We start from the raw sequence: 55,805 nt of genomic DNA, 5'->3' as shown, positions 1-55,805 counted from the left end.
ACCAGCGTGCTCAGGGCGGTCAGGGCCAGCATCATGGCCGAGCTGCCGATGAAGATGTTGACCACGGCCGCGATCAGGATGGCGATCATGCCGGCGAACAGCCAGCGGCCCATGCCGCTGAGGTCGCGCTTGATCACGGTGGCCAGCGTGGCCATGGTGAAGAAGACGCCGGCCGTGCTGGCAAAGGCGGCCATCACCAGCGTGGTGCCGTTGCCCATGCCCAGCACCACGCCCAGCAGGCGCGAGAGCATCAGGCCCATGAAGAAGGTGAAAGCCATCAGGATGGCCACGCCCGCGCCGGAGTTGCGGAAACGGTAGATCGCGAACTGGAAGGCCATCATGCCGCCGATGAACAGCACCATGCCGACGATGCCGCCGAGGTTGCGGGTGATGCCGGTGCTCACGCCGATCCAGGCGCCCAGCACGGTCGGAAGCAGGCACAGGGCCAGCAGCCAGTAGGTGTTGCGCAGCACCTTGTTGCGTTCGGCGCTGAGGGCGCCGGCAGTGCCTTGGTATTGGGTGAAGTCGGTCATGGTCTCTCCTGGTGGTTGGCGGAACGCCGCTTGCGGCGAATTGTAGGGCGGTGGTCGGCGGCGTGTGGAATGTGCTGCCAGGCCACCGCGCGGTGAGAACAGTTTTGATCGCCAGTTCTGCAATGAACGCGTTATCGTTCGCCTTTCATTCCATTTTCTGCAGGATTGCTTCCATGAAAACCAAAGCCGTGCTCGAACTCGCCGATGTCAAGGCCATTGCCGCTGCCGCCGAAGCCGAAGCCATGAAAAACCAGTGGGCCGTCACCATCGCCATCGTCGACGACGGCGGTCATCTGCTCTGGCTGCAGCGCCTGGACGGCGCGCCGGCGATGTCCTCGCACATCGCGCCGGCCAAGGCCCACACGGCAGCGCTCAGCCGCAAGGAGAGCAAGGTCTATGAGGACGTCATCAACCAGGGCCGCACCTCGTTCCTGAGCGCGCCGACGATTCAGGGCTTGCTCGAAGGTGGGGTGCCGGTGATCAAGGATGGCCAGTGCATCGGCGCGGTGGGCGTCAGCGGTGTGAAGTCCAGCGAGGACGCGCAGATCGCCAAGGCAGGCATCGCTGCAATCGGCCTGTGATCTGAAAAAACGCCTGGCTAACGGGGCCTTCGGCCCCCTGGCTGGCGAAAAACGACGCTCGGGGAATTGCTCATACCCCGGGTCGCCCCACGATTGAAGAATGCGGTCTGGTCGGGTCGCTCACTTGGTGAGGATGAGCTTGCCCTGCCGGGTGGTCTGCAGGCGGTAGACCGCGCCGTTGTGTTCGATGGCCACCTGCGACCGGCCCTGCAGCACCGACTGGCTGCTGAGCACGGGCGCAGCGGTCGAGGCGGACGCCGGTGCGGGGGCCGTGACCGGGCTGGTCGCCACGGGAGTGGAGGCGGTCGGACGGTTCATGGCTGTGCGGGCTCCGTGATGAAACCGATCTTGCGCACGCCCGCGCGCTGGGCGCTGGCCATGGCCAGTGCCACGCGCTCGTAGCGCACGTCCTTGTCGCCGCGCATGTGCAGCTCGGGCTGCGGCTCCATGGCCGCGATCTGCGACAGGCGGGTGTTCAGCTCTGCGTCGGCGATGGGCGTTTCGTTCCAGTAGTAGGCGCCCGAGGCGTCGACGGACAGGCGCACGTTCTCCGGCTTGTCGACCAGCTTTTCATTGCTGGCGCGGGGCAGGTCGACCTTGACCGCGTGCTTGATGACCGGCACGGTGATGATGAAGATGATGAGCAGCACCAGCATGACGTCGATGAACGGGATCATGTTGATCTCCGCCATCATTTCGTCGCTGTCGTCCTGGGTTCCGATGGCCATGGGGACTCCTTGATCAGGCCTTCTTCATCGGCAGCACCTTGGCGTCTGCGCCGGAGCTGACGCGGGCGCCGGTGACGAAATAGGCGTGCAGGTCGTGGGCGAAGCGGTTGAGCTTGTGCAGGATGGCCTTGTTGCCGCGCACCAGGGCGTTGTAGCCCAGCACCGCGGGAATCGCCACCAGCAGACCCAGCGCGGTCATGATCAGCGCCTCGCCGATCGGACCGGCCACCTGGTCGATGCTGACCTGGCCCGCGGCGCCGATGCCCAGCAGGGCGTGGTAGATGCCCCAGACGGTGCCGAACAGGCCCACGAAGGGTGCGGTGGAGGCGATGGAGGCCAGCACCGTCAGGCCACTCTGTGCCTTGGCGACGTGGTCGTCCAGCGTGCGGCGCAGGCAGCGCTCGATCCAGTCGCTCACGTCCAGGCTGTCGTGCAGCTGCGGGACCTGGCGGCCGTCCTTGTGCAGGATGTGGCGCTGTGCCTCACGGCCTTCGACCGCCAGGGCGCGGAAGGGGTTGTTGTCGGCGGCACCGAGCTTGTCCAGCCCCTCGGCGAAATCGGCGCTGTGCCAGAAGCCTTCGCTGGCCTTGGCCTGCTGGCGCTGGGCGCGCTGGTCCAGCACCTTCCAGAGAATGATGATCCATGTGGCCAGCGACATGACCAGCAGCACCAGGGCGACGGTGCGGGTGACGGCGTCGCCTTGCGACCAGACGTGGGCCAGGCCCGAGCTTGCGAGAGGAGTGTCCATGAAAGATTCTGAGAATGCGGAGGGTTGGCGACGGTCAGTCTTCGAGACGGAAATCGATGGGAATCAGGTACGACATGGCTTCGGGAACGCCGGCCCGTTTGCCTGGTACATAGCGCCAACGCAGCACGGTCTGGACGGCGGTTTCGTCCAGGCGCGGAAAGCCGCTGGATTTCTGGACTTCGGCGCGGGTGGCGATGCCGTCGGTGCTGATGTGGACACGGACCACGACACGGCCCTGCTCCCGCAGCCGCTTGGACATCTGCGGGTAGGGCGGTGGCGGGTTGTTCAGGTAACTGGCGTCGCTGGAGGGCAGTTCCACCTTGGGAGGGGCTGGTGGCGCGACGGGAGCGGCCGCCACCGGTTCGGTGACCGCCGGCTGGGGTTCGGGTGGTGCGCTGACCACGCCCGTGGGCGCTTCGGGCACTGGAGCCGGGTCGGGAACGGCCAGCGGCATCGGGGCCTGTTTCACCGTGCGCTGCACCGGCGCCACCGGCTTCGGGGCCGGCTGTGGCTTGGGCGGGGTGGGCTCCGGCGCGACCAGGGGCTGGGGCGGCTCGATCAGCTCGGCCATCACCGCCACGGGCACCACCAGTTCCACGGCGCGGCGCAGCAGACCGGCCTGCAGGGCCCACAGGCCCAGCACGTGAAAGCCGATGACGGCGGCCACGATGAACAGACGACGGTCCATGGGAGCTGGGTTGGAACGTGCCTCGCGTGCGTCGCCGGCAGACGGTGCCGGAGGGACGGGAAGGCCAAGAGCGGCGGAACTCATAGTGTAGGTGTCGTCGGAACGGAGCCGGTCCCTGTCAGGCGCGGAACACCCACCACAGGGCGCCCAGCAGCAGGGCAAGGCTGACGAAGAGGGTGGTCAGGGTTCCGGTCATGGTGAGCTCTCTGGTGAAGGCGTTGGGCCGAAAAACGATGTCGTGATTATAAATGAGAATGGTTCGTATTCTTTAAATGGGCAAAATTTTTCTGCTCACGAGCGCGGCTGCAGATGCGCGGGTCCCAGTTCATCGAGCGTGCGGCAGCCGCACAGCGCCATGGCGATCTCCAACTCGTCGCAGATCAGGCGCAGCACCTGGGCGACACCCGTCGCACCGGCGTTCGCCAGCCCGTGCAGCACCGGTCGCCCGACCAGCACGGCGCTGGCACCCAGCGCCAGCGCCTTGAGCACGTCGGTGCCGCGGCGCACGCCGCCATCGACCAGCACGGGCACGTGACCCTCCACCGCGGCCACGACCTCGGGCAGCAGGGCGGCGGTGGCGGGCAGGGTGTCCAGGGTGCGCCCCCCATGGTTGGAGACGATCACGCCGCTCGCGCCGTGTTCGACCGCCAGATGGGCGTCGTCCGGGTGGGTGATGCCTTTGAGCAGGATGGGCAGCCGTGTGACCGAGCGCAGCCAAGCCAGGTCCTCCCAGCTCGGGGCGTGTTCCGCCAGGCCACCACAGAGGCCAGGGCCACCAGTCGCCATGGCAACGCCCTCAGGCAGGTTGACCGCCGCCACCCCAGGGGGCAGCTGGAAACCGGTGCGGCGTTCCTGGTCGCGGCTGCCCTGCACGGGGGCGTCCACCGTGAGCACGAGGGCCTCGTAGCCGGCGGCCTCGGCGCGCGCCACCAGCGACTGCGTCAGACCGCGGTCGGGCTGCAGGTAGAGCTGGAACCACAGCGGTCCGCGGGCGGCCTCGCCGTGGGCGAGGCGGGCGACTTCTTCCATGGGCACCGAGGCCTGCGTGCTCAGCACATAGCCCAGCCCCATCACCGCCGCCGCCAGTGTGCTGGCCCGTTCACCCTGTGGGTGTGCCAGTCGCTGGTAGGCCATGGGGGCCACCAGCAGCGGGTGGGCCAGTTCCCGACCGAGCAGCGTGCGGCGCGTGTGGCCGCCGGCGAGCGGGCGCAGCACCCGGGGGCGCAACTGCAGGCGCTGCCAGGCGGCGCGGTTGTCCTGCAGTGTGATTTCGTCGGCGGCGCCTCCAAACAGGTAGGCCCATGCGCCGGCGTCCATGCGCTCTTTCGCAAGACGTTCGTGGTCTACCAGCGTGACGGGCGCTCTCATGTTTCGGCCCACATGCGCAGCAGGTTGTGGTACGTCCCGGTCAGGCCTGTGGTTTCGGTGGTCTCGCCGTGGCGCTGGCGCAGTGCGAGCAGGTTCATGTCGAGTTCGTACAGCAGGCGGCGCTGCTCGTCGCTGCGCACCATGCTCTGCACCCAGAGAAAGCAGGCCAGGCGCTCGCCCCGCGTGACGGGCGTCACCTGGTGCAGGCTGGTGCCGGGGTAGAGCACGGCGTGGCCGGCGGGCAGCTTGACGCCGCGCGTGCCGTAGGTGTCGCTGACGGTGAGTTCGCCGCCGTCGTACTCGCCGGGGTCGTTCAGGAACACGGTGCAGGAGACATCGGTGCGCACGCACTCGGTGCCGGTGGCCGTGGCCTTGAGGCGCACCGCGTTGTCGATGTGGTTGCCGTAGGTGTTGTGCTCGCCGCCGTAGCGGTTGATGCGTGGGGTGAAGATGCGCAGCGGCAGCGCGGCACTGAAGAACAGGGCGGAGCGGTTCAGGCCGTCCAGCACCATCTGCCGGATGCGGGTCGCGGCCTCGCAGTCGTGCGGCAACTGCTGGTTGTTCTTGACGGTGAGCGCCTGCGGACCGGCGCTGTCGCGGCCATCGGCCCACGGGGCGCTGCGCAACAGGGCGCGCGCGGTGCGGATGTCGTCGGGCGACAGGATGTCGGGCAGGGTCAGCAGCATCGTGGGAGCGGGCCGGTCTTTGTCCGGGCCTTTCAGTGAGGGCTTTCAGTGGAAAAGCCGCCCGGCTTGCGCGGGGCGGTGGTGGGTTCGGCGCGGTGTGGGCGTCAGAACTTCAGGCTGGCGGTCACCTGCAGCGTGCGACCGGCACCCGGGATGTAGTGCGCCGGGTAGAGCTGGTCCGCGTAGAGCTTGTCGGTGGCGTTGGCCAAGTAGGCCTTGATCGACAGGCGCTCGAAGTCGAACGTGTACTCGGCCATCAGGTCGACGGTGGTGTAGGACGGCACCTTGAAGGCCACGCGGGTCGGGCTCTGGGCGCTGCGGAAGTTCAGGCCGGCGCCCATGCGCAGGCGGGGCGTGACCTGGTAGGTGCTCCACACGGTGCCGCTGTGCTCGGGCGTGAGGGCCGGGCGGTCGCCCGGGCGCTCGCCGATGGCCGACTGCGCGCAGGCGCCGGTGGCCGGGCAGGGCGCGGCCTTGTCGACGCGCGCCACCGGCAGCCACATGTAGGAACCGTAGACCTCCCACTGGGGGGTCAGGCGGCCGGTGATGTCGGCCTCAAAACCAGCCACGTGTCGCTTGCCGCTGAGCACCGTGACCGGCAGGTCCGGGTCGGTGTTGCGCTCGTTGGTCTTGGTCGAACGGAAGACGGCCAGACGGGTGGAGAAACGCTTGTCCGCCGAGTCGAGCTTGGCGCCGAGTTCGAGGTTGACGCTCTTTTCCGGATCGGTGTCAGCGTTGGAGGCGCTCAGCGAGTAGGCGTCGCCCGAGGTGTTGAACGAGGAGCCGGCGGACACGTGGAAGGAGTGCAACGGGGTCGGCTGGAACAGCGCGCCGATGCGCGGGCTGAACTCGGAGACGTGCATGCGGTACTTGGTGGCCGTGACCGGGCCGGGGGCGGCGTCCGGGATGGCGTTGATGTCGTAGTCGCCATTGAGGTTGTCGTAGCGCACGCCGCCGACGACCTTCCAGGCCGGGGCGACCTGGATCACGTCCTGCACGTAGGCGCCGACGCCGGTCGCGACGTAGGCGTTGTTCACGCGCAGCACGCGGCTGGCTTCGTTCACCGAGGCGCCGTCTTCCGGTGTGCCGACGGTGGTGGTGGGCTTGGTGATGGTGACGCCACCCTGCGCGGCCGAGCGCGCGGCGTAGACCGTGCGCTCCTCGCGGGAAACGTCGACGCCGGCGATCAGCTCGTGCTTGACGCCCAGCGCGTCGAACTTGGTGCTGAAGTCCGATTGCGCCTGCACCGAGTCGAGCTTCTGGATCTTCAGGTGGGTGCCGCGGGTGAGCACGGTGCCGGGGCCGAAGCTGTCCAGGCTGACCGAGGTCGGGCAGTTCGGGTTGGTGATGGCGCCGGTCTGCTGGTTCACGCCCTGCGTGCAGAAGCGGATCGCACCCGAGCGCAGATCGCGGTCGAACTTGCCCACGCGCACCTGGGTCTTGAGTTCGCTGTCGCGGCTGAAGCGGTGGGTGTGGGCCAGGCCGGCGATGGTGGCGCTGGAGTCGTTGTAGTCGCTGGCCAGGCCGTAGTTGGTGTCGGGGTCGACCGGCAGCAGCGTGCGGTCGCTGGAACCGCGGGCCGGGGCAATGAACGGCATGCCGTAGTTGACACCGTTGTTGTTGTCCAGGTGGTAGAGGCTGGCGAGGAACTCGTCGCGCTCGCCGATGCCGGTGCGGTAGGCCACCGCCATGCCGCGCTTGTCCAGGCTGGCGCCGCTGCCGTTGTTGTCGGCCTTGGTGGCCATGGCGTTCAGGCGCAGCGCGGAGCTTTCGCCGGTCATGATGTTGAAGTCGCCCGTGGCGCGCACGTACTTGTGGTTGCCCAGGGTGAGGTCGACCTGGTGCTCGTCGATCCGCCGGGGCACCTTGGACACCTGGTTGACGGCGCCGCCGGTGGAGCCACGGCCGAACAGCATCGAGGCCGAGCCGCGCAGCACTTCCATGCGGTCCATGGCGAAGGTGTCGCGGTCGTAGATCGCGGGGTCGCGCATGCCGTCGATGAACAGGTCGCCGGTGGCCTGCAGGGCGAAGCCGCGCAGGCGGATGTCTTCCTCGCCACCCTCGGCGGCCAGGAAGGTGATGCCGGCGGTGTTCTTGAGCGCTTCCTTGACGGTGTCGAGGTTGCGGTCGTCGATCAGGCGTTCGGTCACGACCGTGACCGATTGAGGGATGTCGCGCAGCTGCTGCTTGCCCTTGCCGATGGTGGTCTCGGTGGCCTGCAGCGCGTCCTTGCCTTCAGGGGCCAGGGCCTTTTCGCGCACGACCACGGTGGGCAGCTGTTTGTCTTCGCTGGCGGGAGCGGTCTGGGCCAGGGCGCCAAAGGAGCTGGCCAGCAGCATGGCGCCCAGGGGCAGCATCACGCCGGAGGCGGCGGGCAGGTTGGCGGATGGGGCGGGGAGGGGGCGGCCGGCACGGGCGCTCAGGTTCTTGCGACGTTGGGACATGGAAGCTCGGGTCGAACAGGTTGTCGGCTGGCTTCAACGCAAGGCGCTGTGGCTGGCTGGATTGCCGATGATATTGCAAACAAAAACGATTCTCAATAAAGTCTTTGCCCGGCAGACATTTTTTGCGCTATTTGTAGCAAGCAGTCCACAGCATCCGAGCCTGTCGACGGGATGGGTGATTGCTGCACAGCAGCAGAAACTATCGGCCTCATGTAAACTATCAATGCGGAAAATTGATAGATGTCGACTATGATTCACTCCGTCGCGATATCCATCGCTTCCCGTTTCCGATTCCCTTCAACCTCTTCACAGGAAAAACCATGTCCATGATCAACGCGCTGTCCATCATCAACACGCAAGTGCAGCCCTTCAAGACCACCGCCTTCGTCAACCGCACGGGCAAGGGCGAGTTCATCGAAGTGACCGAGAAGAGCCTGCAGGGCAAGTGGTCCGTGCTGATCTTCATGCCGGCCGCCTTCACCTTCAACTGCCCGACCGAGATCGAAGACGCCGCCGACAACTACGCCGAGTTCCAGAAAGCCGGCGCCGAGGTCTACATCGTCACCACCGACACCCACTTCTCGCACAAGGTGTGGCACGAGACCAGCCCCGCCGTGGGCAAGGCCAAGTTCCCCCTGGTCGGCGACCCGACGCACCAGCTGACCCGTGCCTTCGGCGTGCACATCGAAGAAGAAGGCCTGGCCCTGCGCGGCACCTTCGTGATCAGCCCCGAAGGCGTGATCAAGACGATGGAAGTGCACTCCAACGAAATCGCCCGCGACGTCAAGGAAACCGTGCGCAAGCTCAAGGCCGCCCAGTACACCGCCGCCAACCCCGGCCAGGTGTGCCCCGCCAAGTGGAACGAAGGCGCCAAGACCCTGGCTCCTTCGCTGGACCTGGTCGGCAAGATCTGATCCCCGCTGAGTGTTGAGCGTCGGGCGTTCGGCGGCCATTCGCCGAGCGCCCTTCACCCAACGCTTCGCGCACAACGCACCACATTCAAGGAGTCCACCATGCTCGACGACACCCTCAAAGCCCAGTTGCAGCAGTACCTCGGCATGCTGCGCCAGCCCATCACGCTGATCGCGTCGCTGGACGAGAGCGACACCGGCGCCGAGATGCGCGAGCTGTTGCAGACCATTGCCAGCCTGTCGGACAAGGTCACGCTGGACACCTCGGGCAACGACGCCCGCAAGCCGTCCTTCGTGATCGCCCGCGCCGGCGAAACCACAGGCGTGCGCTTCGCCGGCCTGCCGCTGGGCCACGAGTTCACCTCGCTGGTGCTGGCGCTGCTGTGGACCGGTGGCCACCCGCCCAAGGTCGAGCAGGCGGTGATCGACTCGATCAAGTCGCTCGACGGTGAGTACAGCTTCGAGGTCTACATGTCCCTGACCTGCCACAACTGCCCGGACGTGGTGCAGGCGCTGTCGCTCATGGCCATCGTCAACCCGAAGATCAAGACCGTGGTGATCGAGGGCGGCGCCTTCCAGCAGGAAGTGACCGAGCGCGAGATCATGGCGGTGCCCATGGTGTTCATGAACGGCCAGGTGTTCGCCTCCGGCCGCATGAGCGTGGAAGAGATCGTGGCCAAGCTCGACACGAAGTCGGGTGAGCGCGAAGCCGCCAAGCTCAACGCCAAGGACGCCTACGACGTGCTGATCGTCGGCGGTGGCCCGGCTGGTGCGGCCGCCGCCGTGTACGCCGCCCGCAAGGGCATCCGCGTGGGCATCGCGGCCGAGCGCATGGGTGGTCAGGTGAACGACACCATGGCCATCGAGAACTACATCTCGGTGCTGGAAACCGACGGCCCGAAGTTTGCCGCTGCGCTGGAAGCGCAGGTGCGCCACTACGAGGTGGACGTGATGAATCTGCAGCGCGCCGACAAGCTGATCCCTGCGAGCGAGCCGGGTGGTCTGGTGCAGGTGCAGATGGAAAACGGCGGCGTGCTCAAGGCGCGCAGCCTGATCCTGTCCACCGGCGCGCGCTGGCGCAATGTCAACGTGCCGGGCGAGCAGGAATACAAGAACAAGGGCGTGGCCTACTGCCCGCACTGCGACGGCCCGCTGTTCAAGGGCAAGCGCACGGCGGTGATCGGTGGCGGCAACTCGGGCGTGGAAGCGGCCATCGACCTGGCCGGCATCGTCCAGCACGTCACGCTGATCGAGTTTGCCGACCAGCTCAAGGCCGACGCGGTGCTGGTGAGCAAGCTCAAGAGCCTGCCCAACGTCACCATCCATGTGAACGCGCAGACCACCGAGATCACCGGCGACGGCAGCAAGGTCAACGGTCTGAAGTACAAGGACCGCGTGAGCGGTGAGGAACACCTCGTCGCGCTGGAAGGCGTGTTCGTGCAGATCGGCCTGGTGCCCAACACCGAGTTCCTCAAGGGCACGGTCGAACTCAGCCGCTTCGGCGAGATCGTGGTCGATGCGAAGGGCCACACCAATGTGGAAGGCGTGTTCGCCGCGGGCGACTGCACCACGGTGCCCTACAAGCAGATCGTGATCGCCGCGGGCGAGGGCGCCAAGGCCGCGCTCAGCGCGTTCGACCACCTGATCCGCACCCCCGTGCCGGCCGAGATGGCGCCGGCCTGAACCTCACAACCAGGGCGTCGTTGGGGGAAAAGAAAAAAGGGCCACCGCATGAGCGGTGGCCCTTTTCCATGACAAGGTCAGAAACTCAGTGACCCGATGCGCCCGATGCACCGATGCCGGTCTCGGAGCGAACCTGCTGGGCCACGAAGCCCGCGCGGTCCTTCTTGGCACGCGCGCTGTTGTCCAGGATGGAGAACAGCCAGATGCCGACGAAGCCGATGGTCATGGAGAACAGCGCGGGCGAGGTGTAGGGGAACAGCGCCGAGCCCTTGGGGTTGCCCAGCGTGGCTTCCCACACCGAGGGCGACACGACGGTCAGCGCGACCGACGAGATCAGGCCCAGGAAGCCGCCGATCACCGCGCCCTTGGTGGTGCAGTCCTTCCACAGCACGCTCATGAAGAGCACCGGGAAGTTGGCCGAGGCGGCAATCGCGAAGGCCAGCGACACCATGAAGGCGATGTTCTGCTTCTCGAAGGCAATGCCCAGCACCACGGCGATGATGCCCAGTGCAATGGTGGTCATCCGGGACACGCGCAGCTCGTCGGCACTGTTGGCCTTGCCCTTCTTGATCACGGTGCCGTAGATGTCGTGCGACACGGCCGAGGCGCCCGAGAGCGTCAGGCCGGCCACCACGGCCAGGATGGTCGCGAAGGCCACGGCCGAGATGAAGCCCAGGAACACGTTGCCACCCACGGCGTTGGCCAGGTGCACCGCCGCCATGTTGTTGCCACCCAGCAGGCCGCCCTTGGCGTCGAGGAAGTCGGGGTTGGTCAGCACGAAGGTGATGGCGCCGAAGCCGATGATGAAGGTCAGCAGGTAGAAGTAGCCGATCCAGCCAGTGGCCCACATCACGCTCTTGCGCGCTTCCTTGGCCGAGGGCACGGTGAAGAAGCGCATCAGGATGTGGGGCAGGCCGGCAGTGCCGAACATCAGCGCCATGCCGAAGCTGATGGCAGAGATCGGGTCCTTCACGAAGTTGCCGGGGCCCATGATGGACTGGCCGGCCGCAGCGGCTTCTTCGGACGTCTTGCCCGCCGCGCTGGCCAGGCCCGCCTTGATCTCGACCGACTTGGCGAACATCGCCTCGGGGCTGAAGCCGAAGTGCCACAGCACCATGAAGGCCATGAACGAGGCGCCGCCCAGCAGCAGGCAGGCCTTGATGATCTGCACCCAGGTGGTGGCTGTCATGCCGCCGAACAACACGTAGACCATCATCAGCGCGCCGACGATGATCACCGCGATGTAGTACTCCAGGCCGAACAGCAGCTTGATCAGCTGGCCCGCGCCCACCATCTGGGCGATGAGGTAGAAAGCCACCACGACCAGCGTGCCCGAGGCCGCGAAGATGCGGATGGGCTTCTGCTCGAAGCGGAAGGCGGCCACGTCGGCGAAAGTGAACTTGCCCAGGTTGCGCAGGCGCTCGGCCATCAGGAAGGTGATGACCGGCCAGCCGACCAGGAAGCCGATGGAGTAGATCAGGCCGTCAAAACCCGAGGCCATCACGGCCGCCGAGATACCCAGGAAGGACGCGGCCGACATGTAGTCCCCTGCGATCGCCAGACCGTTCTGGAAACCGGTGATGCCGCCTCCGGCGGTGTAGAAATCGGCGGCGCTCTTGGTCTTGGCGGCGGCCCACTTGGTGATGAACAGCGTGGCCACCACGAACAGCGCGAACATGGTGATCGCGGTCCAGTTGGTGGCCTGTTTTTCGGCCTGGCCGAGATCGGCCCCCGCAGCCAGAGCGGCGGCAGAAACGGCGAACAGCGAGGCGAGGGTCAGGGCGGGGCGCAGCAAGGTGCGGGTGTTCATTTGTGCACCTCGGTGATGATGGCGTGGGAGAGGTCGTCGAACTCGCTGTTGGCGCGGCGGACGTAGATCGCGGTGATCACGATGGTGAACAGGATCACTCCGAAACCGACGGGGATGCCCACCGTCATGACGCCTTCACCCAGGCGCTGCGACAGCCACTCCTTGTTGAAGGCCACCAGCAGGATGAAGCCGTAGTAGACGATCATCATTGCGGCGGTCAGCCACCAGCCGAAGCTGGAACGCTTGCGCCTGAGTTGCTGGTATTTGGGGTTGTCCAGGATGCGCTGGACCATCTTGTCTTCCATGGAGTCCTCCTTTGGATGGAAACGCTCCGCAGGCTAAGTGGACCCTCTTACCTAGGACTTACCCTTGGATTACAGCAGCTGACGGGCCGCAGCAATTTAGCTGTAAGGAATCGCAACCAAAGTCCGCCGCGTAGTACTTGGGAAAGCCCTTTTTCGGGTACACACAGCGTGGCGGCGTCAGCCGTCGAAACTGCAAACGCATCACTTAGAGGAGACAACTTTCATGAGTAGTGAAAGCAACGCGAAGGCCTATTGGTCTGCAACGCTGGGACTGCTGACCAAGGTGCTGGTCATCTGGTTCGTCGTGTCCTACCTGGCCGGCATCATTTTTGCCAGCGCGCTCAACAGCATCAAGCTGGGCGGCTACCCCCTGGGCTTCTGGTTCGCCCACCAGGGATCCATCTACATCTTCATCGCGCTGATCTTCTGGTACGCGAAGAAGATTGGTGACATCGATCGCAAGTTCGGCATGCAAGAAGACTGATCAAGAGGACATCACACCATGGATCTTCAAACCCTGACCTATGTGGTTGTGGGCGCAACCTTTGCGCTCTACCTCGGCATTGCCTTCTGGGCACGTGCCGGCAGCACCTCCGAGTTCTACGTGGCCGGTGGCGGCGTGCACCCCATCACCAACGGCATGGCCACGGCGGCCGACTGGATGTCGGCCGCTTCGTTCATCTCGATGGCCGGCCTGATCTCCAACATGGGCTACGGCGGCGCCGTGTTCCTGATGGGCTGGACCGGTGGCTACGTGTTGCTGGCCTGCCTGCTGGCTCCGTACCTGCGCAAGTTCGGCAAGTTCACCGTGCCCCAGTTCATCGGTGACCGCTACTACTCGCAGACGGCACGCACCGTGGCCGTGGTCTGCCTGCTGGTGGCCTCCACCACCTACATCATCGGTCAGATGACCGGTGTGGGCGTGACCTTCTCGCGCTTCCTGGGCGTGTCCAGCGAAACCGGTATCTACATCGGTCAGGCCATCGTGTTCTTCTACGCGGTGTTCGGCGGCATGAAGGGCATCACCTACACCCAGGTGGCCCAGTACATCGTGCTGATCTTGGCCTACGTCATCCCGGCGATCTTCATCTCCCTGAACCTGACCGGCAACTTCCTGCCGCAGCTGGGTCTGGGCTCTGATCTGGCCGGTACCGACGTGTCCCTGCTGGCCAAGCTGGACCAGGTGGTGACCGATCTGGGTTTCAGCCAGTACACGACCGCTTCTGCCGGTTCCATGCTGAACATGTTCTGCTTCACGCTGTCGCTGATGATCGGTACCGCCGGTCTGCCGCACGTGATCGTCCGCTTCTTCACCGTGCCCAAGGTCTCTGACGCCCGCATGTCGGCCGGCTGGGCCCTGGTGTTCATCGCCCTGCTGTACACCACGGCCCCCGCCGTCGGTGCCATGGCCCGCCTGAACCTGATCGGCACCGCCAACACCGCCGTCGGTATCGGCGCTGGCCCGGATGGCCAGATGGTCGTGAAGGCTGATGTGGTCAAGGCCAACGCCGACCTGTTCGCCGCCGAAGCCAGCCTGAAGTACGAAGACCGCCCGGAGTGGATGAAGCGCTGGGAAAAGACCGGCCTGCTGAAGTTCGAAGACAAGAACGGTGACGGCCGCATCCAGTACTACAACGACGCCACCAAGAACGAAGCCGTCAAGGGCAAGGCCGAAGCCGCCGGCTGGAAGGGCAACGAGCTGACCGTGAACGCCGACATCATCGTGCTGGCCAACCCGGAAATCGCTCAGCTGCCCAACTGGGTGATCGCCCTGGTCGCCGCCGGTGGTCTGGCCGCCGCGCTGTCCACCGCCGCCGGTCTGCTGATGGCCATCTCCTCTGCCGTGTCGCACGACCTGATCAAGGGTTCCATCAACCCGAACATCAGCGAGAAGAACGAACTGCTGGCAGGCAAGATCTCCATGGCCGTGGCCATCGTGATCTCGGGCTGGCTGGGTCTGAACCCGCCGAGCTTTGCGGCCGGTACCGTGGCCCTGGCCTTCGGTATCGCTGCCTCGTCGATCTTCCCGGCCATCATGATGGGTATCTTCAGCAAGTCCATCAACGACAAGGGCGCCAGTGCCGGCATGCTGGCAGGTCTGTTCGTGACCCTGTTCTATGTGTTCGCACACAAGGGCCTGTTCTTCATCAAGGGCACCGAGTTCCTGAACCTGGTTGGCGGCAACAACGGCTTCTTCGGCATCTCGCCGGAAGGCATTGGCACTGTGGGCGCCCTGGTGAACTTCATCGTGGCTTACCTGGTGAGCAAGGCCACCAAGCCGGTGCCGGCCCACATCGCCGAGCTGGTCGAATCCGTTCGCGTGCCCAAGGGCGCCGGCGGTGCTGTGGCCCACTGATGGTGTGAGCGACACCTGCAGGGGATGAGCATCCCCTGACCGGAAGCCCCGTTGGGTGACCAACGGGGTTTTTTTATTGAGAGAATCCCAACAAGGGGTGCAGTCCGCACCCGGCCTATCGACTGGATGGCATGAGCATCTTCATCTTCAACTGGATCTTCCTGCTGGCCTTGTTTCCGGTGGCCTTCTTCTGGCTGCGCAGGGCCTGGCGCATTCTGGTCAAACGCGACTTTTCCGAGGTGGCCCTGAAAAAAGGCCTGCCACCGCCCAACCCCGAGAAATTCGCTCCCTACGAAATGGTCATCAACCTGGTCGGTGGCGTGGTGATGGTGGTGGTGCTGGTGGCGGTGCTGGGCTTTCAGGCGCTGGCCAGCGAGGACTGGGTGGCCATTGCCGGCTCCACCCTGTGGACGAAGCTATTCCTGTCGTTCGCGCTGGGCCGCCACGCACACGGTGGCATGACGGAGCTGGCCAAAAAATCGGCCGAGGCGCGGGAGAAGAAGGCCAAGGGTTGAGCGGTGGCCGGCGGCGCAGGCTGCGCGATCCGGTCCGCCGCTCTCAGTACGCCAGCCGTTCCGGACGGATTTCCTGCAGGATCGTGGTGGCGATTTCTTCGATCGACTTGGTCGTGGTCGAAAGCCAGCGGATGCCCTCGCGCCGCATCATGGCCTCGGCCTCGCTCACCTCGGCCCGGCAGTTTTCCAGGCTGGCGTAGCGCGAATTCGGGCGGCGCTCGTTGCGGATCTCCGAGAGCCGCTCGGGGGCGATGGTCAGGCCGAAGATCTTCTTGCGATGGGGCATCAGCGCCGGCGGCAGCTTGCGGCGTTCGAAGTCTTCCGGAATCAGCGGGTAGTTGGACGCCTTCAGGCCGTGCTGCATGGCCAGGTAGAGCGAGGTCGGCGTCTTGCCGCTGCGGCTGACACCCACCAGGATCACGTCCGAGCCCTCCAGGTCCCTGTGGCTCTGGCCGTCGTCGTGCATGAGCGCGAAGTTGATGGCCTCGATGCGGTCGTTGTACTCCTTGCTCTTGGAGGCGTCCGAGAAACGGCCGACCCGGTGGTTGGACTTGATGCCCAGCTCTTCCTCCAGCGGCTCGACGAAGGTGCCGAACATGTCCAGCATCATGCCGTGGCAGTGCTCCTTGACCACTGCCAGCACCTCCATGTTGACCACGGTGGCGAACACCAGGGGGCGGCGGCCTTCGACCTCGGCGGTGTGGTTGATCTGGCGCACGGCCTGGTGGGCCTTGTCCACACTGTCCAGGAACGGCAGCCGCACCCGGCGGACCGTGGCTTCGAACTGGGCCAGGATGGCGTTGCCGAAGGTCTCGGCGGTGATGCCGGTGCCATCGGAGATGAAAAAGACGGTGCGGTTGGGCATGGCAAGGCTCGCTCGGGTTCAAGAAATTTCAGGACCACCCCACGCTGATTTCACAGGGGTGGCCAGCCCGGGGTGATCCCGGGCTGGCGGCACCATCCTACAATCATGGACGCCCAGAATGCTTGCCCCCTGCCCGGTGCACGACCCATAACAGAACCACAGGTCACCCGCTGGCGCATGGAGCCCCCGGTTTTTCAACCTTAGGAGTCTTCCATGTCCAACCTGTTCGAGCCGACCGCCCTGGTCGTGCCCTTCGAAAAACTGCGAATGAGCGATGTCGAGATCGTCGGCGGCAAAAACGCCAGCCTCGGCGAGATGATTTCGCAACTGCCCCAGGGGGTGAAGGTGCCCACGGGCTTCGCCACCACGGCCCACGCCTTCCGCGAGTTCCTCAAGGCCGACGGCCTGACCGACCGGATCAACGCGCGCCTGGACGCGCTCGACACCGAGGACGTGCGCGCGCTGGCCGAAGCCGGTGCCGAGATCCGCGCCATGGTCGAGAACCAGCCGTTCCCGGCCGATCTGGAAAAGGCCATCCGCGAGGAGTTCGCCCGCCTGAGCGAAGGCAACCCCGACGCCTCGTTCGCCGTGCGATCCTCCGCCACGGCCGAAGACCTGCCCGACGCCTCGTTCGCCGGCCAGCAGGAAACCTTCCTGAACGTGCACGGCATCGAGGATGTGCTGCACAAGATGAAGGAGGTGTTCGCCTCCCTCTACAACGACCGCGCCATCAGCTACCGCGTGCACAAGGGCTTTGCCCACGCCGAGGTGGCCCTGTCGGCCGGCGTGCAGCGCATGGTGCGTTCCGACCTCGGCGCCGCCGGCGTGATGTTCACCATCGACACCGAGTCGGGCTTTGAAGACGTGGTCTTCATCACCTCCAGCTACGGCCTGGGCGAAACGGTGGTGCAGGGCGCCGTGAACCCCGACGAGTTCTACGTGCACAAGCCCATGCTCAAGGCGGGCAAGCAGGCGGTGATCCGCCGCAACCTGGGCAGCAAGCTGATCGAGATGGTGTTCTCCACACCCGAGGAGAAGGCTGCGACGAAGAAGCTGGTGAAGACCGTGGACGTGCCGGTCGAGCTGCGCAACCGCTACAGCCTGACCAACGCCGAGGTCGAGCAGCTGGCGCACTACGCGCTGGTGATCGAGCAGCACTACGGCCGTCCGATGGACATCGAGTGGGGCAAGGACGGCACCGACGGCCAGCTCTACATCCTGCAGGCCCGCCCCGAGACGGTGAAGAGCCAGTCGGCCGGCAAGACCGAGGTGCGCTACAAGCTCAAGGGCAAGGGTGCCGTGCTGGCCAGTGGCCGCGCCATCGGCCAGAAGGTCGGCACCGGCCCGGTGCGCCTGGTGCACAACATCAGCGAGATGGACAAGGTGCAGCCCGGCGACGTGCTGGTGACGGACATGACCGACCCGAACTGGGAGCCGGTGATGAAGCGCGCCAGCGCCATCGTGACCAACCGCGGCGGCCGCACCTGCCACGCTGCCATCATCGCGCGCGAGCTGGGCATCCCGGCCGTGGTGGGCTGCGGCAACGCCACCGACCACCTGAAGGACGGCACGCTGGTGACGGTCAGCTGCGCCGAGGGCGACACCGGTCACATCTACGACGGGTTGCTGGAGACCGAGGTGACCGAGGTGCAGCGCGGCACCATGCCCGAAGTCGACGTCAAGATCATGATGAACGTCGGCAACCCGCAGCTGGCCTTCGACTTCGCCCAGGTGCCCAATGGTGGCGTTGGCCTGGCGCGGCTGGAGTTCATCATCAACAACAACATCGGCGTGCACCCCAAGGCCATCCTGGACTACCCGGCCGTCGACGCCGACCTGAAGAAGGCGGTGGAGTCGGTGGCCCGCGGCCACGCTTCGCCGCGCGCCTTCTACGTCGACAAGGTGGCCGAAGGTGTGGCGACGATTGCTGCCGCGTTCTGGCCCAAGCCGGTCATCGTGCGTCTGTCGGACTTCAAGTCCAACGAGTACCGCAAGCTGGTGGGCGGCAGCCGCTACGAGCCCGACGAAGAGAACCCGATGCTGGGTTTCCGCGGCGCCGCACGCTACATCAGCGAGGACTTCGCCGAAGCCTTTGCCATGGAATGCGAAGCCCTCAAGCGCGTGCGCGAGGACATGGGCCTGACCAACGTGCAGGTGATGGTGCCTTTCGTGCGCACGCTGGAGCAGGCGCGCAAGGTCACCGAGCTGCTGGCGGCCAAGGGTCTCAAGCGCGGCGAGCACGAGCTCAAGCTGATCATGATGTGCGAGATCCCGAGCAACGCGGTACTGGCCAAGGACTTCCTGCAGTACTTCGACGGCTTCTCGATCGGCTCCAACGACCTGACCCAGCTCACCCTGGGCCTGGACCGCGACTCCGGTCTGGAATTGCTGGCACACGACTTCGACGAGCGCGATCCGGCCGTCAAGGCGCTGCTCAGGCTGGCCATCGGCGCCTGCAGGGCCGAGGGCAAGTACGTGGGCATCTGCGGCCAGGGCCCCAGCGACCACCCGGACTTCGCCCAGTGGCTGCGCGACGAGGGCATCAGCTCGATCTCCCTGAACCCGGACTCGGTGGTCGACACCTGGCAGTTGCTGGCATCTTCCGCCAAGTGACCGCCGGTCTTTGAGCGCCGAAACGGCCGGGCTCTGCCCGGCCGTTTTTCTTTGTGCTCCAGCGTAAGGCCGGGGTCAGTGCCTGGCGCACAATCAGGCACAAAGGCGACCCCACGAGGTCGCCGCCGACAGAGGAGACGCGCATGTTTCGAGGACTGGACGCCCAACGCCTGGTGGCCCTGTTCGTGGCCGGTCTGTTGCTGTTCAACTTTCCGCTGCTCGCGCTCTGGGACCATGACATCCGCGTGCTGGGGCTGCCCCTGTTCCCGGCGGCGCTGTTCCTGATCTGGGCACTGCTCATCTGCGCGCTGGCCTGGATCGTCGAGCGTTCGCCGGACACGTCGCCCGGCGGCGATCGCCACTGAACCATGCTGTCCGCCCCGCTGGTCATCGGCGTCTCCTTTGCCTACCTGCTGCTGCTGTTCGCGGTGGCCTATTGGGGCGACCGCCGCGCGCAGGCGGGGCGCTCGGTCATCGGCAACGCCTGGGTCTATGCGCTGTCGATGGCGGTCTATTGCACGGCCTGGACCTACTTTGGCAGCGTCGGCCGCGCCGCCAGTTCGGGCGTGTGGTTCCTGCCGATCTACCTGGGGCCCATGCTGGCCATGGTGCTGGCCTGGATGGTGGTGCGCAAGATGATCCGCATCGCGCGCACCTACCGCATCACCTCCATCGCCGATTTCATCGCCAGCCGCTACGGCAAGAGCCCGCTGCTGGCCGGGCTGGTGACGCTGATCACGTTGGTGGGCATCGTTCCCTACATCGCGCTGCAGCTCAAGGCGATTGCCAGCGGTTATGCGGTGCTGACCTCCCCGCTGGGCGAGGCGGCGCCTCCGCCACAACAGTGGTGGCGCGACAGCACGCTTTACGTGGCGCTGGCGCTGGCCGGCTTCACCATGGTGTTCGGCGCCCGGCACCTGGACAGCACGGAACGCCACGAAGGCATGGTGGCGGCGATCGCCTTCGAGTCGGTGGTCAAGCTGGTGGCGTTTCTCGCGGTGGGCCTGTTCGTCGCCTACGGCCTGTACGACGGGCTGGGGAACTTGTTCGCGCAGGCGGCGGCGCAGGGGGCCATCCACCGTCTGCTGCAGTTCGACCAGGGCCAGCCCTTCGCCTACGCCCAGTGGACCGGACAGACCCTGCTGGCCATGCTGTCGGTGCTGTTCCTGCCGCGCCAGTTCCAGGTCATGGTGGTGGAAAACGTTCGCGAGCAGCACCTGCGCCGCGCGGTCTGGGTGTTTCCGCTGTACCTGTTGCTGATCAACCTGTTCGTGCTGCCGATCGCCATCGGCGGTCTGATGCATTTCGGCCCCGGTCGTATGGACCCGGAAACCTTCGTGCTGTCGCTGCCGCTGTCCGAGGGCCAGAGCGGTCTGGCGCTGCTGGCCTTCGTGGGCGGTCTGTCGGCCGCCACGGGCATGGTGATCGTCGAGGCCATCGCGGTATCCACCATGCTGTGCAACGACCTGGTGATGCCGATGCTGCTGCGCAGCCGCCGGGTCGGCATGCGCTCGGCCAGCGATCTGACCGGGCTGCTGCTGCAGATCCGGCGGCTGGCGATCCTTCTGATCCTGCTGCTGGGCTACCTGTATTTCCACCTGGCGGGCGAGGCTTACGCGCTGGTGAGCATCGGCCTCATCAGCTTTGCCGCAGTTGCACAGTTCGCCCCCGCGATGCTGGGCGGCATGTACTGGAAGGGCGGGACGCAGCGAGGCGCGCTCGCGGGGCTGGTGCTGGGCTTTGGCTTCTGGGCCTACACGCTGATGCTGCCTTCGCTGGCGAAGTCGGGCTGGCTGTCCGACGGATTCCTGGACCACGGCCTGTTCGGATGGACATGGCTCAGACCCGAGGCCTTTCTGGGCTTGAGCGGGCTCGACAACCTGACCCATTCGCTGTTCTGGAGCCTGCTGGCCAATGTGGGGGCCTATGTGGCGGTGTCGCTCTGGCGAGCCCCGTCGGCGGCGGAGACCAGCCAGGCCCTGTTGTTCGTCGACGTGTTCCACCGCACCGAGGGTGCCCGTCCGGTGTTCTGGCAGGGCAGGGCGCAGGTGCCCGACCTGCAGGCTCTGATGGTCCGGTTCCTGGGGCCCACCCGGGCAGGGCAGTTGCTGCAGGCCCATGCGCGCGACCGCGGGGTGGCACAGGTGGCCGACATCCCGGCCGACGCGCGGCTGGTGCAGTTTGTGGAAACCCAGCTGGCGGGTGCCATCGGCAGCGCCTCGGCCCGGGTGATGGTGGCCTCGGTGGCCGAGGAAGAACAGCTCGACCTCGACGACGTCATGCGCATCTTGGACGAGGCCTCGCAGCTGCGGGCCTACTCGATGGCGCTGGAGGAGAAATCGCAGTCCCTGGAGCGCGCCACCACCGAACTGCGGGAGGCGAACGAGAAGCTGAAAAGTCTGGACCGGCTCAAGGACGACTTCATGTCATCGGTGACGCACGAGCTGCGCACGCCCTTGACATCGATCAGGGCGCTGTCGGAACTCATGCGGGACGATGACGCCATGGAGTTGGCGCAGCGGCAGCAGTTCCTGGGCATCATCGTGACCGAAGCCGAGCGCCTGAGCCGCCTGGTCAACCAGGTGCTGGACATGGCCAAGATCGAGGCAGGGCATGCGGAGTGGACCGTGGCCGAGGTGGATCTGCGCGAGGTGGCCGAGCAGGCGGCCGACAGCATGGCCGAGATGTACCGGGAGCGTGGCGTGCTGCTGCAGCGGGTGCTGGCCGAGCATGTGCCCCTGGTGGAGGCCGATGCCGACCGCCTGACCCAGGTGGTGCTGAACCTTCTGTCGAATGCGCTGAAGTACGCGCCGCGCGAGAACGGACAGGTGGTGTTGCGCCTGGACTGCGATGGCGGCCGCGTGCGCATCGAGGTGCAGGACAACGGCCCCGGTATTCCGCCGGATCAGCAGGCCATGGTGTTCGAGAAGTTCCGGCAGGTGGCCGGCGACGCACACTACCGGCCTGGCGGCACCGGGCTGGGGCTGCCGATCAGCCGCCAGATCGTCGAGCATTTCGGCGGGTGCATGTGGCTGCGGTCAGAGGCGGGGCAGGGCGCCTGCTTCGGGTTCTCGCTGCCGGTGGTGGCCGGAGGTGAACAGACAGGCCCACAGAGGAGACAAGACACATGAGCACGAAGATCCTGATTGCCGACGATGAACCGAACATCCTGATTTCGCTGGAGTTCCTGATGAAGCGCGAGGGCTACGAGGTGGTGCTGGCGCGCGACGGCCAGGAAGCGATGGACGCCATCGTCCGTGAACGTCCCGCACTGGTGCTGCTGGACGTGATGATGCCGATCAAGACCGGTTTCGACGTCTGTTGCGAGGTGCGCGCCCACGAAGCCGTGCGAGACACGCTGATCGTCATGCTCACGGCCAAGGGCCGCGACACCGACGTGGCCAAGGGCCTCGCGCTGGGCGCCAATGCCTACATGACCAAGCCGTTCTCGACCAAGGAGCTGGTGCAGAAGGTGCGGGAGCTGCTGGGAGGCGGTGCATGAGTCTTCAGAAGAAGACCGACCCGCGCCTGTGGTGGTTGCTGGGCGCGGCCGCGGTGGCCTCTTTGCTGTGGCTGGGGGCGACCTTCGGCCTCATCGGCTCTGCCATGGAGGCGCAGGAGCGCCAGGCGGTGCTGCAGACCGTGGGCGACCGGCTGGTGCTGATCGTGCTGACCTGGGCGGCGGGCATGGGGGTGATCGGCTGGGGCCTCAAGCGCTGGTTCGACCTGTGGGTGACGCCCTCGGTGCAGCTGGCCGAGGAGGCCCAGGTGCTGCTCAAGACCGACGTGGTGCGCGCACTCACGCCCAAGGGCAATGCCGAAACCAAGGTGCTGGTGGGCCTGTTCAACCAGTTGGTGGCGCAGCGGGAAGACCTGCGCCGCGAGATGGACCACAAGGTGCACGAGGCGGCGCGCGGCATCGAGCAGGAAAAGAGCCGGCTGGCCGCGCTGATGTCCGAACTTACCCAGAGCGTGGTGGTGTGCAACCTGGACGGGCGCATCCTGCTCTACAACAACCGGGCGCGCATGCAGTTCCGCGCGCTGTCGCAGGCGCCGGGCGTGGCCGGGGGCGCCGAGCTGATCGGGCTGGGGCGTTCGGTCTACAGCGTGTTCGACCGCAAGCTGGTGGCGCACGCGCTGGAGAACATCCAGCAGCGCATGGCGCGCGGCGCCGCGCAACCCTCGGCCCAGTTCGTCACCACCACGCCTGCCGGGCAGCTGCTGCGGGTGCAGATGGCGCCGGTGCGTGCGCCGTCTGGCGGTGGCGCCGAGGACTCGAGCCCGGCATTGACAGGTTTCGTGCTCATGCTGGACAACATCACGCGCGAGTTCGAGGTCGAGGCGGCCAAGGACCAGGTGCTGCACACGCTGACCGAGCGCAGTCGGGCGGCGCTGGCCAACATGCAGGCGGCGCTGGACATGCTGGACTACCCCGACCTGGATGCGGCCATGCGCGAGCGTTTCCTGGGTGTGATCCGGGACGAGACGACGGCCCTCAGCCGGCGCATTGGCGATCTGGAGGCCGGTTCGGCCGACAGCCTCAAGACCCGCTGGCCGCTGGAGGACATGCTGGGCGTCGACTTCGTGACGGCGGCTCTGAGGCGCATCGAGGTGGCAACCTCTGTGCCGGTGTCGGCCGCCGAGGTGGATGGCGGGTTGTGGTTGCGGATCGAGAGCTTCTCGCTGATCCAGGCTCTGGCGTACCTGGCGGGGCGCCTGTCCGACGAGTTCGACGTGCGCTTCGTGCAGCTGCGCCTTCAGCCGGCCGCTGGCTCGGCGGGCAAGGCCTGGCTGGACCTGATCTGGAGCGGCCAGGCCATGAGCACCGAAACCGTGATGAGCTGGGAGATGGATCCGATGAAGGTGGGGGACGAGACCCTGCGGCTGACGGTGCGCGACGTGGTCGAGCGGCACAACGGCGCCTTCTGGTTCGAGCGCGAGCGCATCCGCCACCAGGCCTTCTTCCGCTTCCTGCTGCCGCTGGCCAGCCCGCAGGAACAGGTGGACGCCGCCACCTTCGTACGCAGCGACAGCCGACCCGAGTACTACGACTTCGACCTGTTCAAGACTACCGAGCAGACGCGCTCAATGGACGACCGCCTGCTGACCGAGCTGACCTACACCGTGTTTGACACCGAGACCACGGGCCTGAACCCGTCGCAGGGTGACGAGATCATCCAGATCGGTGCCGCGCGCCTGGTGAACAACAAGCTGCTGCGGCAGGAGTGCTTCGAACAGCTGGTGGACCCGAAGCGGCCCATCCCGCCGGCCACCATTCCGATCCACGGCATCCAGCCCGAAATGGTGATCGGCCAGCCGACCATCGACCAGGTGCTGCCGGCCTTCCACGCCTTCGCGCAGGACACGGTGCTGGTGGCGCACAACGCAGCGTTCGACATGCGCTTCCTGCAGCTCAAGGAAGGACAGACCGGCGTGGTGTTCGACCAGCCGGTGCTGGACACGCTGCTGCTGTCGGCGGTCATCCACCCGAACCAGGACTCGCACCGCCTGGAAGCGATCGCGGAGCGTTTCAACGTCACCGTCATCGGCCGCCACACCGCGATGGGCGACGCCATGGTGACGGCCGAGGTGTTCCTCAAGCTGATTCCGCTGCTGGCCGAAAAGGGCATCCATACCCTGGGCCAGGCGCGCGAAGCCGCGCAGAAGACCTACTACGCCCGGATCAGGTACTGATGCCGGCGCGGTGCAGGGGCTTCACATCCTGTACCGCTGGGCCAGCACGCCCTGCAGCGAGGCCACCACGGCGAACGCATCCTTGAGCTGGGCGCGCTCGAAATTGGAGATCTCGTCGGGGTTGAGGAAGTTGTCGGGGTTCTGGCCCGCGGTAATCTGGCGCGACTGGTGCTGGATGCGCAGAAAGGCCAGGAACTCCAGAGCGTCGCGCAGGTCGCGGGCGCTCTGCTCGCTGATGGCGCCACCCGCTGCCGCGCCGAGCAGGCGGTCGTGCGTGTTGACGGCGCTGTCGCCACCCGCGAGCGCATAGACGCGGGCCAGATCGACGATGGGAACGATGCCGCTGTGTTTGAGGTCTATGGTTCCCTTGTGTTCACCACTGCGGATGGTGGTGAGGCCCTTGAACATGCCCAGCGGCGGCTGGTGCTGGAGCGCGTTGCCGACCATGTAGGCCAGAAAGATGCTGTTGCCCTGGGTGCGCTGCAGAACGTCCTGCCGCAGCTTGTCGAGCATCTCCATGTTGCCGTGGATGGCGCGCAGGTCGAAGAACACACAGGTCAGCATCAGCGACTTTGGATCGGGCTGGCCGGTCCAGCGCGCGAAGTACTCCATCCACTTGCGCCGAGGCTGCCGCCACTCGTCCGTCATTGCCATCATCTCGCCCGGACAGTGGACGTAGCCGCAGGCGTCAAGCCCGTCGCAGACGAAGGTCGACAGGGCCTTGAAATAGACCCCGTGCCGCACCTCGTCGTAGGCATCGTCGAGCACCATGCAGTTGTCCTGGTCGGACTTGGCGGTCTGCTCGCTGCGGGCCTGCGAACCCGCCGCCACCCACACATAGTCGACCGGGGCCGGTCCGAGCTGCGCCTCGCCCAGCTGCAGCAGCCGGCAGGTGATCGCGTCGGTGATGGCGGTGACGATGTGGCCGGTGCTGTGGGCCGAGGCCTCGGCCGCGGCCAGGTTCTGCTGCAGGCGCCGGACCTTGCTGGCCACGGCCTGCAGGCCATCGAGCGTGGTCTGCTTGTAGATGTCGCCCGCCAGGTAGACCGCCGAGGTGCTGTGCTGCTCGGTCAGGTCGGTGGCGGTGATCATGCCCACGATGCGCTGGCCGTCGAGCACCGGCACGTGGTGGATGTTGTGGCGCGCCATCAGCAGCAGGGCGTCAAACGCCGGGCTGTGCACATCGATGCTCATGGGCGCGAGAGTGGCGATGTCGGCGATGGGGCGCGCGGTGTCGAGCCCGGCCGCGATCACGCGGTTGCGCAGGTCGCGGTCGGTGATGAGGCCGAACAGCAGGCCCTGCTCAGTGATCAGCACCGAGGACACGCGCTGGTCGCTCATCGCCTGGGCCGCTTCGCGGATGCTGGTCTGCGGTGACAGCGCGACCGGCTCGCGCTTGATCAGGGCTCGGACCGGCGTGGTCATGAGGTTGAGTGCGGGGTCGCTCGGCCCGCCACCACCAGCCCGGCCGCCGGGTACTGGCCTGGAGGCGCCGGGGAGGCTGCCAAGGAAATAGGTCAGACCAGGTGTTTCTCGGCACAGGGTCTGCACCGTGAGTGCGTCCAGCCGGGCGCAGGTGACGGCTGTTGTGGCCCTGGCACCGCAGATGCCCAGCGCATCGCCGAGGCCAAGGCCGAACAGGTCCCCAGCCTGCAGATCCAGCACCCCGTCGCCATCCGCATCGAGCAGTTGCGCCTGGCCTTCGATCAGCCAGTAGAGGTGCTCCCCGAACCGCTCGCCTCCGGTCAGCCGCTCGCCGGCCGACGCCTGAACCGGGATCAGGGCTTTTGAGAGGGAAGACCGCGTCGGTGGCGCCAGCATGCCCAAAACCCGGTGGTTCTCCAGCGCGCGGGCCAGCAAGCAGGAAGAGGAAGATGCGTGGTCCATGGCGCAACGATTGTGTGACGAGATGAATCGATCCTACATCCGGGCCGGGGTGGATCAGGGAAAACCCTCTCCGTGTTTGACCGGGGGGTGCTCTTGCAGGGCAGGTTTGTAAGGAGTTGGTAAGTTGCCAAATCAGAATGGGCTCACCGTTACACGATCCTTACATGTTGACGCTCATTCTCGCGATCAAACTGATTGCCGAAATTGCCCTCATGGCGTTGTTCGGGCAATGGGTGCTTGGGCTGCTTGCGGGGGAGCGCAAATCGACCAACCTGTTCTACCAGGTGCTCGAACAGATCGGGCGGCCCTTTGTGCTGCTAGCTCGCTTCATCACGCCACGTTTCGTGCTTGAACGCCACCACCCTCTGGTGGCGTTTCTGTTGTTGGGGCTGGTATGGGCGGGAGCGACCGTGGCCAAGATCTCCCATTGCGTGAAGATCGGGGTGCAATTGTGCTGATGAAGGGATCCTTCGAAGACGGGTATGTGCGATGGCAGGTCCGTCTGCTGTTGCTGGCTGGACAGAAAACGCAGGCCCTGACCCGCATCGAGCGCCATCTGGCTTCGCGTCCGGACAACGCCTATGCCCTGGCGACCCGAGCCCATCTGCAGGCCGAACTGGGGGACAAGTCCGGCGCCATTGACTCGATCGAACGGCTGGTCAGCGTGCAGCCGCGTCAGGCTTCGGCCTGGTTCAACCTGGGATTTCTGCGGGAAGAGGTGGGACGGCTGGAGCAGGCCGAAGAGGCCTTTCGTCGGGCCACCGACATCGACCCCCAACTGGATCGCGCCTGGTACGGCCTGGCGCTGTGCCTGATCCGCCTGCGCCGTTTCGACGACGCCGTGGTGGCTCTGCGCAAGAACACCGAATTGCAACCCATGAGTCCCTACGGCTGGTACCAACTGGCCAGGGTTCATGTTGACCGGCAAGAGCCCGAAGAGGCGGCGAAGATCATTCGCCATCTCAAAAAGTTCGAGCCGAAAGTGGCGGCACAGCTCGAACGCGAGACGGGTCTGGGTGTTGCCCCGACCTGAGTGCCTGCCGGCGACATGCCGGCAGTCATTTTCCTGGCGCAGGTGCAGTGACGCGAGTTTGCTCACGCACGGGTCGGTTGCAGGCCACCGGAAGGAGACGGGTGGCGCCCGTGATCTGCCCGAAAGGGTGTTCTTGAAAAGAGGTCGATGCCATGGAATTGACTGAGAACCACCGCCGATACTGGCGGAAAAACCTGAACATCACCGCCATATTGCTAGCAATCTGGTTCGTGGTGACCTTCGTTGTGAGCTACTTCGCCCGTGACCTGAACTTCAACTTCTTCGGTTGGCCGTTCAGCTTCTGGATGGGCGCGCAGGGTGCGCTGGTGGTGTACTGCCTGATCATCGGGTACTACGCTTGGTACATGAACCGCCTTGACATCGAGCACGGTGTCGAAGAATCCGAGGAGTGAACCATGGCAGGCATGTTTGAAACTGCAGGCGCTGCCGGAGGCTCCAACAAGGCCTTCAAGCAGCAGCTCAACAAGGTTTACAAGTGGTACACGGGGGGCTTTTTTGTCTTTGTGATCACGTTGGCCATCCTTGAGCAGATGGGACTGTCCCGCGAATGGATCGGCTTCATCTTCCTTCTCGCGACCATCGGTCTGTACGCCGGCATCGGCATCATGAGCCGCACGACGGACGCTGCCGAGTACTACGTGGCGGGGCGCCGGGTGCCCGCGGTCTACAACGGCATGGCGACCGGCGCCGACTGGATGTCGGCGGCGTCGTTCATCGGCATGGCCGGCACGCTGTACCTCACGGGCTACAGCGGATTGGCGTTCATCATGGGCTGGACGGGCGGCTACTGCCTGGTGGCGCTGTTTCTGGCGCCGTATCTGCGCAAGTTCGGGCAGTTCACCATTCCAGACTTCCTGGGTGAACGCTACGGCGGCAACCTGCCGCGTTTCCTGGGCATCTTCGCCGCCATCCTCTGCTCCTTCACCTACGTGGTGGCACAGATCTACGGCGTGGGCATCATCACCTCGCGCCTCACGGGTGTGGCCTTCGAACTCGGGGTCTTCCTGGGTCTCGGCGGCATTCTGGTGTGCTCGTTCCTGGGTGGCATGCGTGCGGTGACCTGGACCCAGGTGGCCCAGTACATCATCCTGATCATTGCGTACATGATCCCTGTCGTCTGGCTGTCGGTGAAACAGACCAGCGTGCCCGTGCCGCAGGCGATCTATGGCTTCCAGCTGGAGAAGGTCACGGCCAAGGAAAAGCTGCTGATCAACGACGCCAAGGAACTCGAGGTGCGCGAGATCTACAAGAAGCGCGCCGCCGATCTGGATGCCAAGCTCAAGGATCCCGCCAACGCGCTGGCCGCGGACAAGGCCGCTGCCGAGGCCAAGCTGGCCGAGCTGCGTGCTGCCAATGCCCCCGCCGCCGACATTGGTGCGGCCGAGAAGGCCCTGGCTGGGGTGCCCAAGGACGAAGCGGCTGCCAAGAAGGCCTGGACCGCCGCGAAGACGGCCGCTGAAAACAAGGCCAAACCGCTCAACGGTATGCCTGCCCACGCAGCACAGTTCTCGGGCGATCCGAACGGCGACGAGAAAGCCCAGAAGGCGTACGACGAGTCCCGACGCAACTTCCTGGCTCTGATCTTCTGCCTGATGATCGGTACGGCCGCCTTGCCCCACATCCTCATGCGGTACTACACGGTCCCCAGCGTGAAGGAGGCCCGCCAGTCGGTGACCTGGTCGCTGTTCTTCATCTTCCTGCTGTACTTCACGGCGCCGGCGCTCGCGGTGCTGGTCAAATACGAGGTGTTCCATGTGTTGGTGGGAACGCCATTCGACCAGTTGCCGCAGTGGGTGGCCGCGTGGAACAAGGTGGATCCATCCTTGTTGTCTGTTGCTGACGTCAATAAGGACAACATCCTGCAGCTCAACGAGATGAACATCGGCGGCGACATCGTGGTGCTGGCAACCCCCGAAATCGGTGGCCTGCCATACGTGATCTCGGGCCTGGTGGCGGCGGGTGGTCTGGCCGCTGCGCTGTCGACGGCTGATGGCCTGCTGCTGACGATCGCCAACGCGCTGTCGCACGACCTGTACTACAAGATGATCGACCCGAACGCTTCGACGGCCCGTCGGGTGACCATCTCGAAGATGCTGCTGCTGATCGTCGCGCTGGCGGCAGCCTACGTCGCGGCGCAGAAACCGGCGGACATCCTGTTCCTGGTGTCTGCGGCCTTTTCGTTCGCTGCCGCGGCGTTCTTCCCGGCCCTGGTCCTCGGCATCTTCTGGAAGCGCGCCACGGGCATTGCGGCCTCGCTGGGTATGGTGGCGGGTCTCGGTATCACTTTCTACTACATGATGACCACCCAGCCTTGGCTTCGCGGGATCTTCGGTGTGACCTCGCCGGTTGAACTCTGGTATGGCATCCAGCCGATCTCGGCTGGCGTCTTCGGGGTACCGGTAGGTTTCCTGGTGATCATTGTGGTCAGCCTGATCACGCCGGCGCCGAGTCGAAAGATTCAGGAGCTGGTGGAGCACGTTCGCTATCCGAATCTGAAGCTCGGCTGATCGTTCTCACCCTCCCGCCGGCATGCCCGGCGCGAGGGGGCCAGGGCGGGTCGCACTTGCGGCCCGCTTTTTTGTTAGAATCATGGGCTTCGCCTTGCCGCACCCCGTGTTGACGCCGGGGGCGGCTGTTTTTCATCCACAAGGAGAGTCCATGCGTCATTACGAAATCGTTTTGCTGATCCACCCGGATCAAAGCGAACAAGTTCCGGCCATGCTGGAGCGCTACAAGGGCATGATCACCACCGGTGGTGGCAAGATCCATCGCGTTGAAGACTGGGGTCGCCGCCAACTGGCCTACCAGATCAACAAGCTGTCCAAGGCACACTACCTGTGCGTCAACATCGAGGCTGACCAGGCCGTGATGAGCGAGCTGGAACACGCGTTCAAGTTCAACGACGCCGTGCTGCGCCACCTGACCGTGCAGAAGAAGAAGGCCGAAACTGGTCCTTCCAGCATGATGAAGGCGGTCGAGCGCGAGGAAGCCCGCAAGCTGGCCGCGCCCGAGCAGCGCGAAGGCCGCGAACAGCGCGCCGAGGCCTGATTCCGGAGCGTGACGTCGCCAACGGACATCAACCGGTTTGAACTGTCGGCCACCGTGGTGCAGGTCCAGAGCCTGCGCTACACACCAGCTGGCATACCCGCCGTCAATCTCGTGCTGGAGCATGAGTCCACGGTCACCGAATTGGATGTCCCGCGAAGCGTGAAGCTGCAACTCAAGGCTGTCGCATTCGGTGCGTTGGCCGAGACGCTCTCAAGGCAAAGCCTTGAGATGGTAGGCAGGTTTCAGGGCTTCATGGCCAACTCGCGCAACGGCAAAGGCGTTGTGTTCCATATCCAAGATTTCAGCAAGACATAGGAAAGGCCCATCATGGCTGCACCGAAACGTTTCAACAAAGACAAGCGCCCCAAGCGCAACACCCAATCGCTGCTGTTCAAGCGCAAGCGCTTCTGCCGCTTCACCGTCGCCGGTGTGGAAGAAGTCGACTACAAGGACGTGGACGTCCTGCGCGACTTCATCTCTGAAAACGGCAAGATCATTCCCGCCCGCCTGACCGGCACCCGCGCGATCTACCAGCGCCAGGTGACCACCGCCATCAAGCGCGCCCGCTTCCTGGCCATGCTGCCGTACAGCGACCAGCATCGCGTCTGATAGGGAGATTCACATGCAAATCATTCTGCTCGACAAAGTTGTCAACCTCGGCGCCCTGGGCGATGTGGTCAAGGTCAAGGACGGCTATGCCCGCAACTTCCTGATCCCCGCCGGTCGTGCACGCCGCGCCACGCAAGCCGCCGTGGCCGAGTTCGAGGCCCGCCGCGCCGATCTGGAGAAGGCCGCCGCCGCCAAGCTCGCCGAAGCCCAGGCCCTGGGTGAGAAGATCGCCGGCGTGAACCTGAAGCTGAGCCAGAAGGCCGGCGTGGACGGCCGCCTGTTCGGTTCCGTCACCAACCACGACGTGTCCGAAGAACTGAACAAGCAGGGCTTTGCCGTGGCGAAGTCCCAGGTGCGCATGCCCAATGGTCCGCTCAAGACCGTGGGCGAGTACACCGTCAGCGTGAACCTCCACACCGACGTCACGGTCGACGTGGCCGTCACGGTGCTGGGCGAAACCGCCTGATCTTCCGGACGGCCGCCGCCGTCCCGCAAAGGCCGCTGCCTTCGGGTCAGCGGCCTTTTTTTCTTGCGCGGGGTTTTCCTTCGCCATCCCCAGACTTTGCACGCTTTGTCCACAGACTTGTCCCATGACAGCGTGGTGGGTCGGGCGTACCATTTCAAGATTCACAGGATCGCCATGGCAGACGTCTTTTCCACTCCGTTTTCTTCTTTTGACGCTGGACTGGACGAAGTGAGTTTCGCCCCAGACCAGCAACTGGCCCAGCTGCGGGTGCCCCCGCACTCCATCGAGGCGGAGTCCAGTGTTCTGGGTGGGCTTCTGCTGGACAACGGCGCCTGGGACCGCGTGGCCGACCTGATCAACGACTCGGACTTCTACCGCTACGAGCATCGCCTGACGTTTTCGGCCATTGCGGCACTGGTCAACGCCAGCAAGCCCGCCGACGTGGTGACGGTGTACGAGCACCTGCAGAACCTGGGTAAGGCCGACGAGGCGGGTGGTCTGGCTTACCTCAATTCGCTCGCGCAGTACGTGCCCAGCGCGGCCAACATCCGGCGCTACGCCGAGATCGTTCGCGAGCGCGCCATCCTGCGCAAACTGGTTGCAGCCAGCGACGAGATTGCCACCAACGCGTTCAACCCGCAGGGACGGCCGGTCGCCAAGATCCTGGACGAGGCGGAGCAGAAGATCTTCAAGATCGGCGAGGAAGGCTCGCGGATGAAGGAGGGCTTCCAGGGCATGGACACCCTGGTGGTGGACCTGCTGGACCGTGTGCAGGAGATGGCTGACAACCCCAACGACATCACAGGCGTACCCACCGGCTTCATCGACCTAGACCGCATGACCTCGGGTTTGCAGGCCGGCGATCTGGTGGTGCTGGCGGCACGGCCATCCATGGGCAAGACCGCATTCGCCATCAATATCGCCGAGCACGTGGCGCTCAATGAAGGACTGCCGGTGGCGGTGTTCTCCATGGAAATGGGCGCATCCCAGCTGGCGGTTCGTATCGTTGGTTCCATAGGCCGCATCAACCAGGGGCATCTGCGCACAGGCAAGCTGACCGACGACGAGTGGCCGCGTCTGACCGAGGCGATCGAGAAGCTGCGCAATGTGTCGCTGCACATCGACGAAACCCCGGGCCTCACGCCCAGCGAGTTGCGCGCCAACGCAAGACGTCTGGCACGCCAATGCGGCAAGCTCGGGTTGATCGTGGTCGACTACCTTCAGCTGATGAGCGGCTCCAGTACCTCGGGCGGTGACAACCGGGCAACCGAACTCGGTGAAATCTCGCGGGGCCTGAAGATGCTGGCCAAGGAGCTGCAGTGTCCGGTGATTGCGTTGTCCCAGCTCAACCGCTCGGTGGAGCAGCGAACCGACAAACGTCCCATGATGTCCGACCTGCGCGAATCCGGGGCCATCGAACAGGATGCGGACATCATCATGTTCATCTACCGTGATGAGTACTACAACCGCGAAACCTGCAAGGAGCCGGGCGTGGCCGAGATCATCATTGGCAAGCAGCGCAATGGCCCGACGGGGACAGTGAAGCTCGCCTTCCTGAACATGCTCACCCGCTTCGAGACGCTGGCGGGAAGTGGCATGGGAGGGGACGACTACTGATAGCGAATGCCCACGCATTCATGAAAAAAGCCCGACAGAGTCGGGCTTTTTTCATGTGTGTGCCGGCCTCCTTACAAGACCTCGGAGGCGAAGTCGGCCAGTCGCGAGCGCTCGCCGCGCGCCAGGGTGATGTGCCCCCCGTGCGGCCAACCCTTGAAGCGGTCCACCGCGTAGGTCAGGCCCGACGAACCTTCGGTCAGGTAGGGCGTGTCGATCTGGGCCAGATTGCCCATGCAGATGATTTTGGTGCCCGGGCCGGCGCGGGTGATCAGGGTCTTCATCTGCTTGGGCGTCAGGTTCTGCGCCTCGTCGATGATGACGTACTTGTTCATGAAGGTGCGGCCGCGCATGAAGTTCATGCTCTTGACCTTGATGCGGCTGCGGATCAGTTCGTTGGTGGCGGCTCGTCCCCATTCGCCAGCGCCACCGGCATCGCCCTTGGCCAGAAATTCGAGGTTGTCGTCCAGTGCCCCCATCCAGGGGCCCATCTTCTCTTCCTCGGTCCCAGGCAGAAAACCGATGTCCTCACCCACGCTGACGGTGGCACGGGTCATGATGATCTCAGTGTAGCGGCGATCGTCCAGTACCTGGGTGAGGCCGCTGGCTAGGGCCATCAGCGTTTTGCCGGTCCCGGCGGTGCCGGCCAGGGTGACGAAGTCGATCTCCGGGTCCATCAGCAGGTTGAGTGCGAAGTTCTGCTCGCGGTTTCGGCTGGTGACGCCCCAGACCGCATTCTTGAGGTGCGTGTAGTCCTTGAGGGTCTTGAGAACGGCTGTCTTGTCGCGGATCTCGGTCACTCGCGCGTAGAGGGAGGGCTCGCCCGGCGCTTCAAAATAGACAAACTGGTTGATGTGGAACTGTGTGACCGCCGGCCCGCTCACGCGGTAGAAGGTATGGCTACCACTCTGCCAGCTTTCGATGGTCTTGCTCTGGCGGGTCCAAAAGTCCTGCGGCAGCGCCAGAGCGCCCGAGTACAGCAGCTCGCCATCGTCCAGCGTCTTGTCGTTCTGGTAGTCGTCCGCGGCGAGACCGAGGGCGCGGGCCTTGACCCGCATGTTGATGTCTTTGGACACCAGAATGACTTCGCGCTGCGGGTGCTTGTCGCGCAGCGCCTGCACCACACCCAGAATCTGGTTGTCTGCCTTGCCCTGAGGCAGGCTGGTCGGCAGTTGTGTGTCCAGAGGTTCCGTCTGGAAGAAGAGCAGGCCACGAGCGGAGGCATTGCCGGTGGCCGAGAGCTTCAGGCCTTTGGTCATGTCGCCGCCGGTCTGGGCTGCGAGTGCGTCGAGCGTGCGGCTGGTCTGGCGGCCATTGCGCGCGACTTCGGTCATGCCTTTCTTGTGACCATCGAGCTCTTCGAGCACGATCATCGGCAGGAAGATGTCGTGTTCCTCAAACCGGAACAGGCTCATCGGGTCATGCAACAGAACGTTGGTGTCCAGCACAAACAGCCGGGCCGGGCCGCTGGACGCCGTTGTTTTGGCCGCACGGCGGCGCACCGGTTCGGCCGAGACTTCTGCCGCCGTCGGCTGTCTGTCTGTACTCGGTGTCGACGGTGTAGCTGCGACCACCTTCTCAACAATGGATGGCACAGATGCTGTGCGAGTGCTGGGCGCCGCGGCTTTCGGCTTCTTTTTTGCGTCTGCTGGGGCAGAGGGGGGCGAAGCCTTGGCCTGGCGGGACTCCTGATGTGGAGGCACGGCAGGCGCAGAGGCTGGGAATTCGTCGAAGCTGTCCTCGCCGGCTTTCAGGTTGTAGGCCTCAGGAGCAAGCAGGGCGGCACGTTTGGATGGAGCAGGGGGCAGTGGCATGTGGGCGAAGGTTCAGCGCGGACCGGAAAACGAAAAAGCCGCCAGGAAAACCGGGCGGCTTTGCGTGACGCAAGGCAATCGAAGAGGCGTATGTTCAATCAGTCTGACCTGGGTCATGAACCCATTATGCACGACTGAAATGACGCTCCCGAATCGCGTTCAGGCGGCCTTCTTGAGGGTCTTGACAGCCTTCAGCACTTCTTCCACATGGCCCGGAACCTTCAGGCCACGCCATTCCTGCTTGAGTACGCCATCGGCGCCGATCAGGAAGGTGCTGCGCTCAATGCCCTTGACCTTCTTGCCGTACATGATCTTGTTCTTGACCACGCCGAACATGTGGCACATCTTTTCTTCCGTGTCGGCAATCAGCTCGAACGGAAGCTCCAGTTTGGCCTTGAAGTCGTCGTGCGACTTCATGTTGTCTCGGGAAACGCCAAACACCTGCGCACCCGCCTTGACGAAATCCTTGTACTTGTCGCGGAACTGCATGGCCTCGGTGGTACAACCAGGCGTGTTGTCCTTGGGGTAAAAATACAGAACCACCGTCTGGCCCACATGCGACTGGTTGCTGACCTTGATGCCGCCGGTGGCCATGGCTTCAAATTCGGGAATGGGTTTGTTGACAACGACTGCCATGCTGCGTGGACCCCTGACGTAGGTTGGTGGAGATGCGTTGGTCTTCCCGTCGCCCTCCCTGGGCGACAGCCGCTCTCTGGCAGCGGTGGGAAAACAATCGGCTATTTTACCCCGAACGCGGGTTCGGGCGTCAGGCTTCGATCAGCAGGGCCGCCACCACGCGCCGGCCTTCGCCTGCGAGGATGTTGAAGGTTCGGCAGGCGGCCGGGGTGTCCATGGTTTCCACGCCAATGCGTTGTTCAATGAGCGGCCGCAGCAGGGCGGGAGCCACAAAACGAAGTCTGGTGCCGGACCCGAGCAGCACCAATTCAGGAGGAGGGCCATCGCCCCCTATGAGTTCCGAAAAATGCTCGGCAGTGAGTTCATCAAGGCGTGCCACGCCCCAGGGGCGAACGGTTCCCGAAGCCAGCAGCACCACGCTGGAGCTGTACCGCTCGCCATTGACTGCGATCCATCCGTCGCCATGGGCGGTGACTGACAACTGGTCAGGCTTGTCTGCATGAAGTTTCATCGGGTCGGTGGCGTCTGTCGGGGACGAGGTGCGCAGGAGAACTGTGGTCAAATTATGGGTTTTCCCCGAAGAGGTCGCGATCTTAGCGTGCGCCTGCCCGTAACCGTCCACACCTTGCCTCATCTGTCCGGAGGGACTTTGAAACCGATCCAGAAATCCGCCAAGCTGGCCAATGTGCTCTACGACGTTCGGGGCCCGATCGTCGACGCGGCCAAGCAGATGGAGGACGAGGGCCAGAAAATCATCAAGCTGAACATCGGCAACCTGGCGCCGTTCGGTTTTGACGCCCCCGAGGAAATCCAGCAGGATATGATCCGAAATCTGCCGAACTCGGCGGGTTACTCGGACAGCAAGGGTATCTTCGCCGCGCGCAAGGCGGTGATGCACTACACCCAGCAGCAGGGTGTGCAGGGCGTGACGCTGGACGACATCTACCTTGGGAATGGTGCCAGCGAACTGATTGTGATGGCGGCCAATGCGCTGCTGGACAACGGCGATGAACTGCTGGTGCCGTCGCCCGACTACCCCCTGTGGACGGCAGCGACCAGCCTCTCCGGAGGCACACCGGTGCACTACCGCTGCGACGAAAGCAACGGCTGGCAGCCGGACCTGGCGGACATGCGTGCCAAGATCACGCCGCGCACGAAGGGAATCGTGGTCATCAACCCGAACAACCCCACCGGTGTGCTCTACAGCGACGAGCTGCTCAAGGGCATCGTGGCGCTGGCCCGTGAGTTCGGTCTGGTGCTGCTGGCCGACGAGGTGTACGACAAGGTGCTGTACGAAGGTGTGAAGCACACCGCGATGGCGAGTCTGTCCACTGATGTGCTGACCCTGACGTTCAATTCGCTGTCCAAGGCCTACAGGTCCTGCGGATATCGCGCCGGCTGGATGGTGTTGTCGGGTCCGAAGGAGATCGCCAAGGACTTCATCGAAGGCCTGAACATGCTGGCCAACCTCAAGCTCGGCTCCAACGTGCCGGGGCAGTGGGCGATCCAGACGGCTCTCGGTGGATATCAGAGCATCAACGACCTGGTCAAGGAAGGCGGGCGCCTGCGTCGCCAGCGCGATCTGGCCTACGAACTGATCACCGCGATCCCGGGCGTGACATGCGTCAAGCCGCAGGCGGCGCTGTACATGTTTCCCCGGCTCGATCCCAAGGTCTATCCGATCGAGGACGACCGGCAGTTTTTCATGGAAGTGCTGCGGGCGACCCGCGTGATGCTGGTGCAGGGGTCGGGCTTCAACTACCCGGACAACCAGCATTTCCGCATCGTGTTCCTGCCGCACGAAGACGATTTGCGCGAGGCCATCGACCGCCTGGCCAAGTTCCTGGAACAGTGGCGCCATCGCCACGGCACAGACGACTGATCATCAATGGTGCCGGGCAATGTCATCAATGCCCGAGCGACCGGCTGTCACTATCGGACAGGGCGGACAGCGCCCGAGTTTTTGTTGGAAATGAGTCAAGCATGAAACCCATCCAAGTAGGCCTGCTGGGCATCGGCACCGTGGGCAGCGGCACGTTCAATGTGCTTCAGCGCAACCAGGAAGAGATTCAGCGCCGTGCCGGTCGCGGCATTGAGATCACCATGGTGGCGGACCTGGACGTGGCGCGTGCACAGTCCATCGTGGGTCCGGACGTCAAGGTGGTGAACGACGCCCGCGCCGTGATCGCCAACCCCGACATCGACATCGTGATCGAGCTGATTGGCGGCTACGGCATTGCCCGCGCGCTGGTGCTCGAAGCGATTGCCGCTGGCAAGCACGTGGTCACCGCCAACAAGGCGCTGCTGGCCGTGCATGGCACCGAGATCTTTGCGGCTGCGTCGGCCAAGGGCGTGATGGTGGCCTTCGAGGCGGCCGTGGCAGGTGGCATCCCCATCATCAAGGCGCTGCGCGAAGGCCTGACAGCCAACCGCATCCAGTGGATCGCTGGCATCATCAACGGCACGACGAACTTCATCCTGTCCGAGATGCGTGACAAGGGCCTGGACTTCGACGTGGTGCTGAAAGAAGCCCAGCGCCTGGGCTATGCCGAAGCCGACCCGACCTTCGACATCGAAGGGGTCGACGCCGCCCACAAGGCGACGCTGATGAGCGCCATCGCCTTCGGTATTCCGGTCCAGTTCGACAAGGCCTACGTGGAAGGCATCACCAAGCTGGGTGCGGCCGACATCCGTTATGCCGAGCAGCTGGGCTACCGCATCAAGCTGCTGGGCATCACCAAGCGCACCGACAAGGGCGTGGAACTGCGCGTGCACCCCAGTCTGGTGCCGGCGAAACGGCTGATTGCCAACGTGGAGGGTGCGATGAACGCGGTGGTGGTGAACGGCGATGCCGTGGGTACCACTCTGTACTACGGCAAGGGTGCCGGCAGCGAACCGACCGCCTCGGCCGTGATCGCCGACCTGGTGGACATCACCCGCCTGCACACCGCCGATCCGCTCAATCGCGTGCCGCACCTGGCCTTCCAGCCCGATGCCATGAGTGATGCCGTCGTGCTGCCCATGAGCGAGGTCGTGACCAGTTACTACCTGCGTCTGCGCGTGGCCGATCAGGCCGGCGTGCTGGCTCAGGTGACCGGCTTGCTGGCCGGCGCCGGTGTGAGCATCGACGCGGTGCTGCAGCGCGAGGCCGACGAAGTGGGTGGAGAGGGGGCGACCTCGACCGACCTGATCATCCTGACGCACGACACGCGCGAAGGCACCATGAACGATGTGATCGCGCAAATGCAGGGCCTGCCCAGCGTGCTGGCGCCCATCACCCGCATCCGCAAGGAAGAGCTGAACTGAGATGCTGTACCTGTCGACCCGCGGCCACCCGGACCGCAAGCGCTTCTGCGAAATCCTGCTCGAAGGTCTGGCGCCCGACGGTGGTCTCTACCTGCCCGAGGCCTATCCGCAGGTCGACGCAGCCACACTGACCCGCTGGCGCGCCGTGCTGGCCGAGCAAGGCTATGCTGCGCTTGCCTTCGAGGTGCTGTCGCTCTACATCGACGACATTCCGGCCGACGACCTGAAAGCGCTTTGCGCCAAGACCTACACGGCCGACGTTTTTGGCACGAAAGAGATCGTGCCGCTGACGAAGCTGGAAGACGGTCTGCAGCTTGAGGCGCTGTCCAATGGCCCGACCCTGGCCTTCAAGGACATGGCCATGCAACTGCTGGGCCACCTGTTCGAGTACGAACTGGCGCGCCGTGGCGAGCAGCTCAACATCTTGGGCGCGACCTCGGGCGACACTGGCAGCGCTGCCGAGTACGCGATGCGCGGCAAACAGGGCGTGCGCGTGTTCATGCTCAGCCCGCACGGCCGCATGAGCGCTTTTCAGCAGGCGCAGATGTTCAGCCTGATGGACCCGAACATCCACAACATCGCGGTGGAAGGCGTGTTCGACGACTGCCAGGACATCGTCAAAGCCGTGTCCAACGACCTGGACTTCAAGCGCAAGTACAAGATCGGCACGGTCAACTCGATCAACTGGGCGCGGTTGCTGGCCCAGGTGGTCTACTACTTTGCCGGCTACTTCTACGCGACGAGGTCCAACGAACAAAAGGTGAGCTTTGCCGTGCCCTCTGGCAACTTCGGCAACGTCTGCGCCGGCCATGTCGCGCGCCAGATGGGCCTGCCGATCGGTCGCCTGATCGTCGCGACCAATGAGAACGACGTGCTTGACGAGTTCTTCCGCACCGGCACCTACCGCGTGCGCGGCAGCGCCGACACCTACGAGACCTCCAGCCCGTCGATGGACATTTCGAAGGCCAGCAACTTCGAGCGATTCGTGTTCGACCTGCTGGGTCGCGACGCTGCGCGCACGAAGAACCTGTTCGACGACGAGCTGCGCCTGCATGGCCGCTTCGACCTGGGCAGCGACCCGCTGTTCGCTCAGGCGGCCAGCCGCTACGGCTTTGCCAGCGGCAAGAGCACGCACGCCAACCGCCTGGCCACCATCAAGGCCACCTTCGAGCAACACGGTGTGATGATCGACACCCACACCGCCGACGGCGTGAAGGTGGCGCGCGAATTGCGCCAGGCGGGCGAGAACGTGGTGGTGCTGGAGACGGCGCTGCCGATCAAGTTCGCCGAGACCATCCGTGAAGCCTTGGGCCGCGATCCCGAGCGGCCGGCCAAGTTCGACGGCATCGAAGCCTTGCCCAAGCGTGTGCAGGTGATGGGCGCGGACGCGGTCGCGGTCAAGCGCTACATCACCGACCACTGCCCGGTCTGACGGGCCGCCCGGAAGACCCCATGAAGGTCGTCGGTTTCGCTGGATCGTCGGGTGCAGGCAAGACCACGCTGATCGAACGCCTGATCCCGGCCCTCAAGGCGCGGGGTCTGCGCGTGTCGGTCATGAAGCACGCGCACTGCGGGCTGGAAACCGACCAGCCCGGCAAGGACACCTGGCGCCACCGGGAGGCCGGCGCCTACGAGGTGCTGGCTGCATCGCCCGAGCGGCTGGTGCTGCAGCGCAGCTTCGAACGGCCCCAGGAGCGCTCGGTGCACGACCTGATCCCGGCGCTGCACCCCGGGGTGGACTGGGTGCTGGTCGAGGGCTGGCGCGACAGCAACCTGCTCAAGATCGAGGTCTGGCGCGCAGCCACCGCCCAACCGGTCCGGTACCCGGACGACCCCTTCGTGGCGGCCATCGCCCTGCCATTGGCCGATGCTTTGCCCGAGGACACCCTGCGTCCGCGGCTGGATCTGGACGACCCCGATGCGGTGGCGGCCTGGCTGGTCGACAATGGGGACCGTTTCGACTACGACCCCGAAGCCTACGTTTGATCGCCACTGCGTTGGCCCTATCGGCCGGGGCGGTGCCTCCAAGACCATGAACGCTCCCCAACCTGCCCGCAAACCCCTGATGGCGCTGGACGCCGCGCTGGCCGACCTGCTTTCGCGCGCGGCACCGCTCGCGGCCACCGAAACCCTGGCCACTGTGCTGGCCGACCGGCGTGTGCTGGCGGATGACCTGGTGTCGGCGCTGCACGTGCCGCCGCAGGACAACTCGTCCATGGACGGCTACGCCGTGCGCGTGGCCGACATCACCGAAAAAGGTGTTGTGCTGCCGGTCAGCCAGCGCATCCCCGCCGGCCACGCGGCGCAGCTGCTGGAACCCGGCACCTGCGCCCGCATCTTCACGGGTGCGCCGGTGCCCCCTGGCGCGGACGCCATCGTGATGCAGGAAGACACGCGCGAGGTCGGTGGCGATTTCCGCGCTGTGCACATCGACGCCGTGCCCGGGCCTGGCCAATGGATCCGCTGTGCGGGCGAAGACGTGACCCGTGGCGCCGTCGTGCTGTCGCGCGGCACGCGCCTGTCGGCCGCGAGCCTGGGCCTGGCCGCGGGCATTGGCGCGGCACAGCTGCGGGTGAGGGCCAAGCCGCGGGTGGCGCTGTTCTCCACCGGCGACGAGCTGGTCATGCCCGGCGAGGTGCCGCCGGAACAGATGAAACCGGGCGCCATCTACAACAGCAACCGCTTTTTCCTGCGCGTGCTGCTGGAGCGCCTGGGGTGCGAGGTCAGCGACCTGGGCATCGTGCCCGACAGGCGCGAGGCCACGCTGGCCGCCCTCAAGACCGCTGCCGATCACCACGACCTCATCCTCACCAGCGGCGGGGTGTCGGTGGGCGAAGAAGACCACATCAAGCCCGCCGTGCAACAACTGGGCAGCCTGGACCTGTGGCAGATCGCCATGAAGCCGGGCAAACCCTTTGCCTATGGCACGGTGCGGCGCGATGCGGGGGCCGGTGCAGACGCTCAAGGGCACTGCCACTTCATCGGCCTGCCCGGCAACCCGGTGTCGAGTTACGTCACCTTCCTGCTGCTGGTGCGGCCCTTCCTGCTCAAGTTGCAGGGGGCCGCAGAATCCGAATACCAGCCTCCCTTCAAGACCATGCAGCTGCGCGCCGATTTCGACCTGCCGCGCGCCGACAAGCGCCGCGAGTTCCTGCGCGTGCGCCGCAATGCCCACGGCGGCCTGGACCTGTTCCCCAACCAGAGCTCGGGCGTGCTGACCTCCACAGTGTGGGGCGACGGCCTGGTGGACAACCCGGCCGGCAGCACCATCGCGCGCGGCGACCTCGTGAACTACATCTCTCTTTCGGACCTGCTCGCATGAAGATCCAGCTGCGTTATTTCGCCTCCATCCGCGAGGCCATTGGCTCCGGCAGCGAATCTGTCGAGACCGCAGCGACCACGCTGTCCGCGCTGCGCGACGAACTGATCGCACGTGGTGGCGCCCACGCCGAGGCGCTGGCGCGCGGCCGCGCGGTGCGCGTGTCGGTCAACCAGACCATGGCCGACGAGTCGATCGCCTTGACCGACGGATCCGAGGTGGCCTTCTTCCCACCCGTCACCGGAGGGTGAGCATGAACACCCGCGTCAGCATCCAGACCGAAGACTTCGACCTGTCCGCCGAGGTCGCCCGGCTTCGGGCCGACCAGAAGGGCGTCGGTGCGGTCTGCACGTTTGTGGGCACCGTCAGGGACCGCAACGACGGCCAGAGCGTCAGCACCCTGGAGCTGGAGCATTACCCGGGCATGACGGAGAAGTCCATCGAGCAGATGATCGACGAGGCCTTCAAGCGCTTCGACATCCTGGGCGCCCGGGTCATCCACCGCGTCGGCCTGCTGCAGCCGCTGGACCAGATCGTGCTGGTGGCCGTGACATCGGCCCACCGTGGCGAGAGCTTCCAGGCCTGTGAGTTCCTGATGGACTACCTCAAGACCCAGGCGCCGTTCTGGAAGAAGGAACAGACGCCCGAGGGCGCGCGCTGGGTCGATGCGCGGGTCAGCGACGACGCGGCTTTGGCCAAGTGGGGCATCGCCTCGAACAACGCCTGAGGGGCGGTCAGGGTGTCGATGTCGCTGACCGCCGCCGACATCGAGGCCATCGAACGCGCCACGCTCACCGCGGTGGCACCCGAGCGGGTGGAGGCCCTCGACGGCTGGCTGCTGCCCATGGACCGCGGCACGGTTGGCCGCGCCCACAGTGCGGTGCCACTGCACCATGGCGCCCACCCCCCGGCGCTGATCGGCACCATCGCGCAGCGTTACCGGGATGCCGGCTTGCGGCCGGTGTTGCGCCTGCCCGAGGTGCCAGCGTTCGAGCCCTGGTGGCCCGAGCTCAGGGCCCAGGGCTTCCGGCGCGAACAACCCACCCTGACCCAGACCGGTGTGCTGGATGGCCTGCTGGCGCTGGCGCCGCACGCCGACGGGGTGTCGCTGGAACTGCGGCCTGATGCGGCCTGGATGGCCATGTTTCTGGGCGAGGGCATGGACCCGGTGGACGGCGCGAGCCGCTCGAAGGCGCTGTCCCGCGCCGAGGGCACGCTGTTCGCCAGCCTGCGACAGGGCGGCGAAACCCTGGCCTGCGGCGCCGCCTGTTATGCCCAGGGCTGGCTGAGCATGCACGGCCTGCGCACGGCCGCCCGCCAGAGGGGCCGGGGGCTGGCGGGGCGGATGATCCACGCGATGGCGCTGGAGGCACAGCGGCGGGGCATCACCCGGGCCTTTCTGCAGGTGGACGCTTCCAACGAGCCCGCCTTGGCGCTCTACCGCCGCGCCGGCATGGCCACCGCCTGGTCTTACGCCTACTGGAGAGCAGGGTAAGCCCCCCTCGCGCCCCCGCTGCACGGGGCGCAGCGGCTTTGATGCGGGTCAAGGCCGCTTGACCCCGACCGGCGCAAGGTCTTGAAATGAGGGCGGTCAGCGCCACATGCCCGTCAGTTCAAGCATTTCGGAGCATCACAACATGCGTCTCGACAAACTCACCACCAAGTTCCAGGAAGCCCTGGGCGAAGCCCAGAGCCTGGCCCTGGGCAAGGACCACGCCTATATCGAACCGGCCCACCTGCTGATGGCCATGCTGCGCCAGGCCGATGGCCCGAAGTCGCTGCTGCAGCGCGCGGGCGTCAATGTGCCGGGTCTGACCAAGGCCACCGAGGAGGCGGTCAACCGCCTGCCCGAGGTGCAGGGCCAGGAACAGGTGCAACCCGGACCGGACCTGATCAAGTTGCTCCAGGCGACCGAAAAGGAAGCCATCAAGCGTGGTGACGCCTTCATCGCCAGCGAGCTGTTCCTGCTCGCCGTGGCCGACCAGAAGGGTGAGATCGGCCGCATCGCCAACGAGAACGGCCTCTCGCGCAAGAGCTTGGAAGCGGCCATCGAAGCCGTGCGTGGCGGCCAGAAGATGGATTCGCCCGAAGGCGAGAGCCAGCGCGAGGCGCTCAAGAAGTACACCCTGGACCTGACCGAGCGCGCCCGCGCTGGCAAGCTGGACCCGGTGATCGGCCGTGACGACGAAATCCGCCGCGCCATTCAGGTGCTGCAGCGCCGCAGCAAGAACAACCCTGTGCTGATTGGCGAGCCCGGCGTGGGCAAGACGGCCATCGTCGAAGGCCTGGCGCAGCGCATCGTCAACGGCGAGGTGCCCGAAACCCTGCGCGAGAAGCGCGTGCTGGTGCTGGACATGGCGGGCCTGTTGGCCGGCGCCAAGTACCGCGGCGAGTTCGAGGAGCGCCTGAAGTCCGTGCTCAAGGAAGTGGCGCAGGACGAGGGCCGCATCATTCTGTTCATCGACGAAATCCACACCATGGTGGGGGCCGGCAAGGCCGAAGGCGCCATCGACGCGGGCAACATGCTCAAGCCGGCGCTGGCGCGCGGCGAACTGCACTGCATCGGCGCGACCACACTGGACGAGTACCGCAAGTACATTGAGAAGGACGCCGCGCTGGAGCGCCGCTTCCAGAAGGTGCTGGTCGATGAGCCGACTGTCGAGCAGACCATCGCCATCCTGCGCGGCCTGCAGGAAAAGTACGAGGTGCACCATGGCGTGGACATCACCGACCCGGCCATCGTGGCCGCGGCCGAGCTGAGCCACCGCTACATCACCGACCGCTTCCTGCCGGACAAGGCCATCGACCTGATCGACGAGGCGGCGGCCAAGATCAAGATCGAGATCGACTCCAAGCCCGAGGTGATGGACAAGCTGGACCGCCGGCTGATCCAGCTCAAGATCGAGCGCGAGGCGATGAAGAAAGAGACCGACGAGGCTTCGCAGAAGCGCCTGGCGCTGATCGACGAAGAAATCGTCGAACTGCAGAAGGAAGCGGCCGATCTGGAAGAGGTATGGAAGGCCGAAAAGGCGCAGGCGCAGGGCAGCGCACACGTGCGCGAGGAAATCGAGCGCGTCAAGCTGCAGATCGAGGAACTCAAGCGCAAGGGCGACTTCAACAAGGTCGCCGAGCTGCAGTACGGCAAGCTGCCGGAGCTGGAGAAGCAGCTCAAGGAAGCCCAGGCCCAGGAGGCCGGCAAAGGCGAAAACCAGGTGCGCCAGCTGCTGCGCACCCAGGTGGGGGCCGAGGAGATCGCCGAGGTGGTCAGCCGCGCGACCGGCATTCCGGTGTCCAAGATGATGCAGGGCGAGCGCGACAAGCTGCTGCAGATGGAGACCAAGCTGCACGAGCGCGTGGTGGGCCAGGACGAAGCGATCAGCGCGGTGGCCAATGCCATCCGCCGCTCGCGCTCGGGCCTGTCCGACCCGAACCGCCCGACCGGTTCCTTCCTGTTCCTGGGCCCCACCGGCGTGGGCAAGACCGAGCTGTGCAAGGCGCTGGCGGGCTTCCTGTTCGATAGCGAGGAGCATCTGGTGCGCATCGACATGAGCGAGTTCATGGAGAAGCACTCGGTGGCCCGCCTGATCGGCGCGCCACCCGGCTACGTGGGCTACGAGGAGGGCGGCTACCTGACCGAAGCCGTGCGCCGCAAACCGTACAGCGTGCTGCTGCTCGACGAGGTGGAAAAGGCCCACCCGGACGTGTTCAACGTGCTGCTGCAGGTGCTGGACGACGGTCGCCTGACCGACGGCCAGGGCCGCACCGTGGACTTCAAGAACACGGTCATCGTGATGACCAGCAACATCGGCTCGCACCTCATCCAGGCCATGGTGGGCGACAGCTACGAGGACGTGAAGGACGCGGTCTGGGGCGAGCTCAAGAACCACTTCCGGCCCGAGTTCCTCAACCGCATCGACGAGACGGTGGTGTTCCACGGTCTGGACGCCAAGCACATCGAGGCCATCGCGGGCATCCAGCTCAAGGCACTGCAGGCACGCCTGCAGAAGATGGACCTGCGGCTGGATGTGTCGCCCGCTGCGCTGGGCGAGCTGGCCAAGGTCGGTTTCGATCCGGTGTTCGGTGCACGGCCGCTCAAGCGCGCGATCCAGCAGCGCATTGAGAACCCGCTCTCGAAGCTGTTGCTGGAAGGCAGGTACCCGCCGAAATCGGTGATCCCGGTGGGTGTGGACCCGGTGCGCAACCCCGGGGTGTTCGAGTTCTCGGACGCAATCGCCTACGACTGAGCCCCAGGCGACAGGCGGTGCCCCGGCATGGGGCGCCGCCTCTACCGCCGCTCGGGGCGCGCTCCTATGATGACCCGATGACCCTGACGCCCCCCGACCTTCCGTTGCGTGCGCTGTTCGACGCGCAGTTCCAGGCCAGCCGCGCGCAGATCGACGTGCCGCTGGCGCTTCGCCTGGACCGCCTGCGCCGCATGCGGGCCCTGATCGACACGTACGGCGCGGCGCTGGCCGAGGCGGTGCAGGCCGATTTCGGCGTGCGCTCGATCCGGCTCACCGAAGTCGCGGACTTCTTCGTGCTGCGCTCGCTGCTGGGCGATCTGGATCGCCACACCGGCGCCTGGATGAAAACGCGCCGCGTGCGCACACCGATCTACCTGCAACCCGCCAGCGGCCAGATTCAGCGCCAGCCGCTGGGTGTGGTCGGTGTCATCGGTCCCTGGAACTACCCGCTACAGCTGACGCTCGGGCCGACCGCCACTGCGCTGGCCGCGGGCAACCGCGTGATGCTCAAGCCCAGCGAGCTCACACCGCACACCTCGGCGCTGCTCGCGACCCTGCTGCACCAGGCGTTTTCCGCCGACGAGGTGTGTGTGGCGCTGGGCGGGCCGGACGTGGCGCACGAGTTCGCCAGCCTGCCGTTCGACCACCTGTTCTTCACCGGCTCCACCGCCGTGGGGCGCAAGGTGGCCGCCGCCGCCGCGGCCAACCTGACGCCGACCACGCTGGAGCTGGGCGGCAAGTCGCCCTGCATCGTGGACGCCTCGGCCGATCTGGACGCGGTGGCCATCAAGATCGCGCACGGCAAGCTGCTCAACGGCGGCCAGACCTGCATCGCGCCCGACTACGTGCTGCTGCCCCAGGGGCGCGAGGCCGAGTTCGAGCGGGCCTTCGTCGCCGCGGTGGCGCGGCTGTTTCCTTGCGGGGCCGCGCACCCGGACTACGCCAGCATCATCAGCGAGCGGCACCACGCGCGGCTGCTGGCGATGGTCAAGGAGGCGCAGTCCCAGGGCGCCCGTGTGGTCGAGGTGGCCCAGCGCAGCGGTTCGGGCCATGAGCGCCAGATGGCACCGGTGCTGGTGTTTCAGCCACCCGCCGAGGCCCGCCTGATGCGCGAGGAAATCTTCGGCCCGGTGCTGCCGGTGCTCAGCTATACGGATCTGGGCCAGGCGATCGCCACGGTCAACGCCGGTCCCAGGCCTCTGGCGCTGTACTGGTTCGGCCAGGACGGTGCCGCGCGCGACCGGGTGCTGCGCGGCACGGTCAGCGGCGGCGTCACGGTGAACGACACGCTGCTGCACATTGCCCACGAAAACCTGCCGTTTGGCGGGGTGGGGGAGAGCGGCTGGGGCGCCTACCACGGCGAGACGGGCTTCCTGCGGTTCACGCAGCAGAAGCCGGTGCTGGTGCAGTCGCGCTGGGCGGCGGCCAGCCTGTTCTACCCACCCTACGGCGCCACGTTCGATCGCGTGATGGGGCTGCTCAAACGCTGGCTTTGAGTGGCGCCGCTCAGGCGCTGTCGTTGTCTCCGTAGAGCATCAGCGGCACTGGCTGCAGGTAGCCCTGCTGCAGCAGACCCGCGGCCAGATCGCTGACATCGCCACCCAGCAGTGCCGACAGCTCGCGTTCGCTGCGGCGGCCGTTGGCCATGAGCAGCAGGCTGTGGGCGCGGCGGCCGACCAGGTCGGGGCGTGACAGCGCCTCCCAGGCCTTCGGTGTCTTGGCAATGCGTTGTGGTGCGTTCATCGTCTTCCCCTGCTGGCGCGTTTTGTGTGTGCGTCGAGCAAGATACGGGCCCGAGATGACAGGGGTGTGACGCCCGCCGCTGCACCGCCACCGGGCGTTATGCTCGGCCGCGAAACGCACGGAGCACCGCGATGAAGCCTTCTTCCATCACCATCTTCCACAACCCCCAGTGCAGCACCTCGCGCAACGTGCTGGCCGCGATCCGCGAGACCGGGGTCGAGCCAGAGGTGATTGACTACCTCAAGCAGCCCTACACCCGGGAGCAGCTGACCGCGCTGCTCAAGGCCATGGGCATGAGCGCTGGCGAACTGCTGCGCCGCAAGGGCGACCTCTATGCCGGGCTGGCCGAAGCCAACCCCGAACGCAGCGACGCCGAATGGCTGGACCTGATGGTGCAGCACCCCGTGCTGGTCGAGCGGCCCATCGTCGTGACGCCGCGCGGCACCGTGCTCTGCCGCCCGAAGGAACGGCTGCAAGAGGTGCTCTGATCAGGCGGGTCCCGCCGTCATCGGGCCAAAGCGCGACGGCGGCTGGCCCAGTGCGGCGCGGAACATGGCGCTGAAGGCGCTGTCGCTGGCGTAGCCAGCGGCGGCGGCCACCTGGCTCACCGGCGTGCCCCTGGCCAGCATCGGCAGCGCGTGCGCCAGCAGCACCTGCTGCCGCCAGCGCTGAAAGCCCATGCCCAGCTCGTCCCGGAACAGGCGCGCCAGAGTGCGCTCGCTGGCGCCGCTGTGGGCGGCCCAGCCGGCCAGCGTCGCGTGTTGCGCCGGCGCGTTGAGCACCGCCTCGCACACGGCGCGCAGGCGCCGGTCACCGCGCTGCGGGTCGGGCATCGGAACGCCCAGCGGCTGGGTCGGCGCGTGCGCCAGTTCGGCCAGCACCAGGGTGGACAACGCGCGCTGCCGCAGCTCGTCTCCGGCGTGGTGCGGCAGCTCCATGCCCAGCACCAGTTCGCGCAGCAGGGCTGAAACCACCAGCACCCGGGAGCGGCGCCACTCGGCGGTCACCACCGACGGATCGATGTAGAGCGTGTAGAGCTGCGACGACTCCAGCATGCTGACCGCGTGGCGGGCGCCCGGCGGAATCCAGACAGCGCGCGACGGCGGGACGATGGTGGTGGTCTCCAGCCCGCTGGTCTGGTTCGGCGCGGCGTCGGCCACCGTGACCTGCAACAGGCCGCTTGCGCAATACGCCAGCTGACCCCAGGGGTGGTGGTGCGGTTCGAACTGGGTGTCGTGGCCCATGGCCCGAGCCCGGCAGCGCACCGGCCGCTCCGGCGAGGGACGGAACGGATCGGTGTCGCCGACGGGCACGGCGCGGCGCTCGCGTCTGTTCATGGGGGCTCCCGGATTTGGCTGAAATTCGACGATAGTTGTCTTTCTATCGCATATCGGCCGCTGCGTCAGCCCGTACCATGCCCCGCATGAACACCGCCACTCTCGACGCCGTGCCCCCGCCGGCCAACCCCGTTCCCTTGAAGCAGGACGCCGCCGTCATCGGCCTGGTCGGTCTGGCGCACGGCACCTCCCACTTCTCGCACCTGCTGCTGGCGCCGTTGTTCCCGATCTTCATGCGCGACTTCGGCCTGAGCTACTCCGACGTCGGCTTGCTGATGAGCATCTTCTTCGTGATCTCGGGTTCCGGCCAGGCGATGTCCGGGTTCGTGGTCGACCGCATCGGCGCGCGCCCAGTGCTGTTTGCCGCCATCGGCTGCTTCCTGCTGGCCTCGCTGGCAGCGTCCATGGCCACCGGCTACGCCGGTCTGGTGATGGTGGCGGTGCTGGCGGGCCTGGGCAACGCGCCATTCCACCCGGCCGACTTCACCATCCTGAACCAGCGCGTCTCGGCGCCGCGGCTGGGCTACGCCTTCAGCGCCCATGGCCTGACCGGCAACCTGGGCTGGGCGCTCGCCCCCGCTTTTCTGGTCGGCATCACGGCGCTGGCCGACTGGCGCACCGCCTACCACGCCGCCGCGCTGCTGTATGTGGCGGTGCTGTCGCTGCTGTTCTGGCAGCGCGAGAAGCTGCGCACCGAGGTGCATGTGCGCCACGCCGATGCACCCAAGGGCTCCGACCTTGCGTTCATGAAGCTGCCCGTGGTCTGGTGGTGCTTCGCCTTCTTCCTGCTGTCCACCATGACGCTGGCGGTGGTGCAGAGCTATGCGCCATCCATCCTCAAGCAGTTGCACGGGGTCAGCGTCGAGGCGGCCACGCTCACTGTCAGCGCCTACATGCTGTGCGGCGCGGTGGGCATGTTCGTCGGCGGCTTTGTGGCCGCCACCTCGAGACACAGCGATCGCGTCGTGGCCTGGGCGATGACCGCCGGCGCCTTGCTGCTGCTGGTCTGTGCCACCGGCTGGCTCAATGGCACCGGCACCATGGTGGTCCTGGCGGCCACCGGTTTTGCAATCGGCGTGGGCGGCCCCAGCCGGGACATGATGATCAAGAAGGCGACGCCCAAGGGCGCGACCGGGCGCGTCTATGGCACGGTGTACTCGGGGCTGGACGTCGGTTTCGCGGTCTCTCCGATGATCTTTGGCGTGTTCATGGACCGGGGCTGGTACGCGCTGACGCTGGCGGGCGCGGCGCTGGTGCTGCTGGTGTCCGTCTATGCCGCCATCGGCGTGGGCCGCCGGACAGGCCGCTGAGTCTGTGCACAATTCCGGCATGACCACACCAAAACTTGCCGGACACCTGCTCGTCGACTGCCTCATCGCCCAGGGCGTGACCCACGCGTTCGGCGTGCCGGGCGAAAGCTATCTCGCCGTGCTCGACGGCTTTCACGACCGCGCCGACCGCATCCGCTTCGTGATCAACCGCCAGGAGGGTGGGGCGGCCTTCATGGCCGAGGCCCAGGGCAAGCTGACCGGCCGGCCGGGCGTGTGTTTCGTGACACGAGGGCCGGGCGCGACCAACGCCTCCATCGGCCTGCACACCGCGTTCCAGGACTCGACGCCGATGGTGCTGTTCGTGGGCGACGTGGCCAGCGACGCGCGCGACCGCGAGGCCTTCCAGGAGGTGGACTACAACGCCTTCTTCGGCCCGAGCACGAAAGGCATGGCCAAGCGCGTCGAGCGCATCGACGATCCGCGACGCATCCCCGAATACGTGGCGCGCGCCTTCGCCACCGCCATGAACGGCCGGCCCGGCCCGGTGGTGCTGGTGCTGCCCGAGGACATGCTGACGCAGACGGTGGACGCTAACCCGCTGCCGCGCGTGGAGCCGGTGCAGGCCTGGGCCGACCCGGGCGCACTGCGCGAGCTGCGCACACTGCTGCTGGCGGCACAGCGGCCGCTGGTGATCGCCGGCGGCGGAGGCTGGACGCCGCAGTCCGCCGCCGCGCTGCAGCGCTTCGCCGAGAACTGGCAGCTGCCGGTGGCCAACGCCTTCCGCTTCCAGGACTGCTTCGACAACCACCACCCGCTGTACGCGGGCGATGTCGGCCTGGGCATCAACCCGGCACTGGCCCGGCGCATCCGTGAGAGCGACCTGGTCCTGGCCATCGGTCCGCGACTGGGCGAGGCGACCACCGGCGGCTACACGCTGCTGGAAGCGCCGGTGCCGACGCAGAAGCTGGTGCACATCCACGCCAGCGGCGAGGAGCTGGGCCGGGTTTACCAGCCCACGCTCGCGATCCAGGCCACGATGAACGCGGCGGCGCGTTCGCTGGAGGTGCTGACCGCACCGCCCAGCCTGCCATGGTCGACGTGGACGGCCGCCTGCCACGCCGACTACGAGGCCAACGTGGAGGTGACCAATGGCGGCATCGTGCTGCCCGGCAACATCGACATGCCCGCCCTCATCCATACGCTGCAAAAGCACCTGCCAGCCGACGCGGTGCTGACCAACGGCGCAGGCAATTTCGCCAGCTGGCTGCACCGCTTCTACCGCTACCACGGCTTGGCCAAGGGGCACAAGACGCAACTGGCCCCGACCAACGGCGCCATGGGCTACGGCGTGCCCGCGGGCATCGGGGCCGCCATCCTCTCCGGCCGCACCGCCTTCACCATTGCGGGGGACGGCGACTTCCTCATGAACGGGCAGGAACTGGCCACGGCGGTGCAGCACGGCGCGAAGTCGGTCGTACTGCTGCTCAACAACGGCACCTACGGCACCATCCGCATGCACCAGGAGCGCGAATACCCGGCGCGCGTGAGTGGCTCGGACCTGCGGAACCCCGACTTCTGCGCGCTCGCGCGGGCCTATGGCTACGCGGCCGAACGCATCACCCACACCCTGGAGTTCGAGCCGGCCTTGCAGCGGGCGCTGGCCGCCGACAGCGGTTCGCTGATCGAGGTCATGCTCGATCCGGAGGTCATCACCACCCGCGGAACCCTCTCGGCGATCCGGAACAAATCCCGCTGAGCGGGGTGAGTTTGTTGCTTTCTGACAACAGACTTTGTGAATAGGTCACAGGCCGGTGGGCAATGGCACACGCCTCAAGATCCTGCCCGGTTTCTAAGCTTTCCCCATCCGCAACACACGAGGAAAGCGCCATGGAAACCACCGCCCAACGCCACCTGATGGACCGCACCACCAGCGACCTGTACTTCCACGCCGAGCGCACGCAGCCGGTGCCGGACAGCCTGGGACAGGACCTGCTGTTGCGGGTGCTGGACGAAGTCGACTACGGCCTGCTGGTGATCGACGCCCAGGGCCACATCCGCCACGCCAACCACCTGGCGCGGCACGAAATGTCGACCGGTCGGGTGATCATCACCCACGCCCGCTCTCTGCTGGGGCGCAACACCGAGCTCACCACCCAGATCCAGAGCGCCCTGGAACACGCGCTGCGCGGCCAGCGCCGCCTGCTGCAGCTCAAGCAGGGCGAACACGAACTGTCGCTGGCCTTCGTGCCGCTGAGCCACCCGCTGGAGTTCGACGCGCCCACCGTGCTGGTGCTGCTCTCTCGCAAGAATGCCTGCGACAACCTGGCGCTGCGCATGTTCGCCCGCTCGCAGAACCTGAGCCCCAGCGAAGAGGCGGTGCTGCTGGCCCTGTGCCGCGGTGCCTCGATTCCCGAGATCGCTTCCGACCACAAGGTGGCCGAATCCACCGTGCGCAGCCAGATCAAGGCGCTGCGCGAAAAAACCGGCTGTGGCAGCATCCGGGCCCTGATGCAGAAGGTGCACAGCCTGCCGCCCATGGTCCCCGCCTTGCGGGTGATCTCCGCGATGCCGCACAATGCCATGGAGTTTGCCCAACCATGAGCCCGGATGTCCGCCTTCCTTCCCGCCAGCACAGAGCCTTCCTCCCACATCCAGGCACTGGCGGCATTGGGCGTGCAGCGGCGCTACCGCAACGGCGCGCTGCTGATCCAGGAAGGTGAGTCCGGGGACACGATCTACATCGTCCTGCAGGGGCGTCTGCGGGCCTTCCTCGGTGATGGCAACGGCAAGGAACTGACCCTGGGCTTCTACGGCCCTCTGGAATATGTGGGCGAAATGTCGCTCGACGGTGGCCCGCGCTCGGCCAACGTGGAGGCGGTCGATGCAACCACCTGTTCCGTGATCTCCCGCGCCGTGTTGCTGAACTACATTGCCCAGCACCCCGAGTTCGCACTGGAACTCATGGCCCGGCTGATCCGCCGCGCTCGGCTGGCCACCGAGAGCGCCGGCAATGTGGCCCTCATCGACGTGTACGGGCGCTTGGTGCGACTGCTCAACCAGCTGGCGCAGGAGCCCGAAGCCTCTGGCGAGCGCCGGCTTTCAGAGCGCCTCACCCACCAGGAGCTGGCCCAACACCTCGCGTGTTCGCGCGAAATGGTGTCCCGCCTGCTCAAGGACCTGGAAACTGGCGGCTACATCGCCGTGCGCGAGCGCTGGATCTGGCTGCTCAAAGCCTTGCCGGCGCGCTGGTGAGCGATTGCGCTTAGTCGCGCTTGCTTTCTTTTCTCACGATTGCCGCGTACTCACCCACGCGTCTGGGCTGGGTCGCGTCTGCGTCACGTACCGTCCCTGAAAAGCCCTTCCACATGTCCTCGGTGAATCTGTTTCCCAACATGTTTGGATCGGACATCAGATCGTGGCAAATCGTCTCCGTATCTTTCAAGCATTCATTCTGAACTTTCTGAAGTTGAAAGAGTGGGACGTGTTTGTCTAGTTTGATGATGTGGTCTGTGGCTGTGAGGCGAATATTTCCGAACAATGGCCAAGGCTTGTGAGTGTCGGTTCTGACGATACCCTCATAGGTGACGTATGAGCTGCTTCGGAAGTAGTTTGCAATGGGCCGGACATGCGACGAATACCCACTCTCGGTTTCTACCAGCAGTCCAGACCAAATCTGAATCAGGCCGGGGTAGAAGGTTGTTGAGAGATAAGGGACCCGGATTCCGCGAATCGACTCGGGGACCATGTCATCCCATTGTTGCCAGAAATCATCGTCGAAATACAAGTGACTCAGGGCTTCCCACTCCCCATTCACATGAGTAAAAACCTCCTTGCCGTCAAATTTCAGAACAATGTCTTTCGGTGGAAATACAAGCCATCCATGGGAAGATGCGGTTCTGACCGGTTCGCAATACTGAAATCCCGCTGTAGGCAAACTACCCAGTGCAGACTTTTCTGCCTTCATGGGGGTGATGGCTTCAGGAAATATCTTGTAGAACTGCATGTTTCTGGTTCGGGTTGATTTTGTTTTGGGCGGGTGAAGAGTTCTTGACTCCGATCACAATTCCAATTGCGATAATGATGATAGCCGCAATGTCCAGAGAGTTGAAAGGATCTCCTGTAATGTACTTCCCGGCAAACATGGAAATGACAGGGATGATCGATCCGATGATTGTGAACTGTTGCGCCCCTACGCGACTGATCGCATAGCCGATCAGTACATATATGAAGGCACCAGCAATCACTCCCTGCACCATCACTTGAAAGATCAGGTCTCTGATGGGAAGGAGAGGCAGCCGGGATTCGTGCGGACTTGCCAGAAATACCAGCGAAGCGACAATGGCAGAGAAGAATGCAATAACAGCAGCCCCGTCAAGTGTTTTTAGATTTTTGTTCTTGAGGTAGACCAGATAGATGGCCGAGACGCAGGATGATCCTAAGTAGAACAAGTCACCCGTGAGCATCTTGGGATCATTCAATATGAAGCCCGCGTTGACCATGATGATGGCAGCTCCCGCGAGTAGAAATGGGAAGCTATAGATTTCTTGTTGTTTAGGTTTGTTTCTGAAAATGAGAAAGCCCCACATCGCAACCCATATTGATATGACGCCCGGACCAAGTGCGGATGTGTGGCTCGCTGGAGCGAATTGCATGCCAGCAATTGAAAAGAGATGTGCTCCCCAGCCTTGGCAAAAAGCAAGCACGGCGCCAATCAGTAGAAATCGTGCTGGCAATTGTCTTGAGTACAAGCGGTACCCAAGGTAGGGCAACAAGAGGAGGCCGCCAACCAAGCACCGAAGCAACCAGAGGTCAAGCAAATGTGCATTGGTGGTAACCGCAAGCCGGGTGATGGCGGGAATGGTTCCAAGGATCAGCGCAAACAGCAGCGTGGCTGCCAACCCTTTGTGGTGTGAGGTCATGAAAAAGAGG

General features: G+C 65.3%; 55 protein-coding genes (1 of these 55 only partly in view). 36 read left to right on the top strand and 19 right to left on the bottom strand.

The genetic code is table 11. The annotated features are described in order from the left end of the window. Positions 1-533: the 5' portion of a Bax inhibitor-1 family protein gene (locus tag HPS01S_RS09775; protein ID WP_066154648.1), read on the bottom strand. It extends 151 nt beyond the left edge of the window; the window shows 533 of its 684 coding nt (coding positions 1-533); the start codon lies at positions 531-533; its stop codon lies off the left edge, out of view. 173 nt (positions 534-706) lie between these two features. On the opposite strand from HPS01S_RS09775, the gene HPS01S_RS09770 reads away from it, so the two are divergent. Next, complete coding sequence (locus HPS01S_RS09770; protein ID WP_066154645.1) at positions 707-1,114, top strand: GlcG/HbpS family heme-binding protein; 408 nt, start codon at positions 707-709, stop codon at positions 1,112-1,114. A 120-nt stretch (positions 1,115-1,234) separates the two neighbouring features. Here HPS01S_RS09770 and HPS01S_RS09765 read toward each other — a convergent pair whose 3' ends face one another. The 7 genes from HPS01S_RS09765 to HPS01S_RS09735 form a co-directional block, all read right to left on the bottom strand. Then, a complete protein-coding gene (locus HPS01S_RS09765) occupies positions 1,235-1,432 on the bottom strand; it encodes a hemin uptake protein HemP (RefSeq protein WP_066154642.1) in 198 nt (65 codons plus the stop codon). Further along, the gene (locus tag HPS01S_RS09760; protein WP_066154639.1) at positions 1,429-1,842 is read right to left on the bottom strand and encodes an ExbD/TolR family protein; all 414 of its coding nucleotides are present in this window, start codon (positions 1,840-1,842) and stop codon (positions 1,429-1,431) included. The genes HPS01S_RS09765 and HPS01S_RS09760 overlap by 4 nt, the downstream gene beginning before the upstream one ends. A 13-nt stretch (positions 1,843-1,855) precedes the next feature. Next, entirely contained in the window at positions 1,856-2,590 is a 735-nt protein-coding gene (locus tag HPS01S_RS09755) for a MotA/TolQ/ExbB proton channel family protein (protein ID WP_066154636.1), read from the bottom strand. A 34-nt stretch (positions 2,591-2,624) separates the two neighbouring features. Continuing rightward, positions 2,625-3,278 carry an energy transducer TonB gene (locus HPS01S_RS09750; RefSeq protein WP_066154632.1) on the bottom strand — a complete coding sequence of 218 codons (654 nt, stop codon included), beginning with the start codon at positions 3,276-3,278 and terminating at the stop codon, positions 2,625-2,627. A gap of 291 nt (positions 3,279-3,569) precedes the next feature. Next, positions 3,570-4,646, bottom strand: a complete 1,077-nt coding sequence (locus HPS01S_RS09745; protein WP_066154630.1) for an alpha-hydroxy acid oxidase — start codon at positions 4,644-4,646, stop codon at positions 3,570-3,572. Next, the gene (locus HPS01S_RS09740) at positions 4,643-5,332 is read right to left on the bottom strand and encodes a Fe2+-dependent dioxygenase (RefSeq protein ID WP_066154627.1); all 690 of its coding nucleotides are present in this window, start codon (positions 5,330-5,332) and stop codon (positions 4,643-4,645) included. Before HPS01S_RS09740 ends, HPS01S_RS09745 begins: the two co-directional genes overlap by 4 nt. Before the next feature lie 104 nt (positions 5,333-5,436). Next, entirely contained in the window at positions 5,437-7,776 is a 2,340-nt protein-coding gene (locus HPS01S_RS09735; protein WP_157576201.1) for a TonB-dependent receptor, read from the bottom strand. Between HPS01S_RS09735 and HPS01S_RS21775 the strand changes: the two genes are divergently transcribed. The 3 genes from HPS01S_RS21775 to ahpF all read left to right on the top strand — a co-directional run bounded on the left by HPS01S_RS21775 (position 7,775) and on the right by ahpF (position 10,370). Further along, positions 7,775-8,029, top strand: a complete 255-nt coding sequence (locus HPS01S_RS21775; protein ID WP_157576198.1) for a hypothetical protein — start codon at positions 7,775-7,777, stop codon at positions 8,027-8,029. The two genes, HPS01S_RS09735 and HPS01S_RS21775, sit on opposite strands and share 2 nt — an antisense overlap. Before the next feature lie 85 nt (positions 8,030-8,114). Continuing rightward, positions 8,115-8,690 (top strand): alkyl hydroperoxide reductase subunit C, encoded by a 576-nt coding sequence (gene ahpC / locus HPS01S_RS09730; RefSeq protein WP_066154756.1) that lies wholly within the window; start codon positions 8,115-8,117, stop codon positions 8,688-8,690. A 99-nt stretch (positions 8,691-8,789) separates the two neighbouring features. After that, positions 8,790-10,370 (top strand): alkyl hydroperoxide reductase subunit F, encoded by a 1,581-nt coding sequence (ahpF, locus tag HPS01S_RS09725; protein WP_066154624.1) that lies wholly within the window; start codon positions 8,790-8,792, stop codon positions 10,368-10,370. Positions 10,371-10,455: 85 nt separating this feature from the next. Here the strand turns inward: ahpF and HPS01S_RS09720 are convergent, their stop codons facing one another. Together HPS01S_RS09720 and HPS01S_RS09715 are read right to left on the bottom strand one after the other, a co-directional pair. Further along, entirely contained in the window at positions 10,456-12,180 is a 1,725-nt protein-coding gene (locus tag HPS01S_RS09720) for a cation acetate symporter (RefSeq protein ID WP_066154620.1), read from the bottom strand. Continuing rightward, positions 12,177-12,485, bottom strand: a complete 309-nt coding sequence (locus HPS01S_RS09715) for a DUF485 domain-containing protein (protein WP_066154617.1) — start codon at positions 12,483-12,485, stop codon at positions 12,177-12,179. Before HPS01S_RS09715 ends, HPS01S_RS09720 begins: the two co-directional genes overlap by 4 nt. A gap of 223 nt (positions 12,486-12,708) precedes the next feature. On the opposite strand from HPS01S_RS09715, the gene HPS01S_RS09710 reads away from it, so the two are divergent. From HPS01S_RS09710 to HPS01S_RS09700, 3 genes are all read left to right on the top strand, one after another. Continuing rightward, on the top strand, positions 12,709-12,969 hold the full coding sequence (locus HPS01S_RS09710) for a DUF4212 domain-containing protein (RefSeq protein WP_066154614.1): 261 nt from the start codon (positions 12,709-12,711) through the stop codon (positions 12,967-12,969). 18 nt (positions 12,970-12,987) lie between these two features. Continuing rightward, positions 12,988-14,841 carry a sodium:solute symporter family protein gene (locus tag HPS01S_RS09705; protein ID WP_066154609.1) on the top strand — a complete coding sequence of 618 codons (1,854 nt, stop codon included), beginning with the start codon at positions 12,988-12,990 and terminating at the stop codon, positions 14,839-14,841. Between the two features lie 131 nt (positions 14,842-14,972). Continuing rightward, positions 14,973-15,356 carry a hypothetical protein gene (locus HPS01S_RS09700; protein ID WP_066154606.1) on the top strand — a complete coding sequence of 128 codons (384 nt, stop codon included), beginning with the start codon at positions 14,973-14,975 and terminating at the stop codon, positions 15,354-15,356. Between the two features lie 43 nt (positions 15,357-15,399). Here the strand turns inward: HPS01S_RS09700 and ppsR are convergent, their stop codons facing one another. Next, a complete protein-coding gene (gene ppsR, locus HPS01S_RS09695) occupies positions 15,400-16,221 on the bottom strand; it encodes a posphoenolpyruvate synthetase regulatory kinase/phosphorylase PpsR (RefSeq protein ID WP_066154603.1) in 822 nt (273 codons plus the stop codon). A 213-nt stretch (positions 16,222-16,434) separates the two neighbouring features. Here ppsR and ppsA point away from each other — a divergent pair, with 213 nt between their 5' ends. The 5 genes from ppsA (at position 16,435) to HPS01S_RS09670 (ending at position 24,528) form a co-directional block, all read left to right on the top strand. After that, on the top strand, positions 16,435-18,834 hold the full coding sequence (ppsA, locus tag HPS01S_RS09690) for a phosphoenolpyruvate synthase (protein ID WP_066154600.1): 2,400 nt from the start codon (positions 16,435-16,437) through the stop codon (positions 18,832-18,834). A 143-nt stretch (positions 18,835-18,977) separates the two neighbouring features. Beyond that, on the top strand, positions 18,978-19,199 hold the full coding sequence (locus tag HPS01S_RS09685; RefSeq protein WP_066154596.1) for a hypothetical protein: 222 nt from the start codon (positions 18,978-18,980) through the stop codon (positions 19,197-19,199). A gap of 3 nt (positions 19,200-19,202) precedes the next feature. Beyond that, positions 19,203-21,965 (top strand): ATP-binding protein, encoded by a 2,763-nt coding sequence (locus tag HPS01S_RS09680; protein ID WP_066154593.1) that lies wholly within the window; start codon positions 19,203-19,205, stop codon positions 21,963-21,965. Further along, complete coding sequence (locus tag HPS01S_RS09675) at positions 21,962-22,336, top strand: response regulator transcription factor (RefSeq protein WP_066154590.1); 375 nt, start codon at positions 21,962-21,964, stop codon at positions 22,334-22,336. Before HPS01S_RS09680 ends, HPS01S_RS09675 begins: the two co-directional genes overlap by 4 nt. Next, positions 22,333-24,528 carry a 3'-5' exonuclease gene (locus HPS01S_RS09670; protein WP_066154587.1) on the top strand — a complete coding sequence of 732 codons (2,196 nt, stop codon included), beginning with the start codon at positions 22,333-22,335 and terminating at the stop codon, positions 24,526-24,528. The genes HPS01S_RS09675 and HPS01S_RS09670 overlap by 4 nt, the downstream gene beginning before the upstream one ends. A 21-nt stretch (positions 24,529-24,549) precedes the next feature. On the opposite strand, the gene HPS01S_RS09665 is transcribed toward HPS01S_RS09670, so the two are convergent. Further along, positions 24,550-26,415 carry a putative nucleotidyltransferase substrate binding domain-containing protein gene (locus HPS01S_RS09665; RefSeq protein WP_218016593.1) on the bottom strand — a complete coding sequence of 622 codons (1,866 nt, stop codon included), beginning with the start codon at positions 26,413-26,415 and terminating at the stop codon, positions 24,550-24,552. Positions 26,416-26,579: 164 nt separating this feature from the next. Between HPS01S_RS09665 and HPS01S_RS09660 the strand changes: the two genes are divergently transcribed. The 9 genes from HPS01S_RS09660 (at position 26,580) to dnaB (ending at position 33,209) form a co-directional block, all read left to right on the top strand. Next, positions 26,580-26,873 carry a hypothetical protein gene (locus HPS01S_RS09660; RefSeq protein WP_066154750.1) on the top strand — a complete coding sequence of 98 codons (294 nt, stop codon included), beginning with the start codon at positions 26,580-26,582 and terminating at the stop codon, positions 26,871-26,873. After that, on the top strand, positions 26,873-27,448 hold the full coding sequence (locus tag HPS01S_RS09655; RefSeq protein WP_066154584.1) for a tetratricopeptide repeat protein: 576 nt from the start codon (positions 26,873-26,875) through the stop codon (positions 27,446-27,448). Before HPS01S_RS09660 ends, HPS01S_RS09655 begins: the two co-directional genes overlap by 1 nt. Before the next feature lie 152 nt (positions 27,449-27,600). After that, positions 27,601-27,861 (top strand): DUF4212 domain-containing protein, encoded by a 261-nt coding sequence (locus HPS01S_RS09650; protein WP_066154581.1) that lies wholly within the window; start codon positions 27,601-27,603, stop codon positions 27,859-27,861. A 3-nt stretch (positions 27,862-27,864) separates the two neighbouring features. After that, positions 27,865-29,976: a sodium:solute symporter family protein gene (locus HPS01S_RS09645; protein ID WP_066154577.1), complete on the top strand. Its 2,112-nt coding sequence runs from the start codon at positions 27,865-27,867 to the stop codon at positions 29,974-29,976. A gap of 151 nt (positions 29,977-30,127) precedes the next feature. Then, positions 30,128-30,517 carry a 30S ribosomal protein S6 gene (rpsF, locus tag HPS01S_RS09640; RefSeq protein ID WP_066154575.1) on the top strand — a complete coding sequence of 130 codons (390 nt, stop codon included), beginning with the start codon at positions 30,128-30,130 and terminating at the stop codon, positions 30,515-30,517. 9 nt (positions 30,518-30,526) lie between these two features. Continuing rightward, positions 30,527-30,832: a primosomal replication protein N gene (gene priB / locus HPS01S_RS09635; protein WP_066154572.1), complete on the top strand. Its 306-nt coding sequence runs from the start codon at positions 30,527-30,529 to the stop codon at positions 30,830-30,832. A gap of 12 nt (positions 30,833-30,844) precedes the next feature. Continuing rightward, complete coding sequence (gene rpsR, locus HPS01S_RS09630; RefSeq protein WP_066154570.1) at positions 30,845-31,126, top strand: 30S ribosomal protein S18; 282 nt, start codon at positions 30,845-30,847, stop codon at positions 31,124-31,126. A 13-nt stretch (positions 31,127-31,139) separates the two neighbouring features. Next, a complete protein-coding gene (rplI, locus tag HPS01S_RS09625; RefSeq protein ID WP_066154565.1) occupies positions 31,140-31,592 on the top strand; it encodes a 50S ribosomal protein L9 in 453 nt (150 codons plus the stop codon). Between the two features lie 174 nt (positions 31,593-31,766). Continuing rightward, on the top strand, positions 31,767-33,209 hold the full coding sequence (gene dnaB, locus HPS01S_RS09620) for a replicative DNA helicase (protein WP_174545240.1): 1,443 nt from the start codon (positions 31,767-31,769) through the stop codon (positions 33,207-33,209). 71 nt (positions 33,210-33,280) lie between these two features. Here dnaB and HPS01S_RS09615 read toward each other — a convergent pair whose 3' ends face one another. The 3 genes from HPS01S_RS09615 to HPS01S_RS09605 form a co-directional block, all read right to left on the bottom strand. Then, entirely contained in the window at positions 33,281-35,020 is a 1,740-nt protein-coding gene (locus HPS01S_RS09615) for a PhoH family protein (protein WP_066154561.1), read from the bottom strand. 159 nt (positions 35,021-35,179) lie between these two features. Continuing rightward, entirely contained in the window at positions 35,180-35,656 is a 477-nt protein-coding gene (locus HPS01S_RS09610) for a peroxiredoxin (RefSeq protein ID WP_066154557.1), read from the bottom strand. 130 nt (positions 35,657-35,786) lie between these two features. Then, a complete protein-coding gene (locus tag HPS01S_RS09605) occupies positions 35,787-36,278 on the bottom strand; it encodes an Mth938-like domain-containing protein (protein WP_307173601.1) in 492 nt (163 codons plus the stop codon). 27 nt (positions 36,279-36,305) lie between these two features. On the opposite strand from HPS01S_RS09605, the gene HPS01S_RS09600 reads away from it, so the two are divergent. The 10 genes from HPS01S_RS09600 to HPS01S_RS09555 all read left to right on the top strand — a co-directional run bounded on the left by HPS01S_RS09600 (position 36,306) and on the right by HPS01S_RS09555 (position 48,021). Continuing rightward, the gene (locus HPS01S_RS09600) at positions 36,306-37,538 is read left to right on the top strand and encodes a pyridoxal phosphate-dependent aminotransferase (RefSeq protein ID WP_066154554.1); all 1,233 of its coding nucleotides are present in this window, start codon (positions 36,306-36,308) and stop codon (positions 37,536-37,538) included. Positions 37,539-37,639: 101 nt separating this feature from the next. Next, on the top strand, positions 37,640-38,962 hold the full coding sequence (locus HPS01S_RS09595; protein WP_066154551.1) for a homoserine dehydrogenase: 1,323 nt from the start codon (positions 37,640-37,642) through the stop codon (positions 38,960-38,962). Between the two features lies 1 nt (position 38,963). Then, the gene (gene thrC / locus HPS01S_RS09590; protein WP_066154548.1) at positions 38,964-40,394 is read left to right on the top strand and encodes a threonine synthase; all 1,431 of its coding nucleotides are present in this window, start codon (positions 38,964-38,966) and stop codon (positions 40,392-40,394) included. Positions 40,395-40,414: 20 nt separating this feature from the next. Continuing rightward, complete coding sequence (gene mobB / locus HPS01S_RS09585; RefSeq protein WP_066154545.1) at positions 40,415-40,948, top strand: molybdopterin-guanine dinucleotide biosynthesis protein B; 534 nt, start codon at positions 40,415-40,417, stop codon at positions 40,946-40,948. Between the two features lie 46 nt (positions 40,949-40,994). Beyond that, a complete protein-coding gene (locus HPS01S_RS09580) occupies positions 40,995-42,284 on the top strand; it encodes a molybdopterin molybdotransferase MoeA (RefSeq protein ID WP_066154542.1) in 1,290 nt (429 codons plus the stop codon). Then, positions 42,281-42,532: a molybdopterin converting factor subunit 1 gene (gene moaD / locus HPS01S_RS09575; RefSeq protein ID WP_066154539.1), complete on the top strand. Its 252-nt coding sequence runs from the start codon at positions 42,281-42,283 to the stop codon at positions 42,530-42,532. Before HPS01S_RS09580 ends, moaD begins: the two co-directional genes overlap by 4 nt. 2 nt (positions 42,533-42,534) lie before the next feature. After that, positions 42,535-43,008, top strand: a complete 474-nt coding sequence (gene moaE / locus HPS01S_RS09570; protein WP_066154536.1) for a molybdopterin synthase catalytic subunit MoaE — start codon at positions 42,535-42,537, stop codon at positions 43,006-43,008. Between the two features lie 18 nt (positions 43,009-43,026). After that, positions 43,027-43,776 carry a GNAT family N-acetyltransferase gene (locus HPS01S_RS09565; RefSeq protein WP_066154533.1) on the top strand — a complete coding sequence of 250 codons (750 nt, stop codon included), beginning with the start codon at positions 43,027-43,029 and terminating at the stop codon, positions 43,774-43,776. A 142-nt stretch (positions 43,777-43,918) separates the two neighbouring features. Continuing rightward, positions 43,919-46,525, top strand: coding sequence for an ATP-dependent chaperone ClpB (clpB, locus tag HPS01S_RS09560; protein ID WP_066154530.1), 2,607 nt, complete (start codon positions 43,919-43,921; stop codon positions 46,523-46,525). A gap of 83 nt (positions 46,526-46,608) precedes the next feature. Then, positions 46,609-48,021 (top strand): aldehyde dehydrogenase family protein, encoded by a 1,413-nt coding sequence (locus HPS01S_RS09555; protein ID WP_066154742.1) that lies wholly within the window; start codon positions 46,609-46,611, stop codon positions 48,019-48,021. A 10-nt stretch (positions 48,022-48,031) separates the two neighbouring features. Here HPS01S_RS09555 and HPS01S_RS09550 read toward each other — a convergent pair whose 3' ends face one another. Beyond that, the gene (locus tag HPS01S_RS09550; RefSeq protein ID WP_066154527.1) at positions 48,032-48,268 is read right to left on the bottom strand and encodes a hypothetical protein; all 237 of its coding nucleotides are present in this window, start codon (positions 48,266-48,268) and stop codon (positions 48,032-48,034) included. Between the two features lie 131 nt (positions 48,269-48,399). On the opposite strand from HPS01S_RS09550, the gene arsC reads away from it, so the two are divergent. Further along, entirely contained in the window at positions 48,400-48,756 is a 357-nt protein-coding gene (gene arsC / locus HPS01S_RS09545) for an arsenate reductase (glutaredoxin) (protein WP_066154524.1), read from the top strand. Here the strand turns inward: arsC and HPS01S_RS09540 are convergent, their stop codons facing one another. Then, a complete protein-coding gene (locus HPS01S_RS09540; RefSeq protein WP_066154521.1) occupies positions 48,757-49,605 on the bottom strand; it encodes an AraC family transcriptional regulator in 849 nt (282 codons plus the stop codon). Between the two features lie 86 nt (positions 49,606-49,691). Between HPS01S_RS09540 and HPS01S_RS09535 the strand changes: the two genes are divergently transcribed. The 4 genes from HPS01S_RS09535 (at position 49,692) to HPS01S_RS09520 (ending at position 54,128) form a co-directional block, all read left to right on the top strand. Further along, positions 49,692-50,915, top strand: coding sequence for an MFS transporter (locus tag HPS01S_RS09535; RefSeq protein ID WP_066154516.1), 1,224 nt, complete (start codon positions 49,692-49,694; stop codon positions 50,913-50,915). A 19-nt stretch (positions 50,916-50,934) separates the two neighbouring features. Further along, on the top strand, positions 50,935-52,632 hold the full coding sequence (locus HPS01S_RS09530) for a thiamine pyrophosphate-binding protein (RefSeq protein WP_066154740.1): 1,698 nt from the start codon (positions 50,935-50,937) through the stop codon (positions 52,630-52,632). 131 nt (positions 52,633-52,763) lie between these two features. Beyond that, a complete protein-coding gene (locus HPS01S_RS09525) occupies positions 52,764-53,477 on the top strand; it encodes a helix-turn-helix transcriptional regulator (protein ID WP_066154513.1) in 714 nt (237 codons plus the stop codon). Between the two features lie 6 nt (positions 53,478-53,483). Beyond that, a complete protein-coding gene (locus HPS01S_RS09520) occupies positions 53,484-54,128 on the top strand; it encodes a Crp/Fnr family transcriptional regulator (protein ID WP_066154510.1) in 645 nt (214 codons plus the stop codon). A gap of 10 nt (positions 54,129-54,138) precedes the next feature. Here HPS01S_RS09520 and HPS01S_RS09515 read toward each other — a convergent pair whose 3' ends face one another. Next, on the bottom strand, positions 54,139-54,879 hold the full coding sequence (locus HPS01S_RS09515; protein WP_157576195.1) for a DUF6065 family protein: 741 nt from the start codon (positions 54,877-54,879) through the stop codon (positions 54,139-54,141). Next, the gene (locus HPS01S_RS21525) at positions 54,854-55,795 is read right to left on the bottom strand and encodes a DMT family transporter (protein WP_084397226.1); all 942 of its coding nucleotides are present in this window, start codon (positions 55,793-55,795) and stop codon (positions 54,854-54,856) included. The genes HPS01S_RS09515 and HPS01S_RS21525 overlap by 26 nt, the downstream gene beginning before the upstream one ends. Between the last annotated feature and the right edge of the window lie 10 nt (positions 55,796-55,805).

The organism is Hydrogenophaga pseudoflava NBRC 102511 (assembly GCF_001592285.1).
Taxonomy (GTDB): domain Bacteria; phylum Pseudomonadota; class Gammaproteobacteria; order Burkholderiales; family Burkholderiaceae_C; genus Hydrogenophaga; species Hydrogenophaga pseudoflava.
Note: the sequence above shows the minus strand (reverse complement) of the source record. Positions and strands in the feature narration are given on the sequence as shown.

Bases quoted from the DNA above. Each gene is read 5' to 3' on its own strand.
- moaE (WP_066154536.1), top strand. From the start codon at position 42,535: ATGAACACCCGCGTCAGCATCCAGACCGAAGACTTCGACCTGTCCGCC.
- HPS01S_RS09675 (WP_066154590.1), top strand. From the start codon at position 21,962: ATGAGCACGAAGATCCTGATTGCCGACGATGAACCGAACATCCTGATT.
- rplI (WP_066154565.1), top strand. From the start codon at position 31,140: ATGCAAATCATTCTGCTCGACAAAGTTGTCAACCTCGGCGCCCTGGGC.
- HPS01S_RS09530 (WP_066154740.1), top strand. From the start codon at position 50,935: ATGACCACACCAAAACTTGCCGGACACCTGCTCGTCGACTGCCTCATC.
- HPS01S_RS09645 (WP_066154577.1), top strand. From the start codon at position 27,865: ATGGCAGGCATGTTTGAAACTGCAGGCGCTGCCGGAGGCTCCAACAAG.
- ppsA (WP_066154600.1), top strand. From the start codon at position 16,435: ATGTCCAACCTGTTCGAGCCGACCGCCCTGGTCGTGCCCTTCGAAAAA.
- HPS01S_RS09615 (WP_066154561.1), bottom strand. From the start codon at position 35,020: ATGCCACTGCCCCCTGCTCCATCCAAACGTGCCGCCCTGCTTGCTCCT.
- HPS01S_RS09715 (WP_066154617.1), bottom strand. From the start codon at position 12,485: ATGGAAGACAAGATGGTCCAGCGCATCCTGGACAACCCCAAATACCAG.
- HPS01S_RS09705 (WP_066154609.1), top strand. From the start codon at position 12,988: ATGGATCTTCAAACCCTGACCTATGTGGTTGTGGGCGCAACCTTTGCG.
- rpsR (WP_066154570.1), top strand. From the start codon at position 30,845: ATGGCTGCACCGAAACGTTTCAACAAAGACAAGCGCCCCAAGCGCAAC.
- HPS01S_RS09670 (WP_066154587.1), top strand. From the start codon at position 22,333: ATGAGTCTTCAGAAGAAGACCGACCCGCGCCTGTGGTGGTTGCTGGGC.
- dnaB (WP_174545240.1), top strand. From the start codon at position 31,767: ATGGCAGACGTCTTTTCCACTCCGTTTTCTTCTTTTGACGCTGGACTG.
- HPS01S_RS09515 (WP_157576195.1), bottom strand. From the start codon at position 54,879: ATGCAGTTCTACAAGATATTTCCTGAAGCCATCACCCCCATGAAGGCA.
- HPS01S_RS09610 (WP_066154557.1), bottom strand. From the start codon at position 35,656: ATGGCAGTCGTTGTCAACAAACCCATTCCCGAATTTGAAGCCATGGCC.
- ahpF (WP_066154624.1), top strand. From the start codon at position 8,790: ATGCTCGACGACACCCTCAAAGCCCAGTTGCAGCAGTACCTCGGCATG.
- clpB (WP_066154530.1), top strand. From the start codon at position 43,919: ATGCGTCTCGACAAACTCACCACCAAGTTCCAGGAAGCCCTGGGCGAA.
- moaD (WP_066154539.1), top strand. From the start codon at position 42,281: ATGAAGATCCAGCTGCGTTATTTCGCCTCCATCCGCGAGGCCATTGGC.
- HPS01S_RS09710 (WP_066154614.1), top strand. From the start codon at position 12,709: ATGAGTAGTGAAAGCAACGCGAAGGCCTATTGGTCTGCAACGCTGGGA.
- HPS01S_RS09765 (WP_066154642.1), bottom strand. From the start codon at position 1,432: ATGAACCGTCCGACCGCCTCCACTCCCGTGGCGACCAGCCCGGTCACG.
- HPS01S_RS09755 (WP_066154636.1), bottom strand. From the start codon at position 2,590: ATGGACACTCCTCTCGCAAGCTCGGGCCTGGCCCACGTCTGGTCGCAA.
- HPS01S_RS09770 (WP_066154645.1), top strand. From the start codon at position 707: ATGAAAACCAAAGCCGTGCTCGAACTCGCCGATGTCAAGGCCATTGCC.
- HPS01S_RS09655 (WP_066154584.1), top strand. From the start codon at position 26,873: ATGAAGGGATCCTTCGAAGACGGGTATGTGCGATGGCAGGTCCGTCTG.
- HPS01S_RS09580 (WP_066154542.1), top strand. From the start codon at position 40,995: ATGAACGCTCCCCAACCTGCCCGCAAACCCCTGATGGCGCTGGACGCC.
- rpsF (WP_066154575.1), top strand. From the start codon at position 30,128: ATGCGTCATTACGAAATCGTTTTGCTGATCCACCCGGATCAAAGCGAA.
- HPS01S_RS09680 (WP_066154593.1), top strand. From the start codon at position 19,203: ATGCTGTCCGCCCCGCTGGTCATCGGCGTCTCCTTTGCCTACCTGCTG.
- HPS01S_RS09700 (WP_066154606.1), top strand. From the start codon at position 14,973: ATGAGCATCTTCATCTTCAACTGGATCTTCCTGCTGGCCTTGTTTCCG.
- HPS01S_RS09565 (WP_066154533.1), top strand. From the start codon at position 43,027: ATGTCGCTGACCGCCGCCGACATCGAGGCCATCGAACGCGCCACGCTC.
- HPS01S_RS09525 (WP_066154513.1), top strand. From the start codon at position 52,764: ATGGAAACCACCGCCCAACGCCACCTGATGGACCGCACCACCAGCGAC.
- HPS01S_RS09540 (WP_066154521.1), bottom strand. From the start codon at position 49,605: ATGAACAGACGCGAGCGCCGCGCCGTGCCCGTCGGCGACACCGATCCG.
- mobB (WP_066154545.1), top strand. From the start codon at position 40,415: ATGAAGGTCGTCGGTTTCGCTGGATCGTCGGGTGCAGGCAAGACCACG.
- HPS01S_RS09550 (WP_066154527.1), bottom strand. From the start codon at position 48,268: ATGAACGCACCACAACGCATTGCCAAGACACCGAAGGCCTGGGAGGCG.
- HPS01S_RS09740 (WP_066154627.1), bottom strand. From the start codon at position 5,332: ATGCTGCTGACCCTGCCCGACATCCTGTCGCCCGACGACATCCGCACC.
- HPS01S_RS09650 (WP_066154581.1), top strand. From the start codon at position 27,601: ATGGAATTGACTGAGAACCACCGCCGATACTGGCGGAAAAACCTGAAC.
- HPS01S_RS09735 (WP_157576201.1), bottom strand. From the start codon at position 7,776: ATGTCCCAACGTCGCAAGAACCTGAGCGCCCGTGCCGGCCGCCCCCTC.
- HPS01S_RS09595 (WP_066154551.1), top strand. From the start codon at position 37,640: ATGAAACCCATCCAAGTAGGCCTGCTGGGCATCGGCACCGTGGGCAGC.
- HPS01S_RS09660 (WP_066154750.1), top strand. From the start codon at position 26,580: ATGTTGACGCTCATTCTCGCGATCAAACTGATTGCCGAAATTGCCCTC.
- HPS01S_RS09720 (WP_066154620.1), bottom strand. From the start codon at position 12,180: ATGAACACCCGCACCTTGCTGCGCCCCGCCCTGACCCTCGCCTCGCTG.
- HPS01S_RS09520 (WP_066154510.1), top strand. From the start codon at position 53,484: ATGTCCGCCTTCCTTCCCGCCAGCACAGAGCCTTCCTCCCACATCCAG.
- HPS01S_RS21775 (WP_157576198.1), top strand. From the start codon at position 7,775: ATGGAAGCTCGGGTCGAACAGGTTGTCGGCTGGCTTCAACGCAAGGCG.
- thrC (WP_066154548.1), top strand. From the start codon at position 38,964: ATGCTGTACCTGTCGACCCGCGGCCACCCGGACCGCAAGCGCTTCTGC.
- arsC (WP_066154524.1), top strand. From the start codon at position 48,400: ATGAAGCCTTCTTCCATCACCATCTTCCACAACCCCCAGTGCAGCACC.
- HPS01S_RS09750 (WP_066154632.1), bottom strand. From the start codon at position 3,278: ATGGACCGTCGTCTGTTCATCGTGGCCGCCGTCATCGGCTTTCACGTG.
- HPS01S_RS09665 (WP_218016593.1), bottom strand. From the start codon at position 26,415: ATGGACCACGCATCTTCCTCTTCCTGCTTGCTGGCCCGCGCGCTGGAG.
- HPS01S_RS09535 (WP_066154516.1), top strand. From the start codon at position 49,692: ATGAACACCGCCACTCTCGACGCCGTGCCCCCGCCGGCCAACCCCGTT.
- HPS01S_RS09760 (WP_066154639.1), bottom strand. From the start codon at position 1,842: ATGGCCATCGGAACCCAGGACGACAGCGACGAAATGATGGCGGAGATC.
- HPS01S_RS21525 (WP_084397226.1), bottom strand. From the start codon at position 55,795: ATGACCTCACACCACAAAGGGTTGGCAGCCACGCTGCTGTTTGCGCTG.
- HPS01S_RS09745 (WP_066154630.1), bottom strand. From the start codon at position 4,646: ATGAGAGCGCCCGTCACGCTGGTAGACCACGAACGTCTTGCGAAAGAG.
- HPS01S_RS09685 (WP_066154596.1), top strand. From the start codon at position 18,978: ATGTTTCGAGGACTGGACGCCCAACGCCTGGTGGCCCTGTTCGTGGCC.
- ppsR (WP_066154603.1), bottom strand. From the start codon at position 16,221: ATGCCCAACCGCACCGTCTTTTTCATCTCCGATGGCACCGGCATCACC.